Raw genomic sequence first — 57,050 nt, 5'->3', positions numbered from 1 at the left:
ATTGCCCAGTTAATCGATTATCTGGACAATTTGTGACAAATCGATGTGATAAATATTCAGCTAAACAAATTTTATGCAATATATAGGTCTGGTAAATGGATGCTTGAAATGTACTTCAGATCCTTTGTAAAATGCCCGACTCTTTCTGGATACCCATTAGATTTTATGTTTTTTTCTGCGCTTCGCGAGAAGCTTTGCTTTAACTCGCGATGGATTTTCTGCTTACTACTATTGAACACCGTTTTATTGTGTTTGATTGCGCTGCCCTATGTCAGTTGGATGGATATTCCTGAAGGTAGTTGGTTGTCATACCCTTATATCTTTTCCACGCAAGTGGGTCTGTTTGGGTTAATGGCCGTACTCTGTGCCATTCCATCTCTCTTGCTGCTGTGGCTTCCCACTCGCCTCTTCCGGTTTATTGCTGTCCTGCCTTTTATCGTGACAGCCGTAATGGTTGCCATTGACACTCAGGTTTATAACCAGTATCGCTTTCATTTAAACGGATTCGTTTTCGAGCTGTTGATTGAAGGCGGTGACCAGATTATTGATGTCTCGTGGTTTACCTTGTTGGTCGGTGGTGTGGTGGTGTTTGGATTGATCAACGCTATTATCATGACCATTGTGCTCGCTAACCGCTGGGTAAAAACGAAAAAGCGTTATTTCCTGTTGGGTATCAGCGTATGGTTCAGTTGTCTGCTGTTTAGCCAGCTGACTCACGCTTGGAAGTACGCAAACTTTGATCAGGTTATCCCGAGTTATAGCCATCACTGGCCACTCTATCTTCCTCTTACAGCCAATGACTGGTTGGAAGATAACGGTTGGGTAGAGCAACAGGCAGGTCGTGATGCTCATACTAAAATCTCGCATCAGAAGGTCACCAACCTAAATTACCCTTTAAAGCCAATTGCTGTTGAGGCTGGTTCAGAAACACCAAACATGGTTGTGATTGTACTTGATGCCTGGCGTTTTGATGATGCAAACGAACAGGTAACGCCGAATATCGAAACGTTTGGTAAGCAAAGCTTGGTATTTAAAGAGCACCTGAGCGGGGGTAACTCCACTCAAATGGGTATCTTCAGCCTGTTTTATGGTATTCCTTCTACGTACTGGGATGCGGTACGCTCAAGTCAGCAGCAACCGGTTCTGATGGAAACACTGCACTCGCTGAATTACCAAATGTCGATTCATGGTTCTGCGCCTTTGCATAGCCCACCATTTGATCGCACCGTGTTTGCTGGCATCCAGGACTTGACCGTCACGACACCTGGCGATACACCAGCTGAACGGGATCGTAAAATCACTGATGATTTTCTCGACTTCCTGGACAGCAAAGACGATACAAAACCTTATTTCGGATTCCTGTTCTATGATGCTGCGCATGGTACTTCATTCCCCAATGACATGAAGACACCGTTCGAACCTTATTGGGATCGCGTCGACCACGTGAAGCTGAACAACGACTTTGATCCGACGGAATACCGGAACCGCTACCGAAATTCGCTTTTCTACATTGATAAGCTGATCGGAGAGGTGTTAGGAAAACTGGAACAGGCTGGCGAGCTTGATAACACCATTGTGGTCATCACATCTGATCACGGTGAAGAGTTCAACGACTACAAAAAGAACTACTGGGGACATGGCAGCAACTATGCACCCGCACAGGTTCATGTTCCACTGTATCTATACCACCCAGGTAAAGCGGCAGATATCATCTATGCGAGAACCAGCCATCTGGATATTCCTCCAACGCTGATGAAAGAACCGCTAGGCGTCAGCAATGACATTTCTGATTACAGTGTTGGAGTGGATTTGTTTAATAACAACCGGGAAGAGAACTGGGTCATTGTAGGCAGTTATATGGATTACGGTATTGTGGGTGGAAATGAGATTATTGTGAACCGACCGGGTGGATACACCGAAGTCACCGACTTGTCGCTCAACAAGAAAGAAAAACGCACCATGCCGAACAGTGAGCTCACCAAGCTGCTGGTTCAAATGTCTACTTACGCGAAGTAACTCTCTTTAGGCGCACTTTTCCAGTGCGCCTATCTTTTTAGCAAAATCAACAATTCCGAGTTGTCTGTCAGCATATCTGCAATCGTGCAGTGATCGAGCTCTGCCAAAAAAGCCAGTTTCGCTCTGGCAAGGTGTGCCTTTAACTTACAGGCAGGCGTGATATGACAAAACTCAGGCGCACAGTTCACCACATCCAGCGGTTCGATGTCCCGAATCACGTTTCCAATTAAAATGGTTTCAGCGGGTCGACCAAGGCATATTCCTCCGTTCTTACCCCTGACCGTTTTCACATAGCCAAGCTGACCAAGTTTATTGATGATTTTAACCATGTGGTTTTTAGAAACATCAAAGGTATCACTAACTTTCTGAATGCTGGTGAGTTCGCCACTTGGAAGCGACGCCAAATAGATCAACGCGCGAATTCCGAAGTCGGTAAAGTTTGTTAACTGCAATGCGAATTCCTCCTCCGTGAATTGTAAAACTTCCATTGACTAAAAGATATATTTTAGATACAACTTAAAACATGCATTATAAATACATGTTTAAAATAGGAAGCCCAAATGCTCAAGCAATCAACCATAGATATCGTAAAATCCACCGCACCACTTCTCGCCGAAACAGGTCCTAAACTCACCGCTCACTTCTATGATCGTATGTTTAATCATAACCCTGAATTGAAAGACATTTTTAACCTGACTCACCAGCAAAACGGGGCTCAGAGAGAAGCGCTTTTCAATGCTGTTCATGGCTACGCTGCCAATATCGATAACATTGAAGTTTTACTCCCTGTCGTAGAAAAAATCGCGCAGAAGCACACCAGTTTTAACATCACCGCAGATCAATATCAGATCGTCGGTGGTCACCTGCTAGCGACCATTGACGAGTTGTTCGCACCGGGACAAGAAGTGCTGGAAGCGTGGGGAGAGGCCTATGGGTTGCTTGCTCAGGTATTTATTGATCGTGAAGAAACCATTTACTCAGAGACAGAAAGCCAAACAGGTGGATGGCGAGGAACAAGAGAATTCGTACTTAAAGAGAAGCGCCAGGAGAGCGAAGTCATCACGAGTTTCGTATTCGAACCAAAAGATCAACAACCCGTTGTTGATTACATTCCAGGTCAATACGTCGGTATCTACCTAACTCCTGAACAATTTGAGTACCAAGAAATCAGACAATACAGCCTGTCTGATGCACCAAATGGCAGAGAGTATCGCATCTCAGTCAAACGTGAATCTGAGGGTGTTGTCTCCAACTACTTGCATGATCACCTAACAGTCGGTGACTCTGTTCGACTGGCTCCGCCTTGTGGTGACTTCTTTTTCACCAGTGATAAATTTACTCCAGTAGCACTGATCTCTGCGGGTGTCGGTATCACTCCACTGCTTTCCATGATGGAGTCCATTACTGGTATTCATGAAGCCCCTATCCACTGGATACATGCAGCAGAAAACAAAGAGCATCATGCATTTTCTGATCGAATAGATGAACTGGAGAAGCAATATGACCTTGTGAACCAATTCAACTGGTATAGAGAACATAAAGGGGAAGCAGGCGTACAAGAAGGGTTGATGCAGCTTGAGCAGATTAAAGAGCGAATCAACTGGAAAGAAACTGACTTTTACTTCTGCGGACCCGTTGGGTTTATGCAGTTTGTCGCCAACCAGCTTTTAGAATTAGGTGTATCCAAAGACCGTATTCATTACGAATGCTTTGGTCCTCATAAAGTGCTGTAAAAACAATAAAAATAACAATGCCCCGACTTGTCGGGGCATTTGTGTTTTTACCAGAAGGTAGAACGCCGTTTGGCTCTGGCAATGATATTTTCTGGCATCCTCTGCTCCAATCCCTGCCTTAGCATGGAGATTCGGCGATGTTGCCTTTTATCCGGTGTCACTGAGTTGTATAGCCAGCGATAGGCATCTTCATAATCCAGAGGGCTACCATAATCACGAAGCAATAATTCGGCTAAATGAATTCGCGCATTGATGTTGCCCATGGAGGCAGCTTCCCGCAAATAGGGAATCGCACGCTCTTTGTCTTGCTGAACCAGAGTTCCACGCGAATAGTATCGGCCTATTTGTTCAAGTGCCGCAGGTAAACCTTGATGCGCTGCATTTTCCATGTAGTAGAGCCCAAGCTCCACATCTTGGTCGACACACACACCCCAGGCTAACATATCACCGTACAAAAATTCGTAAGCAGGCAGGCTGATCCGTGTCGCACGAGCAACGATATCTTCTACAAGCTGGCAGCTATCTGCTTTAACTCGTTCGAGATGTTTGTTCTTTTCAATCAGATTGATCAGCTCAGCTTCCGTGTAGACTGGCACTGGTCCACCGATGTGGCTATCCGCATTGGCTAACCCCACTCGGGTACACAGGGCGAGAATCAACGAAGCTGTGACAGCTCGTAGTTTCATAATCGCACTCTTTATTCATACCGTGCTTTTGTATCGGCAAAGATTGCTAACTCTTTAGCCAAGTATTGCCGATCTTTGGCAATATTTTGCCAGACAATGAATAAAAAGTAATCTAAGCAGTGCGATATTGCTAGAAAGAAAATTCTAAAGAGAAATGCAAAGGTACAAACAAAAAATGCCAGCTCCGAAGAGCTGGCACTTAAAATTCAAATCAATCAAAAGATTACGCGTTAAACGGGTGAACCTTGATGATAGTCTCGTTACGGTCAGGACCTGTAGAGACAATGTCTACTGGTACACCCGTAAGCTCTTCAATACGCTTAATGTAGTCTAAAGCAGCTTTAGGTAGAGCATCGATAGATGTCGCACCAAATGTGTTCTCAGACCAGCCAGGCATTGTTTCGTAGATAGGTGTCGCTTCTTCGAATGCTTCTGCAGCCATTGGAGACACTTCTAGGATAGAGCCGTCTTTCATCTTGTAGCCTGTACAGATTTTCAGCTCTTCCAGACCATCCAATACATCCAGCTTAGTTAGACAGAAGCCAGTGATTGAGTTGATTTGAATTGCGCGACGCATCGCAACAGCATCAAACCAACCAGTACGGCGCAGACGACCTGTTGTCGCGCCAAACTCGTGACCTACATCACCCAGGTGCTTACCTACAGGATCTTGCTTATCTTGACCATCGTACAATTCAGTCGGGAATGGACCAGAACCAACACGAGTACAGTAAGCTTTAGTGATACCAAGGATGTAGCCGATGTGGCGAGGACCAAAACCTGAACCAGCAGCAACACCACCAGCGGTCGTGTTAGAAGACGTTACATAAGGGTAAGTACCGTGGTCGATGTCCAGAAGTGTGCCTTGAGCACCTTCAAACATGATCTTATCGCCACGCTTACGCGCCGCGTCTAGCTCGTCAGTGACATCGATAACCATAGAAGTCAGTAGATCAGCATAGCCCATTGCCTGCTCAAGAACTTCTTCGTAGCTTACTGCGTCAGCTTTGTAGAAGTTCACTAGCTGGAAGTTGTGGTACTCCATCACTTCTTTCAGCTTCTCTGCAAAAGCTTCTTTGTCGAACAAGTCGCCTACACGTAAACCACGACGAGCCACTTTATCTTCGTAAGCAGGACCGATACCACGACCTGTTGTACCAATCGCTTTTTTACCACGAGCGATTTCACGCGCCTGGTCCAGAGCAATGTGGTAAGGAAGAATTAGAGGACATGCTTCAGAAATGAAAAGACGCTCGCTCACTGGGATGCCACGCTCTTCAAGAGGCTTCATTTCTTTAAGAAGTGCTTCTGGTGATAGAACAACACCATTACCGATAACACATTTTACGTTATCGCGAAGAATACCTGATGGAATCAAATGAAGAACGGTTTTTTCACCGTCGATGACTAGAGTGTGACCTGCGTTGTGACCGCCTTGGTAGCGAACCACGTATTTTGCATCTTCAGTTAAAAGGTCTACGATTTTACCTTTACCTTCGTCACCCCATTGGGTGCCCAGAACGACTACGTTATTTCCCATCTTTCCAAGTCTGATTGCTGATTAAAAATGGATTCTAGCACCTACGAATAAAAGATGCAGTCATTTTTTAAGCATAAAAGTGAAACACTTATGTAAGGGTATGTAGCGCAAGGAATAATAGTGGAAGAATCGGGTGGGAAGGCAGCAAAACACCTTAAATTAGAGCGAATATCTGTTGTGTATTTAGCTCTATTTATTCAAAGCTTAACTAAATACATATGCAATCACAGCACCTGCGACTACAAGGCACCCACCGATTCTTCTGAGTTGATTGTCGGGCTGGCTGCTCAGCTCCTGTATCATGTTGCGCCAGCCTTTTGGTGCAATGAGCGGTCCCAGACCTTCAAGAATCAGCACCAATCCCAGTGCTAGCCATAATGAATCAGACATGTGATGTATAGGTAAAATTGAGTAGATGTAAAAAAGCCCCTTTCGGGGCTTTTCGATTAGTTTGCGCCTTTAGCGTCGTTCATGTACTTAAAGAACTCACTGTTCGGGTCAAGTACAAGGATGTCGCTCTTGCTGCCGAATGATTTTTCGTAAGCATTCAGTGAACGAAGGAAGCTAAAGAATTCAGGATCTTTACCGTAAGAATCCGAGTAGATCTTCGCGGCACGAGCGTCAGCTTCACCTCGTGTTACACGAGCCGTCTTATCAGCTTCAGCCAGTAGCGTAGCTACTTCTAGCTCAGCTTGAGCACGAATAACTTCCGCTTTCTCACGACCTTGCGAACGGTGCTTACGCGCGACAGATTCACGTTCTGCACGCATACGACGGTAGATAGACTCACTGATTTCGTCAGGAAGGTTGATTTTCTTCATTCGGAAGTCAACCACTTCAATACCCAAGTCACTCAGAGCACTGATGCGAGTCTCGCTAAGTACGTCAGCCATGATCTTGTCACGCTCACCGTCAATCTCTAGCGCTTGCTTCGCAGCTTCGGTAGAGAGCTCTTCGCTGTTTACGTCTTCAGGTAGCACGTCGTTATTTCGTGGACCAGATACGATCTGCTTGATTTCACGGGAACCGATTTCTGCACGAAGTACGTCTGTCACTTTACGCTCAAGTAGTGCTTGTGCCGTCAGTGAATCGCCACCGCCTGTCGCCAGGTAGTATTGTCCAAAGTCTTGGATCTTCCACTTCACGTAGGAATCGATGATAACGTCTTTTTTCTCAGATGTTACGAAACGGTCTGCACGACCATCCATCGTTTGAATACGAGCATCCAATCGCTTCACACGATCAAACAAAGGCAGTTTGAAGTGCAAGCCAGGTTCGTAGATCTTAGAGATGATAATAGGCTGACCGTTCTCATCCAGAACATCCACCGTTGTTTCAACGCCGTCTTCAACCACGGTTTCGGTTTTAACGTCTTTTTGCACTTCCCCGAAGCGGATAACAATACCTTTTTCGCCTTCAGGTATAACGAATACGGACATTAAAAACAGCGCCAGAACAACAACCAATACTGGGATCATTAATTTACGCATAATTAGTATCTCCCTTGACGTGAGCCAGTTGAGCGAGATTGCGTAGATGATGAGGTATCAGTACGCTCTGATTCCAATTCAATCTGATCATATGCTGATGTTGATTTCGCTTTACGTTTCGTATTAGTGGTGTCCGCTGCCTGACCAGTAATCTTGTCGATTGGCAGGTAAAGCAGATTGCCGCTGGATTCAGAGTCGATCAGCACTTTTGAAGTACTGGTGTACACTTCTTCCATTGTGTCTAGGTATAGACGGTTACGTGTAACTTCAGGAGCGGCCTGGTATTCAGGAAGCAGTTTCTCAAACTGTGCAACCTGACCAAGTGCTTCGTTTACTGTACGCTCAGAGTAACCCAAAGCTTCTTTCTTCAGACGCTCAGCACGACCTGTTGCTTTAGGAAGAATTTCGTTTTTGTAAGCTTCTGCTTCACGAACAAAACGCTCCTCATCCTCACGAGCCGCGATAGCATCATCAAATGCATCTTTTACTTGCTCTGGCGGACGTGCAGACTGGAAGTTCACATCCACGACTACGATACCCATATCGTAACCATCAATGATGCGGTTCAATGTGTCTTGCGTGCTTTGACGAATCTGCTGACGACCACTCGTCAGAATGCTATCCATCAAAGAGTCACCAATCACGGCGCGAAGTGCAGAGTCAGTCGCTTGGCGTAAGCTGTCGTCTGCATTTGTTACTGTGTATAGGTATTTGTATGGGTCAGAAACTCGGTACTGAACACCCATTTCAACCGTTACTACGTTCTCATCTTTAGTCAGCATCAAGCCTGATGCGCGTAGTGAACGAATCGCTTGTACATTAACAAGCTCATAGGTATCGATGAACTTAGGGTGCCATTTAAGACCCGGACCTTCGATTCGGTCTTCTTTACCCAAGCGCAGCACAACAGAACGCTCTGCTTCACCTACGGTGTAGAAACCTGACACTACCCAAATCACGATGGCAACAACTGCAATCAAACCCAATCCGATAGCACCACCGCCACCGATTGAGGCTCCGTTGCCCCCGCGCTTACCAAACTTTCCACCCAGCTTCTGACTCAGCTTATTAAATACTTCATCTAAATCTGGCGGACCTTGATCACGACCACGATTATTATTCCCCCAAGGGTCTTTATCGCGGCCATTATCGCCGTTGTTATTTCCAGGCTCATTCCACGCCATTAGAAAGCTCCATCATTTGATATGACGTTATACTGTAGCAGTCCTTTAAGTAACTATAAAGTCACCTAAAACTGCCCCTTCTCTTTTTTCTAGTCTAGACCAATCTACTTGTTGCATTCGGACATCGATCAGCAAATTGCCTTGCTCATCATACGCCTCTTGTTGAATACTTTTCAATTGGAAGAAAGTACTACGGAATCTGCCCTGATATTGAGGTGGAATCCGAAGCTGATACTGAACCATTTGACTTGCTAAACGCTGAGTCAGCGCTTCAAACAGCAGTTCAATACCTACACCTTCCATAGCTGAAACCCAAACGCGCTGAGGCATCCCCTCATCATCGTATTCAATTCTGGGTTGTTGACCTTCCATATTGTCAATCTTGTTCATCACGACAAGAGTGGGCACTTCGTGTGCGTCAATCTCTTCTAGCACGTCATGTACAGCTTGAATATTCTCACGAAAACGCTCATCACTGGCATCGACAACATGTAACAAAATGTCAGCTTCTTGCGTTTCCTGAAGTGTGGCTTTAAATGCAGCAACCAGATCGTGGGGTAAATGTCGGATAAATCCAACAGTATCCGCGAGAATCGCTGTACCAACGTCGCTTAACTCTATCTTACGTAGCGTAGGGTCCAATGTAGCAAACAGCTGATCCGCTGCGTATACACCCGCTTCCGTGATTCGGTTAAACAAGGTTGATTTACCTGCGTTGGTGTAACCCACTAACGAGATGGTTGGGATTTCTGCGCGATTACGAGCTCGGCGACCTTGTTCACGCTGTTTAGCAACCTTCTCCAGCCTTCGGAGAATGGCTTTGATACGATCACGCAACAACCGTCGGTCAGTTTCTAACTGAGTTTCACCTGGTCCACGTAAACCTATCCCCCCTTTCTGACGCTCCAAGTGCGTCCAACCACGAATTAAGCGCGTTGAAATGTGGCGCAACTGTGCCAGTTCAACTTGCAGTTTACCTTCGTGAGTACGAGCGCGTTGGGCGAAAATATCCAGAATCAGACCAGTACGATCTAAGACCCGACATTTGAAAAGATGTTCAAGATTTCGTTCTTGGGCAGGAGAAAGGGAGTGGTTAAAGATCACGATCTCAGCTCCGGAGCTTTTCACTGCCTGAGCGATTTCCTGAGCTTTACCCTCCCCGACATAGTATTTAGGGTGAGGGGATTGACGACTGCCGGTAACAACCTGCAAAACTTCAACCCCTGCGGACGTCACTAGCATTTCACATTCAGCTAGATCTTCCCATTCACCTTCTTGCGTGAAGTTGATATGAACAAGTACAGCCTGTTCACCGGCTTCATAACGGTCAAACAAGCACTCAACTCCTTACTAAAGTACTATTAATCTTCAGATTTCTCTTGTGGACGCTCTGAAGGAGAACGTTCATTGTTACTGTGGTGAGTTACTGCGCGAGCAGGAACCACAGTAGAAATTGCATGCTTATATACCATTTGGTTTACAGTGTTTTTCAATAAGATCACGAACTGATCGAAAGACTCGATTTGTCCTTGAAGTTTGATACCGTTCACCAGATAAATAGACACAGGTACACGCTCACGACGTAGCGCATTTAGAAATGGGTCTTGTAAAGACTGCCCCTTAGCCATTTTATTTTTCCTTATTTGATTGTAGTTTTAGTTTTATTTAGCTATTCAGAGAGCTGTTTTTGCATCCGAGCTAAATGAAAAAAATGCGCAAAAACGATCACATTATACACAGTCAAGTCAATCAGATGCTATGGCATTTGACATACTTTCGAGCGCTTCATCAATGTTTTCGCTATCTAACCAAGTTAAATCATCCCAACTGCGCAACCAGGTGATCTGTCGCTTGGCCAATTGACGGGTTGCACAGACTCCGCGAAATACCGCTTCATCTAACGTACAGTTCCCATCCAAATAGTCCCACATTTGCCTGTAACCAACACATCGAATCGAAGGAAGATCCGGGTGAAGATCTTTTCTAGCGTATAACGCCTGAACCTCTTCTTCAAACCCTGCATCGATCATTTTTTCGAAACGAAGCTCGATACGGCGGTGGAGCTCTGCCCTTTCCTTGGGGGCTATTGCAAATTGCTTAACCCGGAATGGCAAGGGTTCACCTTGCTTTTTGGTCAGCTCAGTAAGAGTTTTACCTGAAATTTTGTAAACTTCCAATGCCCGTGACAATCTTTGTGGATCATTCGGGTGGATTCTCTTCGCTGATACAGGATCAATATCCTTGAGTTGATCGTGCAACGCAGACCAACCTAAAGTCAACGCATCTTGCTCTATTTGTTGACGAATTGCAGGATCTGCCGCAGGCAAAGGTGACAACCCTTCTAATAGAGCTTTGTAATACAGCATAGTTCCGCCAACCAAGAGCGGAATTTTACCGGCGGCGACAATTTCATTCATTTCTGAAAGCGCATCACGACGAAAATCAGCGGCTGAGTACGATTCACTCGGATCCAATATATCAATCAAGCGATGAGGCGCTTTCGCCTGCTCTTCCTCATCGGGTTTGGCGGTGCCAATGTCCATCCCTTTGTATATCAATGCGGAGTCCACACTGATGATTTCAACGGGATATTTTTGTCTTAAACGTATGGCGATTTCGGTTTTACCCGATGCGGTTGGCCCCATTAAAAACAGCGCCAGAGGAAGTTTATCTGTCATCACGAATTCATTGCTGCAATGGCTGAAGCGAAGTTAACGGGCTGACAGAATACTGGATCCTCGACTGGCATTTTGCCTGCTCTCAAATTCTCAATATCTGCTATCAATTGAATGGCTTCCGATGCGGTATAGGTATCTTTTACCTGAGTCACTTCGGTCGCAAGCCATTTAGATATCCGCTCTGCTTCAACCTCATTGGTTTGTTTCTGCAGATACGATAACAGATCTGGTATCAAGATTTGTAAGTTTTGCTGTCTGAGAGGTTGGGGAACCGCCATGACCATGATACTGCGAGCATTTTTTTCCCGCAGCTGAATTCCGAGCTGCTGAAGCAAAGTATCAAATTGTGAGACTTGTTCTACCAGGCTCTTATCCAACTTAATGGATAACGGCACTAATAATGGTTGAGCTTTGAGCGGACCATGTCCCACAGACAATTGAGATTGCGTTCTGTACCACTCTGCTCGCGGTAAATTCACAAGAACGCAGGAAGGTTCGGCTTGCATCAGGAGATACTGCTGATCCACAACCGTAAATGCTTTTCCAAGCACCACATGACTCTTAGGAATTTCAGGCTTATCGGAGCCAACCGATTCTACAGGTTCAATGTCTTCCGGTGTTTTCAGCAGCTCTTTATAGGCTCTCACTTCTTGCCAGGTTGGCGCATCTTCCTTTGCTTTGCTTCTGGGCTTCGCTCCACCAGAAACAGGCTTAGACTGTTGCCATTCGTTTCGGGCAGTATTCGTTGGCTCTGGCGAAGAAGGGGGGGTGCCCAAGCTCGGAGTTTTCGGTTCTGAGTAGGAATGATGTGAAGGCACGGAGTGAGTGTCTGTGAACGCCTGAGGCACATAAGCAGAAGCCTCTGCTTTTCTCGGATACGCAGGCGTGCTGGCGATGGCTTCCATTACTCGATGCTGATCATCCTGCTGGGGCGCGGGCTGATGATAAGCGGACGCACGGGTCTCAGCGGGAGTAATCGACTCGGTTTGAGACAAAGCATCACTCAGCGCCTGATAGATAAAGTCATGAACCAGACGGGCTTGGTGGAATCGCACCTCATGCTTGGCAGGATGAACATTCACATCCACCTGATGTGGGTCCAGCTCAATAAACAAAACATACGTAGCGAATTGGTCTGGGCTCAGGCTGTTTTCGTAACTCTGACGAATCGCGTGATTAATGAGTTTGTCCCTCATCATACGACCGTTGACGTAACAATATTGCAGATCGCTTTGCTGGCGTGCACCTTCGGGAGTGGTGATCCAACCGTGAAGTTTCAACCCTTGATGTTCTAGCTCTATGTTCAATATGTGTCGAACAAACGCACTGCCACAAACTGCTGAAATACGCGCTTCTGTCTGTCGTTCGGTTTTTGCGGCTCGGTACTGACGCACCATTTTTCCGTTGTGACGCAAATTAATCGTCACATCAAAACGGCTCAGAGCTATGCGCTTAAGCAATTCATCGATATGAGAAAATTCGGTTTTTTCTGTTCTTAAGAATTTTCGGCGAGCGGGGGTATTGAAGAACAAATCCAGCACTTCCACCGACGTACCGATTGGATGAGCGGTTGGCTGGAGTTTTACTTCCATATCTCGACCTTCACTGTACGCAGACCATGCCTCATCCTGTGTAGCAGGTCGGGAAGTCATGGTAAGACGAGACACAGAGCTGATACTGGCCAGTGCTTCACCACGAAACCCCAGGCTCATAATAGCTTCAAGATCGTCCAAGGTGTGAATCTTTGACGTGGCATGGCGGCTTAACGCCAAACCTAGCTCGTCTTTGGCAATGCCTTTGCCGTTATCCCGAACACGAATCAGCTTAGAACCGCCCTTTTCGATATCGATATCGATGCGCGTGGCTCCTGAATCTAAGCTGTTTTCCACCAACTCTTTCACGACTGACGCAGGGCGTTCTACCACTTCCCCTGCGGCTATTTGGTTCGCTAATCTGGCTGGCAGTATTTTAATCGTCATTATTTACTCGGGATTATCAAAACCTGACCAACAGACAAGGTATCAGATTTTAGGTTATTCACTTTTTTGATTGCCGAAGTCGAAACCCCATATTTCGAGGCGATTTTTCCAAGATACTCGCCGCGTTTCACTTTGTGCTTCACAATCGGCTTATCTTTGAGCTTCACCTGAATTTTTAGCTTCTGACCAACCTTTAGAGTATTCGATTTCAGATTATTACGCTGTTTAATACTCGCAACAGACACTTTGTACTTATTGGCAATCTTGCCAAGATACTCACCTGATTTCACCACGTGAGTAATGATTTCTGTCTTCACCTTAGGCTCTGATGGCGCGCCACCAGAAATCAACAAAACTTGCCCAACGGCAATATTGGTACTTTTCAGTTTGTTGGTTGCCATAATGGCTTTGGTCGTCGTGCCATACTTCTGAGCAATTCGGGACAGAGATTCGCCTCGAACCACTTTATGCTTAATAGTTGCACCTTTGTTCGCGAGCCAGGTTCCTTCCGGCGGGTTTGCCTCAAAGTAACTGACAATGGCTTTCGATAGCGCTTTCGCCAGCTTGTTTTGATGCGAGCGCTGGAACAACAGTTTCTCTTCAACCGGGTTGGACATAAAACCCGTTTCAACCAGTACCGATGGAATATCCGGAGACTTCAAGACCGCAAGGCTTGCGTGAACAGGCTCTTTCTTATGAAGGCGGGTTACTTTTCCCATTTCCTTCAGAATCTTGGTGGCAACCTTATACCCTTCTTTTTGTGAATGGCTGAATTTTAGGTCTAGCAAGGTCTGACTGACGTTTCTGTCGTTGTTGACCTTAGATAAGACTTCACCCGCACCACCTAGAAGTTCGGATTGCTCCTCGTGCTTTTCGACCCAACGAGCAATTTCACTATTGGCACGACGAACATTAAGCACAAAGACAGAGCCACCGCGTGGCTGAGGTGAGCGGAAACTGTCGGCATGCACTGATACAAGAAGGTGTGCTTTATTCTTACGCGCGATCGAAGAACGCTTATTCAGATTAACAAAGTAGTCACCTGTTCGAGTAAGAACGGCGCGTACCCCGCGAACCTGGTTTAATTCGCTGGCTAATTTCTTTGAAATGATCAGCGTGGCGTGTTTTTCGTACTTTTTCGTCGGTCCGATAGAACCAGGATCTTCACCTCCGTGCCCGGGATCTATCGCCACTATCACATCCGCATTGCCCAAGAATTGCGACGCGTCTTTACTTGGTGTGGTTTTCTTAGGGATAAGAGGATTGGCAGGTTTAGTTGGCGCTGGCGTCGCCACTTTGCCATGAGGTAAGTCAATCACCAAACGGTGCCCATACTGACCACCAGGCGTAGGACTCAGCTTGAACAGATTTGCCTTGGTTTTCTTTTTTAATTCAAAAACCAGTCGATACGTCCCTTTTGAAGGAGGGCTGCTTTTTCGGATTTTCTTGAGTACAGGAGAGTCTTTAACGTTGATCGGCAGCTTTGCAGCGATGTCAGTCTGTTTCAGATCCACCACCAGACGCTCTGGACTACTCAGAGTGAAATACGTGTAGTTAGCTTCACTGCTCAAATCAATGACAATTCGGGTTTCTTCGGGCGAAGGCCAAACCCTCACCCCTTCCAGCGTATTGGCTGAAACCTTGGCCGCAACCCCAAACAGAAAAAAGAAAGCAAGCAGTATGAGTGCTTGAAATTGCTTATAAATCAACACGACTCCAGGTTCTTAAGCAAGGCATGACCGTAGTCCGTATTGGCTGTGACCGTAGCAATACGTTGTGATTGGTCATATTTGATCTCAATATCTAAATCTGGAGAAGGCAATAGCCCCTCTCCTTTTTCCGGCCACTCAACTAAACAGATCGCATCAGGAGTAAAATAGTCACGAATTCCCATGAATTCTAGCTCTTCAGGATCAGCCAGACGATACAAATCGAAATGATAAACTTGCCACTCGTCCAACTGATACGGCTCTACTAGAGTGTAAGTAGGGCTTTTTACATTGCCAGTATGTCCCAGTGAGCGAATAAAACCACGACTGAATGTGGTTTTTCCTGCACCAAGATCGCCGTGCAAGTAAATGGTGGTTTGCTGGTGACATGCTTTCGCGACAAGTTGTCCAAATTCAACGGTGGCGTTTTCATCAATGAGAGTGAAGTGTTTCATGTTCATTTGTTGCATGTTCCAGTGCCGATCAACGACTATATAAAATTCAAAAGAAACCGAATAGTAAACCGTGTTGGTTTTGAGAGACAAGATCTTATCTGTTAGGAAAAGACAAAAAATTCACCTTTGAAGGCGAATCTTGTGAAAAGCTCGCTTTAATGCTCGTGGCGACAGAGATCCTTTCCTTAATTTGAGACAATCAAGATAAACATTAGTTACGCGAAAAGGAGTTCTTTTTGTCATTTGAATCAGTTAGAATCGTCGCCCATTTTTCACGCTGTCGGCGCTAAGAATCACTCCAAAGCTATGGATTACTCCGAACTTGCCATAAAAATTAAGCAGTGGGCAACCGAGCTTGGTTTTCAGAAAGTCGGCATCTGCGATGTTGATTTGTCTGAGCATGAAAAGTCACTTCAAGACTGGCTCGATGCTGGCTACCACGGAGAAATGGACTGGATGGCACGCCACGGAATGATGCGTGCTCGTCCCGCTGAACTGCTGCCTGGCACAGTCAGAGCCATCAGCGCCCGGATGAACTACCTTCCACCAGATGCACAGTTTGCCAGTAATTTAGAAGACTCCACTCAAGGCTATATTAGCCGGTACGCCTTAGGGCGTGACTATCACAAGCTCGTTCGCAACCAGTTAAAGAAACTAGGTCAGAGAATCGAAGCGGAAGTGGGGCAATTTGGTTACCGACCCTTTGTAGATTCTGCCCCAATTCTGGAACGCCCCATCGCGCAAAAAGCCGGACTGGGCTGGACAGGAAAACACTCTTTGATACTGGATGAAGGTTCGGGCTCATGGTTTTTTTTAGGTGAACTGCTGATCGACCTCCCCTTGCCCGTAGATGAACCTTCAACCGATCAGTGCGGAACCTGTAAAGCTTGCATTACCTCCTGTCCCACAGGTGCTATTGTCAGCGAAGGTGTCATTGATTCCAGGCTCTGTATTTCTTACTTAACCATAGAGTTAAGTGGAAAAATCCCTGTAGAGCTTCGTTCAAAGATGGGGAACAGAATATACGGCTGTGATGACTGCCAATTGGTTTGCCCGTGGAATCGTGAAGCAGATATTACCGACCAGAAAGATTTTCACCGACGTGATGCTTTTGGCTCGGCAGACTTGCTTACTCTGATGTCTTGGACAGAAGAAGAATTTCTAAAAAAGATGGAAGGCTCAGCTATCCGACGCATCGGGCACATTCAATGGATGAGAAATGTGGCTGTTGCAATGGGAAATGCTCCCTTTTCTCAGGATATCGTCTATGCTCTTGAGGGTCGCTTAGGAATTGACGACAACCTGGATGACCACATTGAATGGGCAATTGAGACACAAATTTCCAAAACGCCCGTAAAAGACCGGAAAAAGGAAAGACTTATCCGAATAATCCAGAAAGGTTTACCAAGAGACGCTTAACCTTTGGCAAGCATTTGTGGTGCACTGTGTACAACCCTCTGTAATTAAAAGTTCAAAATCTGAGACGAATTTTGTACCTATAATTTGATGTAATTCTCAAAAAGTGCTCTATGTGGAAAAAAGCGAATTTGGTAGCACAGATAGCTGGAGAAAGAAAAGTTAAACACAGATACAATAAATGACGAGGATCAAAAAAACACGAGTTAATGATCTTAATGCTTACATATCGAAAGTTAAGAAATCACCCCGCAAGCCTTGATATACATAGACTTACACTGTTTTCATATTTATCCGTGACAAACAGAACAAAAGAAAGATCCTTGCCACCTTCCCCGATCATTTCGAATAAAACAATTTATCAACCAAGTTATCCACAGATATCACTTTGTGGATAAGTCTGTTAGCGAAATTGTAAACACGCACCAGATTCCGCTCTGCACTTATCTATGGCAGTGGAAAACTGAGCGTTAATAGACGCGGTATCTGTATGTATTATGAAAACGAAAAAAACACCCGACTGGGTGGTTATTTTTATTTCTTTTTGGGGTAATGCTTCTCAGCATTAAATAAAGAGCGGTTGATGCATCTTCACATCATTCCCTATCGGGAGAAGTGTCATTGTTAAGCACAATGAAAGCTTTTGTCTTTTTTTGAATAGAGATTGGAGCGACACACGAGGTTCGAACTCGTGACCTCAACCTTGGCAAGGTTGCGCTCTACCAACTGAGCTAGTGTCGCATCTTGTCATCGTAAAGTACGATGAAGGCTATTTTCTCTGTTCGTAAAGAACTGGAGCGACACACGAGGTTCGAACTCGTGACCTCAACCTTGGCAAGGTTGCGCTCTACCAACTGAGCTAGTGTCGCATGACTTATCGCTATCGCAATAAATCTTAATTTGGTTGCGGGGGCCGGATTTGAACCGACGACCTTCGGGTTATGAGCCCGACGAGCTACCAAGCTGCTCCACCCCGCGTCCGTATTCATCATTCAAAGCATGATGAGAGCTTATTCAACTGGAGCGACACACGAGGTTCGAACTCGTGACCTCAACCTTGGCAAGGTTGCGCTCTACCAACTGAGCTAGTGTCGCATTCACAACGTTTCCGTCGTTTAGGGCTGCGAATTATAAGAGCATTTTTTTGTGATGCAAGTCCTTCCCTCAAAAAAATTAAATTTTTTGTCAGTTTGCCGAAAAAAGAAACAAAACCAATCAGATTCGCTCAGCCCTTAAGCGAATCGGTTGTTTGGCTGCATTTTAAATGCGGATAAAACTGCGTATTGCCCAAAGACTTACCATTGGACAATAAGAGGAGGGACCTTAAATACTAAATACGTGCTGACGATAAAACTTCAGCTCAGCAATGGACTCACGAATGTCATCGAGTGCAAGGTGGCTACCTGTTTTAGAGAACTGACTAAGCACTTCTGGCTGCCAACGACGTGTCAGTTCTTTGATGGTACTGACATCAATATAACGGTAGTGGAAATATGCCTCCAGCTCAGGCATGAACTCGTATAAGAAGCGTCTGTCCTGCCCAACACTGTTACCACAGATCGGAGATTTACCTTCCGGCACCCACTGTTTCAGGAACTCGATGGTTTGATCAATCGCCTGTTGCTCTGTCACCGTGCTCTCTTTTACACGAGCAACTAAGCCACTGCCTGTATGAGTTGTGGTGCACCACTCATCCATTTTGGCTAACTCTTCTTCTGGTTGGTGAATGGCCAGAACGGGTCCTTCAGCGAGAATATTGAGCTCACTATCGGTAACAATAGTAGCGATTTCAATGATCTTATGGGTTTCAGGGTCTAACCCTGTCATCTCTAGATCGATCCAAATTAAGTTCTGATCGCTGAACGACATAGATGAATTGCCTATTTTGTTGATAAAAGAGGTATCATACCCACCTATTTTGGAATTCCAACCAAAGAAGTTGATAATCCGTGGCAAAAAAGAAAAAGCTCACAAAAGGTCAAGTACGACGCGTTCGTCACAACCAAAAAAAGCGATTAACCCAAGAAGACACTGTTCAATGGGAAGAGTCCATGCTTGGTGCAACCAAAGCAGGGCTAGTCATCACTCGGTTCGGTCAACACGCCGATATTGAAGACAATGATACTGGCGAGATCCATCGCTGCAATTTACGACGTGGTATAGAAAGCTTAGTCTCTGGTGACAAAGTTATCTGGCGCTCTGGTCACGAAGCCATGGCGGGTATCTCTGGCGTTGTTGAAGCTGTGGAACCACGCACATCTGTTTTGACCCGCCCGGATTATTACGATGGCTTAAAACCTGTCGCTGCCAACGTCGACCAAATGGTCATCGTTTCATCGGTATTGCCTGAGCTCTCTCTTAATATCATAGACCGTTATTTGGTTGCCTCGGAAACCCTGAGCATTGCACCACTCATTGTGCTAAACAAAATCGACCTTCTCGATAACGAGCAACGCGAAACGTATCGTACCTGGCTCACTGAATATGAAAAAATAGGCTATCAGGTGATGCTGGTCAGTAAGGAATCTGGCGAAGGTGTTGAAGAGCTGCAAGCCTTACTTAAAGATCGGATTAATATCTTTGTGGGACAATCCGGTGTCGGCAAATCCAGTTTAGTCAATGCTCTGATGCCGGAAGTCGAAGCCGAAGAAGGTGCGGTGTCTGAAAACTCTGGGCTTGGACAACACACGACAACGGCTGCCAGGTTGTACCACTTCCCGAAAGGGGGCGACTTAATCGACTCTCCTGGAGTGCGTGAATTTGGTTTGTGGCACCTGGAGCCGGATGAAGTCACTGAAGCATTTGTGGAGTTCCGACCTTTCCTTGGTGGCTGTAAGTTCCGTGACTGCAAGCATACCGACGACCCGGGGTGCATCATCCGAGAAGCGGTAGAGCGCGGTGATATCAGCGAAGTTCGTTTTGAAAATTACCATCGCATTATCGAAAGCATGCAAGAAAACAAAGCGAACCGTCAGTACTCTCGGAATAAGAAAGCGGACCTTTAACCTTCATCCCAACGACCATTGCCGCAAAATTGTGGCAAAACGTTAGAGGGACTTGTAAAGAAGCTGACAACGGTAGTGAGATTCAGTAACATCTCGCGCCGACTTGTTGAACAATTTGGAATCAATTGTGTTAGATAAAATTAAAGTGAGTCTCCAGTACTGGATTCCACAACATGGATTGACGCGTCTTGTTGGTAAACTGGCAAGCGCAAAAGCGGGCAGTTTGACCACGGCTGTGATTCGTTGGTTTATCAAGCAGTACAAAGTCAACATGGACGAAGCATTGTACTCCGACCCTGCTTACTTCAAAACATTTAACGAATTTTTCGTACGTGAGCTGAAAGAAGGCGCACGCCCAATAGCAGAAGGTGAGCATGTTATTTCTCACCCTGCCGACGCTTGTGTTAGTCAGTTTGGCCCCATCACGGATGGTCAGCTGATTCAGGCAAAAGGTCACAACTATTCAGCTCAGGAGCTGCTTGGCGGCAGTGAAGCGCTGGCGGAAGAATTCAAAGATGGCGAGTTCGCGACGCTGTACTTGTCGCCGCGTGACTACCACCGTGTTCATATGCCATGTGATGGCACACTACGTAAAATGATTTATGTGCCGGGCGACCTGTTCTCCGTAAACCCACTGACCGCAGAGAATGTGCCTAATCTGTTCGCTCGTAACGAACGTGTAGTGTGTATTTTTGATACCGAGTTTGGTCCTGTGGCTCAGGTTCTGGTTGGTGCCACTATTGTTGGTAGCATTGAACTCATTTGGGCAGGAACCGTCACTCCTCCTCGTGGAAACACCGTTTACACATGGGATTACCCTGCTGAAGGTGATAAATCCGTTGTGCTGAAAAAAGGCGAAGAGATGGGTCGATTTAAACTTGGTTCGACCGTAATCAACCTGTTTGCAAAAGACAGCATCCAGTTTGATGAGAGCATGCAGCTCAACGCGCCAACAGTTATGGGTACGCCTTACGCCCACAAAGCAGAAGCTTAAATCGCTTTCCCCGAAATTGGAAAGGCAGCTCAATGAGCTGCCTTTTTGTTTTTGATAAAAACAAACTTCTATTCGATAGTCTCCCACGGCTTCTCAAACTACCGACACGATCTTAGTACGCGAATTCGTCTTGTCTTATGCTAGTTCCCAGTGAGAAAGTTGGCGAGAAAAGCATGGTTCCTAAAAACACTTCGGTGATTATAAAGCTGGCGATAAGCTTCGCTCTTCCTATTCTTGTATTACTGATTCCCGCCGATGCCATCCCCATCGAAGATCTCACTTTAATTCAGCATCGTTTACTCGCCATCTTTTTGCTCGCTGCACTCTTATGGGTACTGGAACCTGTCCCTGTATTCGCAACTTCAATACTGATCATCGCACTCGAACTGGTGATGTTGTCAGACAAAGGGCTACACCTTTTCCGAAATCCACCACCTGGGCATGAATTGGGAGAGCTACTGACTTACACCGATATATTGGGCGCTTTCTCCTCCCCTATCATCATTCTATTTATGGGCGGATTCGCTTTAGCCATTGCAGCGTCCAAATACGATTTGGATAACAATCTGGCCCGAGTGTTGCTCAAACCGTTTGGGCACCAACCCAGATTTATCATGCTGGGTCTGATGCTGATAACCGCTGTTTTCTCTATGTTTATGTCCAATACGGCGACAACAGTAATGATGCTGGCATTGCTTGGTCCTATTGTGGCATCAGCTCCAAAGGGAGATACCGGCGTCAAGGCACTTGTACTTTGCATCCCTATCGCTGCCAATACAGGAGGCATAGCAACTCCGATTGGAACGCCGCCTAACGCCATTGCTTTGCAGTATCTGACTGGCGACAACAGTATCGATTTCCTTTCTTGGATGACGATGGGACTCCCGTTTGTTCTCATCCAGCTCACCATTGCATGGTTTCTTCTACAAAAACTGTTCCCCGCTTCCCAAGAAAGCATGACATTGAAACTGGGTGGCACGTTTAAACGTGGCTGGCGCGCCATCGTAGTTTACATCACTTTCGCCATCACCATTCTCCTATGGATGACAACAAAGCTGCACGGCATGAACACCTATGTCGTTTCAGTTATTCCTCTCGCGGTATTCACCTTAACGGGCATCATGGGAAAGGCAGAGCTGAAACAGATCAATTGGGACGTACTCTGGCTGGTTGCCGGAGGGATAGCGATTGGTATCGCACTGGACAAAACCGGGCTTGCCAGCGCCTTAGCACACGCCATTGATTACGATGCGCTTTCTCCAACCGCAGTGGTGCTAACTCTGTCTATAGTTTGTTGGTTGATGGCAAATTTCATGTCGAATACCGCAACGGCTAACTTGCTGATGCCAATCGCTGCCGCCATCGGGGCATCCATGCCGGCATTAGCTGAAATCGGCGGCTTGCAGGCTTTGCTTGTGGTGGTCGCGTTTTCTGCCTCTCTGGGCATGATTCTTCCCGTTTCAACACCACCGAATTCTCTCGCTTATTCCACAGGGCTGGTCGAGAGCCGGGACATGGCGAAAACAGGTCTTATCATGGGTATAATTGGCTTAGGCATCGTGTACGTAGCGATGTGGCTATTGAACTGATCTTTTCACGGAGCTCAATAATGATCATCATTGCACATCGCGGTGTGCGCGCAACACACCCGGAAAACACTTTAGCCGCTTTTCAGGCGGCACTAGACAGTGGTGCCCCCGCAATCGAACTGGATATCCATGAACAGGACGGCGAACTTTGGGTGATCCACGATAAATGGTTGAACCGAACCACCAATGGCATTGGACTACTGAAATGGTTTGATAAAAGCAGCCTGCAAAAACTGGACGCTGGTAACGGAGAAGTGATTCCGACTCTCAAGCAAGTCATGGATCTTATACAGGGTCAGTGCGCACTGAATATCGAAGTAAAAGGCATCGATAATTTAGAGCAGCTTTATTCTCACTTGGATTTAGCGTTATCTGATTACGGATTTCAGGAAGAGCAACTGATCGTCTCTTCTTTCAACCATGACTGGCTAGCACAAATCAAACGCTCTCGTCCCCAAACCTTGATTGGCGCACTGACTGGGTCTAAAGGCACAGACAAAGCAAAATTTGCCCAACGGCTCAAAGCCGATTCCGTCAATATTGACCTCGACGTCATCGATCAGGATTTTGTGCAAGACGCCAAGTTGCGCGGGTTAGCGGTTTATGTGTACACCGTAAACCAACTCGAAGACTGGCAATGGCTGTCTGAAATTGGAGTGGATGGCGTCTTCTGCGACTGCCCGTCCGAAGCCATTGAACATTACCCTCAACCTTCTCATTTCCGTTGGAAATAAGTGTAGTTGTTGCTAAGGAAATCAGGCATAGTGAAAACCTTGTAACCACCTGATTTTTTTAAGCGCGATGACTTACGAATGGCTGGCACTGGCTGCCGCATTTCTATGGGCAATTTCCAGCATTATCTCAGTTACCCCAGCAAGACACCTGGGGTCATTCTCCTATAGCCGCTGGCGTATGGGCTGCACTTCCGCCATTCTGATTGTAATGGCGCTTTTTACTGGTGGATGGAGCACCATTACCAGCGACCATATTCTGCCTATGGCGTTGTCGGGATTGGTTGGCATCTTCATCGGCGATACCGCTCTGTTCGCCTGTATGAATCGCATGGGTCCACGCCAGGCAGGATTGCTGTTTTCCTGTCACGCGGTATTTTCTGCCATTCTGGGTTACTGGATCTTCAGTGAAACCTTATCTGGTATCGAGCTTATTGGTTCAGTACTGGTTTTTTCTGGTGTTATGACTGCTATTTTCTTTGGCAAGAAGAAACAAGGTCAGCACGAGTGGGAAGCGGTACAAGGCAGCATTGCTATCGGTATCGGATTAGGTTTGCTCGCGGCACTTTGTCAGGCGCTGGGTGGAATTATTGCCAAACCCGTGATGCAAGGTGATATCGACCCTGTTGCCGCGTCTGCTATTCGCATGATTGCTGCTTTTCTTGCTCATTGCGCGTTCCGAATGACTGGGGCGAAACTTTCTCGCCCGATTAAGCCCATCAACTTACGCATTCTGTGGATCTGTGCCGTGAACGGCTTCCTTGCCATGGCGGTTGGGATGACTTTGATCCTTTACGCATTAAGAGATGGAAACGTTGGTATGGTGGCTCTGCTGTCATCGACTACCCCTATCATGGTGCTGCCTCTGCTTTGGATTTATACCCGACAGCGCCCTAACCCTTATGCATGGATAGGCGCGATATTGGCGGTAGTAGGAACCGGAATTCTTGTGTCATGAGTCCCGAACTTAATAACGATATTGAGAACCATTTGCATTCATAAAAAAGAGGCGATATAGTGATTTCGTCTGCTTGCGAGAACACGACCTCAATCCCAGACCTTGAATCCTCCTAAGCCCTGGCAATGGGGCACTCAAAGCTTCCTACTTTGATAGTCATTGCCACAACAGGTGAGTTAGATACTTGTTTCAACGTAAGTACTATTTAATTCATTTACCTGTGCTTAGAAAACATTGTGATAAACAAAAACCACCTAACGGTGGTTTTTGTTTTTGTGTGTTTGAATATTCACGCCCGAGGAAACGGAAAAGCGGTGACCTCGTCAATGTGTGAAGCACCCAGTGCCAGCATGACTAAGCGATCAATACCCAATGCCACACCAGCACACTGAGGCAAGCCAGACTTCAACGCTTCAATTAAATGGTGATCAATCGGCTGCGGCTCTAATCCCATGGTTTCGCGCTGTGCGTTATCCCGCTCAAACCGTGCCAACTGCTCTTTCGGGTTATCCAGCTCATGGAAACCGTTAGCCAGTTCAATGCCTTTAAAATAGACCTCAAACCGATCAGCAACCCGCGGATCCGTTGCGTTGATTTTCGCCAATGCCGCCTGAGAAGCGGGAAAGTCGTAAACAAACGCTGGCACTTCCTGACCAATTTTGGTTTCCACACCCATGCTAAACAACAACTGAAGCAAAGTGTCTCTGTCTTCTTCAGGCTCGGCGATATCACTTAAGCCCAGTTTCGCCGCAGCTTGCTTAAGTTCAGACATCTTGCCCTCTAGCGGACACACTCCCAGAGTATCAATAAACGCATTTTGATAAGTCATCCGCTCCGCTGACGCACAGCCCAGAGTGAGTTGCAGTAAGGCATCCATCTCATCCATTAAGTCGTGATGGTCGAAATCAACGCGATACCACTCCAGCATGGTGAATTCCGGGTTATGAAAACGCCCGTTTTCTTCATTCCGAAATGACTTACAAATCTGGTAAATCGACCCGCTTCCCGCGGCTAACAAGCGTTTCATGTGAAACTCGGGGCTGGTCATTAAGAAGAGTGCACTGCCGTCAGCATAACCCGGTCCGACAAACTGGGTCTTGAATGTATGCAGGTGAATATCCGTTACCGTCGCGTGGCTCATCGCTGGAGTGTCTACCTCCAATACACCTCTTTCATAAAAGAATGACCGGATTCGAGCAATCAATTCTGCACGTTGTTTTAGCTGGGAAAGTTGGGCAGTGGGTTGCCACTGATTCAAAGACATGGAGACTCTCTTATCATTTCATCTGACGCGCATTTTACCTTCTCTGAACCCGCTGTGTCAGCTTCTTCCCCAGAGTAGTTCTTAATAAGCAAAGGTGAATAGAAACGCACATTCAGTGACTGTAATCACACATTATGGAAATTCTATGCCCTTGTTTGCATTACCGAAGCAAAAGCCCGAATACATCAATTTTCCCCGCAATCCCCTCTCTTAATATACCCATAGGAATCAAGGTTTTTTATTGGATTGTTGGTCTTACTCGCCAGACCACTCTGGCTATGGATCAACAGATTTTCGCATGGACGGCTCGCAAAGGTGTGCGCTGTCGTTTTTGCATTTGTCGTTTCTTACCGGAGGTAACTGTGCAGACTATAACCACAGATATCGCAGTCATCGGCGCTGGCGGCGCTGGTCTTCGGACTGCCATTGCTGCTGCAGAAGCAAACCCAGAACTGGACATCGCTCTGATTTCCAAAGTCTATCCCATGCGTTCCCATACGGTTGCGGCGGAAGGGGGATCTGCCGCGGTCATCAAAGATGAAGACAGCTTAGACAATCATTTCAATGACACCGTCGGTGGAGGAGACTGGCTGTGTGAACAAGATGTGGTGGAGTATTTCGTTGAAAACGCCACACGTGAAATGATTCAGATGGAGCAATGGGGCTGTCCGTGGAGCCGAAAAGAAAACGGTGAAGTGAACGTGCGCCGTTTTGGCGGAATGAAGGTAGAACGTACGTGGTTCGCCGCGGATAAAACGGGCTTTCACATGCTTCATACTCTGTTCCAGACGTCTATAAAGTATTCAAACATCAATCGGTTCGATGAGTATTTCGTTGTTGATTTGATTGTTGATGAGGGGGAAGTTCAGGGCTTAGTCGCCATTCATATGTCGGAAGGCGAACTGGTCACCATTAAAGCCAAATCTGTCGTACTGGCGACTGGTGGCGCTGGTCGCGTTTATCACTGTAATACCAACGGCGGGATCGTAACAGGCGATGGTATGGCAATGGCGTATCGCCACGGTGTACCACTTCGCGATATGGAATTTGTGCAATACCACCCGACTGGTCTACCGGGCACCGGGATCCTGATGACGGAAGGCTGCCGGGGCGAAGGTGGCATCATCGTCAACAAAAACGGCTATCGTTACCTGCAAGATTACGGCATGGGACCGGAAACCCCAGTCGGACAACCTAAGAACAAATACATGGAGCTTGGTCCACGCGACAAAGTTTCCCAGGCGTTCTGGCATGAGCAGCAAAAAGGCAACACCATCAAACATCCGCTCGGCGATGTTGTTCATCTGGATTTACGCCATTTGGGCGAAGACTACCTGCAAGAGCGCCTGCCATTCATCTGCGAGCTGGCCAAAGCGTATGTGAATGTCGACCCAGCGAAAGAACCCATCCCAATCCGTCCAACCGTGCACTACACCATGGGTGGCATCGAAACCGACAAAGCTTGTGAAACCCGAATCAAAGGTCTGTTTGCTGTGGGGGAATGCGCATCCGTTGGGCTTCATGGTGCGAATCGCCTTGGCTCCAACTCATTAGCGGAGTTTGTGGTCTTTGGTCGTGTTGCTGGCGAAAACGCCGTCAAACGAGTATCTGAATTTAAAGGCTGGAATGACGATGCCATCGCAACGCAAAACCAGTTGGTTGAAGAACGGATTCAGGCACTGATGAGTCAGGAGGGCGATGAAAACTGGGCAGACATCCGAACCGAAATGGGTCATACCATGGAAGCGGGCTGTGGCATCTATCGCCAGGAAGATCTGATGCAAGCCACTATCGAGAAAATCACCGAACTCAAAGAGCGCTACAAACGCGTCAGCATCAAAGATAAAGGAAAAGTCTTCAATACCGATCTGCTGTATGCCATTGAAGTCGGTTACGGTTTGGAAGTAGCAGAAGCCATGGTGCATTCCGCGATCCTTCGTAAAGAATCTCGCGGTGCCCACCAGCGACTGGATGATGGCTGCACCGAGCGCGACGACGAACAGTTCCTGAAACATTCGCTGGCTTACTACCAGACGGATGCCTCACCAAGCATTCAGTACAGCGATGTCACCATCACCAAATCGCAGCCTAAAGCTCGCTTATATGGTGAAGCGGCAGAAAAAGCGGCAGCCGAAGAAGCCGCTAAAGCGGAAGAGGAGAAAGCATAATGTCAGCCAATCGCATTCAAAAAGTCGACATCTTGCGTTATGACCCTGAAAAAGACGCGGAACCGCATCTTCAAACCTTCGACGTGCCATTCGATGAAACCATGTCGGTGTTAGACACCCTTGGATACATCAAGGATCATCTGGATAAAGATCTCTCCTATCGCTGGTCCTGCCGTATGGCGATCTGTGGTTCCTGCGGCATCATGGTCAACGGAGTACCTAAACTGGCATGTAAGAGCTTTCTTCGCGAATACCCTGATGGCGTGACCATCGAACCACTGGCGAATTTCCCTATTGAAAAAGATCTGATTGTGGATATGACGCCGTTCATTGAACGTCTGGAAGCCATCAAGCCTTACATCATAGGAAACGATCGCAAGCCGGAAGACGGCACCAACCTACAAACCCCAGAACAAATGGCGAAGTACAAACAGTTCGCGGGATGCATCAACTGCGGGCTTTGCTACGCAGCCTGCCCACAATTTGGCTTAAACCCCGAATTTATGGGACCAGCGGCTCTGACCCTAGCGCATCGCTACAACTTAGACAGCCGTGACAATGGCAAGGCTGAACGCATGGGGTTGATCAACGGGCAGAATGGCGCATGGGGCTGTACCTTTGTAGGTTACTGCTCGGATGTTTGCCCTAAAAACGTCGACCCGGCAGCCGCAGTCAATCAGGGCAAAGTCGCCTCTTCCATGGACTTTGTGATTGCCATGCTAAAACCCAGTGATTCACCAGTGAAAGAGGAGGCGTAACCATGAGTAACCGCAAACCTTATGTACGCGAAGTAAAGCGAACCTGGTGGAAGAATCACCCTTTCTACCGTTTTTACATGATGCGGGAAGCCACCATTCTGCCTTTGGTTTTGTTCACGGTCTTTCTGACATTTGGGCTGGGGGCTTTAGTCAAAGGTCCCGACGCCTGGCAAAGCTGGCTAGGTTTTATGGCAAACCCAGTTGTCATCGGCATTAATCTTGTCGCTCTGGCTGGCAGCCTGCTTCATGCTCAGACGTTTTTCAGCATGATGCCGCAAGTTATGCCCATTCGCTGGAAAGGTAAGCCTGTCGAGAAGAAACTGATTGTGATGAGTCAGTGGGCGGCTGTCGCTTTTATTTCCCTCATTGTTTTGATTGTGGTTTAAGGAGCGAATAATGAATACTCAATATCAAATCGATAAAACACCAAAGCGCTCTGATGAACCCATTTGGTGGGGGCTGTTTGGAGCAGGCGGGACATGGTTTGCAATGATCTCCCCGGTAACCATTCTCGTGCTGGGCATCCTAGCCCCTCTTGGTATTATTGATGCCGAAGCGCTGAGCTATGAAAGAGTGTCTGGTTTCGCCACCAGCCTGATTGGCGGTTTGTTTGTCATAGGCACCCTTGCACTACCAATGTGGCATGCCATGCACCGAGTTCATCATGGAATGCACGATCTGAAAATTCATACTGGTATAGCGGGAAAAATCGCCTGTTACGCTTTTGCAGGGCTAATCTCTGCTCTGGCTGTGATTTTTGTGTTCATGATTTAAGCCAAATATGAAAGGGAGTAATTCGCTCCCTTTCATAAATTAAGACATTAAAAAAGCCTTACAAATTGTTTAAGAATCGCACTACCTTTTCTTAAAACCTGTCTATATAATCCCCTCCGCTTATTTGCTTGCAGCTAAAAATGCAATACCCACAGTATTTAAACAAATCAAAATTCAGCTCGCCTCTGCACATAATGAGCTGAATTGAATATTTCACGGAAGAGCATAACGCATCCTGGCTTGACCAGAGTTTTACCTATTGCGCAGATTTCCATGGCGATCTGCACCAATTGAAACCTGGAGTGGCTGACACTTCGCAATCTTTAGTGAATGTATGTTTAAAAAAATTCTATTTCTTCCTGTGGTTATGTCCTTGTTGTTACAAGGGTGCAAAATAGAAGATGCCTCCGAGAGTAATCTGACGCCTTCGCAAACCAATACCCCATCGGGTGTGAACGTTTATTCCAGTATTGACCACTGTTCCAAAGTAGACGACATTCCAAATTGCTCTTTCCAGAAGGGCATTTACGTTCTGGCTATTGCGCCATCCATCACCACTGAACAGCATCAACGTGTGATTAATCAAGTTGAGAACTTTGTGAAATGGTCGCACAAAGATGTCCACGAGCGCTTCAACAATAAAACCGTTGTGATTGGTATTATGGCAGCAGAACCAACGGGTCAAAGCCAGGAAGATAAGTTTGCCTTGGCTTTGAGTCAGGCAACATCGCAGGTTCACGGCTTAGAGCTGGTATTCACCAACAAAGGAAAAGACGAGACTTTATCTCTGACCACTTATCAAAAGCTCATGCAGGTATTCGACTATTACGTGGATGGCAACAGCAACACACTGATCGGTAGTGAACTGAATGACGCCTATCAAAACTTCAAAACCAAGTTGACTACCTACAAACGCACTGCGGATCAACAAAGTTTTGAAGCACTATTCTTCAACGAGTGTAATTATGGCAATGGTCAGCTTAAAGCGGACCGTGCTCTAGGCACACCAACACCATGTATCAAGGATGGTACGCCTCATATTGGAGGCGTTGTGGACCATATTCACGGCAAAACTCAGGTAAATCTAAACCCAGGCGCTTTGCTTGGATTGATGTATGAATACAAGTTAGACCCTGACAACAATGAAGGCGGTGGTGAACTGGTTGGTAACCTAGGGACCACATTCATTAACCAAGGAAACATTGCTTCCGGATTTTATCCTGATGACGGATCCAAAATGTACGTTACTTGGGCAAACCCAGCATTCAGACCGCTGAATCAATATCTGAATAAATATTTCTTTATCAACAAATAACAAATAGGCCTTCCTGAACTGGAAGGCCTATTTTTTTATTCAATAAACGTCGATATTTCAGACAACGCTTTTTTGTGTGTGGCGTGTTTTGGAATGGTTGCGCCGTCCTCAGGGTAACCCACAACAATCAACATGTAAGGTCTGTCATTGCTGTTATCTCTGCCGCAAATTGAACTCAGGAAACTCATTGGCTTTGGCGTGTGGGTCAACGTTCCCAATCCCGCGTTGTGCAGAGCCTGAAGTAAAAAGCCCGTCGCAATGCCAACGGATTCGTGGACGTAATAATTAGTCTGACTGTCATCGTTGTCCATGCCTCCGCGCTTTTGCGAAAAGACGGCAATCAGCCACGGCGCTTTTTCTAAGTATGGTTTGTTGGCGTTGGTGCCCAAAGGTTTAAGGGCATCTAACCACTCTTGCCCTGCTCTGCCTTCATAGAAAGAGTGCTCCAATTCCTCTGCCGCAAGGCGAATTTTGGCTTTCGTTTCCTGACTGTTGATTGCTACAAAATGCCACGGCTGATGATTAGCGCCGCTTGGGGCACTTCCTGCTGCCAGAATACAATTCTCGATAATGGATTTGGGGACGGGGCGATCAGAGAACTGACGGATGGAATGTCGACGCTTGACCAGCTCGTAATTCTGCTCAGCCCGGTCGACCATTTCAGAGACCGGATACTCGATAAAATCTGTGAGTGGGAGTTGAGTGTCTTCAGACATAACGCTTCCTTGCTTTCATTATTGTCTGACTACTATAGCGAGAAAACGAGACAGTATTCGGGAAGAACTTTTTAGAGAAGACAGACTGAGAGCATCGTCTAGTTTTATTAACAGTACGATTCGGCGATTACAGAAAAAATAGGTCAATGCCAAAGCACTGACCTGTCAGATAAAAGCCTATTTAGTGGTCACTTGTTGAGCCTTATCCATCATCCCTAACGCACCAAATGCTGTAATCACATCCAGATTGCTGGTTAAGCCACTTTCATTGCTGCCACCAATGTAGTTCTGAGGCATTTCAACCTGGAAGTTTTGAAGGTTGTTGTACAGTACATTGGCCACATCACGATTCAGCTCCGCAAGGTACACTTCTCTGTTGGCACCTAATGCGGCGTACTTCGCTTTCAGAATTTGAGCTTCCGCATTACCCTTCTCTAGTATCGCCTTAGCTTCAAACTCCGCAGATAGTGAATTGGCTTTTTGAATCGCTAGGTTGGCTTCCGCAATTGCCAGTTCTTTCTCTTTTTCCACTTCTGCCAGACGTTTTTTCTTCTCAACTTCTACGATCTCACGTTCGGCAATCTGACGTGCAATCTCGACCTCTTTCTGCTGAGAGATGATCGCCAGTTCTTTCTGACGCTGAGCGTCCTGAACTTCACGTGTACGCTGGATCTCTTTTCTCAGCTGTTCCGTTTCAGCCTGAGCTTTAGAGGTCTCTTGTTCCTGAATCGCTCGAATTCTGTCTGCGACCAGACGCTTTTTGTCTGCCAATAATTGGTCTAGTTGGGTTTCCGGTTGAGGATCACCAATGGTTACCTGTGTTACCTGAATACCATATTGCTGCAACGGATTGTCTTGCCTGATTGGCTGACCATTAGCATCCCTTACCGGAACGGTTTTCCAGACCAGTTGCTGGGTACGTTGCAATTTATTGGCATCCGATTGCTCCATTCCGACAGGCGCCAAGTCAAGCTGCTCAACTTCGACCTGTTTTCGCTCAGTCAGGTAGATACCATCTCTAAGCTGATCACCCAGTTTCGATTTGAACTGGTTTAATCCCCCCTGAAAGAACTCTTCCCCTGTATATTGGGTCGCCGTAATCACGGTTACGTTTCGGGCATTTTTCACCAGCAATGCATCTATCAGATTGCTGTTATTGCGAAACTCTCGATGCATTTTGATTGCCGCTTCCGGATCGGTGCTGAGCTTGAATCGGAAGGTCACTGGTATTTCACCAATATAGGTATCGGCAAATCGCACCTGAACTGGGTCCAACCTTTGGTAGAAGTCCTCTCCTGTGTTGTTACCAAACGACACAGTGATCACCTGATCGTATTTGGTAATTTTTGAGAGAAATGGCATCCGAAAATGGATACCCGGTTGAGTGAACACATCCAGTTCACCTGTGATGTTATTCTGGTGAACGTATGTGTAACCAGCATCGGTCATTAACACCGAGCTATTGATTGTTAAGCCAAATGCCAGCAGGGGAACGCCGATTAGTGCACCTTTGATTCCCTTACGCATAGCGCTACGCTTTTCTTCAGCTTTCAGGCTTTCTCCTAGCATGTTTATCTCCGTTTGTTGTTATCAAGACAGTTAAATCGAGCAAAACAAAGTAGTGAACAGACTTGTTAACAACGAAACAAAATGTAACAGATAATTTACCAATATAAAAACCGAATAAATCTGCGTTATTTTATGGTTTTTGCGAATATTTAGAAGTAAATATAGAGATGGAATCAGGAAAGTAAAAATGCGCCACAAGGGCGCATTTTTCTTAAGAGGTATTGGAGTTTCTGTTAGTTATTTGCACATTCAAATGGACCAACGTATCGCCACTCTTTGCTTCGGTTATTTTGAGAAACATTTGCAGGTGGTAATTTGCCTTTACTCCAATGGTTCGCTTCGTATACATGCCCCATGAACAAGACATTCTCACCACTGTTGTATTGATGGTTCTGATTCCAGGTCTTAGGGTGAACGTCTTTCACATCCAATGTCCATGCTTCTGACGTAGCAGGAGTACCTGTTCTGGTCCACCATTTTGCTCGGTATACTTTGTTATTGAACAGTACTTTGTTACCGCCAACGTAAGTACGCCCTTTCTTCCATGCTGGGTACTTAGCTTGCTCTGCTTTCGATGCATTCAAACATTTATGAGCACTTTGAGATTCAAAAAATACCCAACCTTGAGTACTGCAAGCCCAAAGCTTACCGGTGTTTGCATCAAATGCGTTCTTTCCTGCGTCTGTCAGGTAACGACATTCCTGAGCGTCAGGTTTACCTGTAGTGGTGTCGAAAGACTGGAAAGCAGCAGCTTGTGTCGATAAGCCTAGAGTGGCGATCATTAGCACTGATCGTGCGGTGGTTGAGAATTTCATCGAGAGCCCCTTATTATTTGTGACATTAGTTCCAACTAATCGCCACGAATTCTAATGGTGCTCATCTTATATGCATATAAACTTAAGTTTATTTTATAAATAAAATGATAAATATATGAAAAAGCCGCTCACACTGGAGCGGCTTTGTAACAGTTTGTATCGGAAGTTGATTACTTCACTCGACCTACGTATTCGCCGCTACGAGTGTCAACTTTGATCACTTCACCAATAGCAATGAACAGAGGAACACGAACTACAGCACCAGTGACCAGTGTTGCTGGCTTACCACCCGTACCTTGAGTATCGCCTTTCAGACCTGGATCGGTTTCGGTTACTTCAAGCTCTACGAAGTTTGGTGGCGTTACCGCGATTGGGTTACCGTTCCAAAGCGTGATCATGCAAGTGTCGTTTTCTACTAACCACTTAGCGTTGTCGCCAACGGCTTTCAGATCCGCTGCGATCTGCTCGAATGACTCGCTGTTCATGAAGTGGTAGAACTCACCGTCGTTGTAAAGGTAGTCCAGATCGATGTCCATTACATCTGCTACTTCAACAGTGTCGCCTGACTTGAAAGTCTTTTCTAAAACTTTACCAGAAAGCAGCTTACGGATTTTTACGCGGTTGAATGCCTGACCTTTACCCGGCTTAACATACTCGTTTTCGAGAATGACACACGGCTCATTATCAAGCATAATTTTAAGACCGCCTTTAAATTCATTCGTGCTAACAGTAGCCATTTTTTCCTCTTACCATCTTCGAGTTCAATTTAATGCCGCACATCATAACCCGAAAAGCTGTTTCTGTTGAGCAAAACTGGCTCAAACAATTGGCGAATGCGATCTCCGATCCTCGCAAGTTGCTTCAAGCCGTTGAAATTGACCCAACTCCGTGGGAAAAAGGACTGGCTGCACGTGAACTCTTTGCCATGCGAGTGCCACAGAGCTTCGTTAATCGCATGGAAAAAGGCAATCCGAACGATCCTCTGCTCAGGCAGGTATTGCCTTTGATGGAAGAGTTTGAAATCCATAAAGGCTATTCCGCGGATCCTTTAGAAGAACAAGACAACGATCAACCGGGACTGCTGCACAAGTACAAATCCCGTGTATTGATGATCGTAAAGGGTGGCTGTGCGATCAACTGCCGATACTGTTTCCGCCGTCATTTTCCTTATCAGGACAACAAAGGATCCAAATCGGTTTGGGAACAAAACTTGGCTTACATTGCCGAGCGAGATGAAATCAATGAAGTGATCTTATCTGGAGGCGACCCCTTAATGGCGAAAGACAGCGAACTGGAATGGCTTGTCTCGCGAATTGAAGCTATCCCACACGTGAAAACACTACGTATCCACTCCCGGTTACCTGTGGTGATTCCGTCTCGTATTACCGATGAGCTTTGTTATCTGCTGCGTGGAAGCCGTTTAAATGTAGTAATGGTGACGCACATTAACCACGCAAATGAAATCGATGGTGAACTTGCAGCATACCTTGCCAAACTGAAACAGGCTGGGGTGATACTCCTCAACCAAAGCGTTCTGCTTAAAGGGGTCAACGATAATGCTGAAGCCCTGATCAAACTGAGCGAAACTCTGTTCAATGCGGGCGTGCTTCCCTACTACATCCACGTGTTAGATAAAGTGCAGGGCGCGGCGCATTTCTTCGTTTCGGATCAGGAAGCGAAAGTATTGATGTCTAAGTTGATAGAGGAAGTGTCTGGGTATCTGGTGCCAAAGCTCACCAGAGAAATTGGCGGGCGTAAAAGCAAAACACCGCTGGATCTGCATTTGGAATAAAGCCCCTGTCAGGCGCAGGAGCTTTGAAAAGCGTTCAACTTAGATAGCGAAGTTCACCAACGGGAAGCAAGGCAGGAACCCGTTATCCGCACAGTTGATCAAACCAATCTGCACACCTTCGATCTGCTTGGTTTTGTTGAATACACCAAGTTGAATGTTGGATTTTTCAGACAAACTCACCAGACCTACATCTGCCATAGTAAAGCCTTCCGAGTAGTTCACAGCACTAACGTTAACGCCTTTTACATCATTAGTCAGGTTCACGACACCGAAGTTCGCCCCTTTTGTACTGCCAGTGTTCCAGTTAAACAGACCTAAAGACAAACCTTTCATCTCTTTGTTTACTTTAGATGCGCCAAAGAACATACCTAGGTTTAAGCCTGTCGTGGTGTCGGTTTCCGACATCCCCAATACGGATACATCTACCCCTTTTACCGCGCTCACTTTTCCATGCAGAACCGAAAGACGGACACCGCCTACGGCATCGTTCGACGGTGCATTATAACCGTCCAGAGTAGAAAACATCGCGACAGAATCTTGAGCCATTGTCATCGGCGATACAAGCGCTGCGGTAACAGCAGCAACAGACATCAGTTTTTTCATTTGTTAAGTCTCCAAAGACTCAAAGGAACAGGAGCGCGAAATATAAGCGAGTTATATTGGTTGAGCAACACATGGATTTCCCTTGATTCGATTAAGATTTTCTATCATTTGACTGGCAAATATTTATTGTCGAATCCATAAAAACATTTCATCAACGGAAACGGTGACTTCTTCCTTTTTTAACCTAATATTCGCACCTTATTGAGGAGCGTATTACATGACAGAATTATCAAAATGGTTAGACTTGGGACCTTTTTCCTGGTGGGGGCTTCTTTGCTGCGCAATCTGTGGTTCGCTGATTGGGATTGAACGCCAAACTCGTGGAAAGCCCGTTGGAATACGAACATCCATCCTGATCATTTCCGGAACCTATTTTTTCATGTCGCTGGCAGTGCACCTTTCTCCAAACAGTTTGGATCAGGCTCGAGTGCTTGGTCAGATCATAACTGGAGTAGGATTTCTTGGTGCTGGCGTGATGATGACACTGGACGGCAAGATACACGGCGTAACCTCGGCGGCGATCATTTGGGTATTGGCGGCGCTAGGTTTAATGACAGGGTTAGGCTTTGGACAGCAGGCAATCATGGTGACCTTGCTGACTCTTTCTGTGCTACTTGGGGTCGATAAGCTGGAAAGCAGCTTTATGGGTTTAAGGCGGGGTGTCCACCAGTCCATTGGCAGACGCAATAAACGAGGATAGGCAAGCCAGTTCTAATGGCTGACAACCTGAATGATCTCTTTGGTTTCAGCACACTGAGCAATAAAGCGTGTTTTCACACTGCGCCACAAATGCAGATAACCATCAAACTTATGGACGGGAAGAATATCGAAGTGCCCGTCCAACTCACAATCCTGAGTGATACCTTCCGGTAAGCGGTAAGGCGTTAATGCCACTTCCATTTCTAATTGGCTGAGTAAGTGGTTCCCCTGCTCCATTGATTCACAAGGCATAAGCAAAATCCACTCACCATCACCAGACGCCGCCATAATATCGAATGAACGCAGCCTCTCGCTGACGATGCCTTGCACATGCGTTTTGACCTGGATAACGGATTCTTCAGACAGGTATTGCGTATCTTTTACAGTGTAGGCTGCCACAATTAGGTAGGGCAGCTCCCTTAGCTCGCTCAATCTGGCTTCTAAGCCTTTGATGTTCAGTAAGCCAGAATCGTCATCAATATGAATTCGCTTATCTTCGTAATCCTGAATCAAAGACCAGTTTTTACTGACTAGCAGCGTAACCACAAAGAGGTAAGAGACAAACCAAGTCACCAGCCAGTAATGCTTGCACCTCCACAGGTGGTAGATGTGCTGTTGCCAGGTTTGATCAATGTTTAAGTGCAGGCGTGTATTTTGAGAGGAATCGTTGATGGAACCAGACTTTTTGTAGGATAAAAGGCTGCTACGATTTTCCCCAGCATACGGGCTTATTTCGTATTCTCTATCCAAATCTCGCTTAATCTGATCCGCAAAAACATCCATTGCCAGAACCCCAGCCAGCCCACCATTTTTATAAACGGCTGCGCTCAGAGTCACCACTGACTTCCCGGTAAACAGGTCACGATACTCACCCGTAAAAGCGATATTACGACTGTTATTCGCCAATCCATATTTCATGGTATTGCGCCAGAATGGCCGGTATTTCAGTACTTCATCAAATGTATTGCTGGTGATGTTTCGTGCCAGCTCAGAAGGCGATGAAATGATGAACTGATCTTTAGAAATGAAATAGAACGAAGAAATCGCACCGTGCGTGTTAACCAGATAAGACATCACGTGAGCGCTGGGCAACCAGAAATGCGCATCTTGATACAGCGAGGTTCGCTCATCACACATATCAACAATGCCTGCAATGATGAAATCAGAATGGATGCCCGCTTCCGGTTCTCCTCCCAATGAACAGGTGGTGTCTTTTATCGAAGACTTCAGAGAGGCGGGGTACTGAGGCAAATTGAACTGAGACAGGGATGTCATTTCATATTCCACTGCCCGTAGCGTATTAGACAACTCCTTCAACGTCGCTGAAACGTGCTTTTTCTCTGCTGCAAACTCTTCAGATGCTTCGTTAAGAGCATCCACCACTAAGAGAAGCAGAAACAAGCCAAACAAAGCCGTCACGCCTAGCAAAGAGCGCTTAATGGGAAATGAGTGATTATGGCTCACCGAGTTAACCTAGCTGTTTATTTTTATGTCCCTAACATACCAGAACAATATGCGACATACAGCGATTTTTTAGCCTAGATTAGCGAAGAGTTATTAAATGATAGAGGGTTTATCTGAAATATATAAAATCAATAAAACAAATGAATAGTCTCATCTGTCTGATAAACATAAAAAAGCCTCGCAATTGCGAGGCTCTTAGTTTCCAGAATGGAGGAGGCTTACATCATGCCGCCCATGCCACCCATTCCGCCCATGCCACCCATATCAGGCATAGCAGGAGCATCTTTCTGAGGCAGGTCAGTAACCATAGCTTCAGTAGTGATCATCAGACCCGCAACAGACGCTGCAAACTGAAGTGCAGAACGCGTTACTTTTGTTGGGTCTAGGATACCCATCTCTAGCATATCGCCGTACTCACCAGATGCTGCGTTGTAGCCGTAGCTGCCTTCGCCTGCTTTCACGTTGTTTGCTACAACAGATTCTTCGTCACCTGCGTTGCTTGTGATCTGGCGGATTGGCGCTTCCATTGCACGTAGTGCAACGCGGATACCAACGTTTTGTTCTTCGTTGTCGCCTTCAAGTTCAGTCAACTTAGAAGCTGCGCGGATAAGTGCAACACCACCGCCTGCTACAACGCCTTCTTCAACCGCTGCGCGAGTCGCGTGCAATGCATCTTCAACACGGTCTTTCTTCTCTTTCATCTCAACTTCAGTCGCTGCACCAACTTTGATTACTGCAACACCGCCTGCTAGCTTAGCAACGCGCTCTTGTAGTTTTTCTTTGTCGTAGTCTGAAGTCGCTTCTTCGATTTGCTGACGGATTTGAGCAACACGACCTTGGATCGCTGCTTCTTCACCCGCACCATCGATGATGGTTGAGTTTTCTTTCGTGATAGTGACACGCTTAGCCTGACCTAGATCTTCTAGCGTTACTTTCTCTAGCTCCAGACCGATTTCTTCAGAAATCACCGTGCCGCCAGTTAGGATAGCGATGTCTTGAAGCATTGCTTTACGACGATCACCAAAGCCAGGTGCTTTAACCGCAGCTACTTTCACGATACCGCGCATGTTGTTCACAACAAGAGTTGCCAGCGCTTCGCCTTCTACGTCTTCAGCGATGATAAGAAGAGGACGAGAAGCTTTGGCTACCGCTTCAAGAGTTGGAAGCAGTTCACGGATGTTCGATACTTTTTTGTCAATCAGAAGGATGAATGGGTTTTCTAGGTCAACCGCACCCGCTTCCTGGTTGTTGATGAAGTAAGGAGACAGGTAACCACGGTCAAACTGCATACCTTCAACAACGTCTAGTTCGTCTTGCAGAGCCTGGCCTTCTTCAACAGTGATAACACCGTCGCGACCAACTTTTTCCATCGCTTCTGCAATGATGTCACCAACCGTTTGGTCAGAGTTCGCAGAAATAGTACCTACCTGAGCGATCGCTTTTGAGTCTGCACACGGTACAGAAAGCGCTTTCAGTTCTTCAACTGCTGCTAAAACTGCTTTGTCGATACCGCGCTTAAGATCCATTGGGTTCATGCCCGCAGCAACCGCTTTCAGACCTTCGTTTACGATAGACTGAGCCAGTACTGTTGCGGTTGTTGTACCGTCACCCGCAGCATCGTTTGCTTGAGATGCGACTTCTTTAACCATTTGTGCGCCCATGTTCTGGAATTTGTCTTCCAGCTCAATTTCACGCGCTACTGATACACCATCTTTAGTGATCGTTGGTGCACCGAAAGATTTGTCCAGTACGACGTTACGACCTTTAGGACCTAACGTTACTTTTACTGCGTCAGCCAGAACGTTGACACCTTCTAGCATTTTGACTCGTGCGTCGTTACCAAATTTAACGTCTTTAGCAGCCATCTTTAATTTCCCTTTCTCAATTCGATTTTAATCTGTCGTTTTAGAATCAGAGTAAAAATTACTCAACGATTGCCATGATGTCATTTTCAGACATGATCAGAACTTCTTTGCCATCAATCTTTTCAGATTTAGTGCCGTAGCCCTCAGCAAAAATTACTGTATCACCAACTTTTACGTCCAGCGGTTGAACAGTACCGTTTTCTAGGATGCGGCCCTTGCCAACAGCCAGAATCGTACCACGAGTAGATTTTTCCGCAGCAGAACCAGTTAGAACGATGCCGCCTGCAGATTTAGATTCAACTTCTTGGCGTTCAACGATAACTCGGTCATGTAAAGGACGAATATTCATCGGTCGTCTCTCCTGATTAGATGTTTCCATTTGATGTAAGAAATGCCGTAAAACGGCTTGTGGATCTTATATAGGGCGTACAATCCGATAACCCAAGGGGGCAAAACCGTTTTTTTGTGACGTATGTTGAAAAAACAATCACCTTTTAGAGAAATTTCATGTTTTGCGAAGGAAATGTACGTTTACAACGCCCCCGCGTACTCTTTTATAACGTCTGTAGCGGGTCTGGTTTTTCTTCTGTATCCTACGTTTTTTTGTTGCCAGTTAAGTTGTAACCCCCTATGCAGGATAAACACGGATTACTGACGGGTCCCATCCCAGAAGTTCTGAGAAAGATGACCATACCTATGACCTTTGGGCTGGTATCGATTCTGATGTTTAACTTGGTGGATACCTTCTTTATTTCTCTTCTTGGCACTCAGGCTCTTGCCGCCATCAGTTTTACTTTCCCCGTCACGTTTGCTGTGAGTAGCATCACGATGGGAATAGGGATAGGTTTGTCTACCAACATCGGGCGACTTTTGGGTCAGGGTAATAATCAGCATGCCGCGAGGTTTTCATCTCATGGGCTGATTCTGGCGATTATGCTGGTCAGCCTTGCATGCATAGCCGGTTTTTTCACCATAGAGCCTTTGTTTACACTACTCGGTGCGACGCCAGATCTTATCCCTCTGATCAAAGAATACATGCAGGTGTGGTATCTCACGATTCCATTACTGGTTATTCCAATGGCTGGTAACAGTGCTATTCGCGCCACTGGAGACACCAAAACGCCAGCCAAAATCATGATGACGGCAGGCGTCATCAACGGCATTCTCGACCCATTTCTGATCTTTGGTTATGGTCCTTTCCCAGAGTTAGGTATTCAGGGAGCGGCTATAGCCAGCGCACTAAGCTGGTTAGGCGCGTTATCAGGTTCTCTGTATGTTCTGGTAAGACGAGTGAAATTGCTGGCCCTTCCTCACATCTCTTCGTTGCTCCAGGACTGGCGCGATTTACTCAAGATCAGTACGCCTGCCATGCTGTCAAACGCCATGTCTCCTCTTGCCGGGGCACTGTTGATGGTGATTCTCGCTTCCCATGGTACAGCGGCTGTCGCGGCGTATGGGGCAGCTCAGAGAGTGGAGTCAATTCTGATATTGGTGATGATGGCACTGAACTCGGCGTTGACTCCGTTTATGGCGCAGAACATCGGAGCCAAGAACCCAACCCGCAGCTTTCAGGCTCTGTTCCTGTGTATGCGATTTTTGATTCTTTTCCAGTTGCTGATTTTTGTCATGATGGTGCCACTTAGTGTGCCTATTTCAGCACTTTTCTCACAAGAACAATCCGTACGGGAACTACTCTGGCACTATTTGCTAGTAGTGCCACTGAGCTATGGGTTTCAGGGCATTTTAATGGTGCTGGTAAGTGGTTTGAACGCGTTACACAGACCTATGCAGGCATTTACCTGGAGTGCCATGCGCCTGTTTATTTTCACTTTACCCTGCGCGTGGGCAGGCAGCCTGATTTATGGTGTGGAAGGGTTATTCATTGGGCTCGCCATAGGTAATTTTGCTGGCGGGATTTTAGGGTATTTCTACGCCATTAAAATTCGAAATGAGACTTTAAATTCCGTTGCCGTTACGTAACCCAGTTACAAGATTTTATAGAGGCAATAAAAAACCGCAGCACTGGCTGCGGTTTTTTTTCATTTTTGACAAGGCTTCTTAGAACAGCTCTTGTGCCACTTTGAACAGGTCCTGGCGAACCGGGCGCTTCATGTTCTCGATGCAGTCGATGATATCGTGGTGTACCAGTTGTTCTTTCTGAATACCAACACAACGACCACCATGACCTTCCATTAGCAAGTGAACAGCGTAATTGCCCATACGAGATGCCAGTACACGGTCAAATGCGGTTGGACGACCACCACGCTGGATGTGACCCAGTACAGTCGCACGGGTTTCACGACCGGTTGCGGATTCGATCTCTTTAGCCAGTTCATTCGCATCCATCATAAGCTCAGTCAGAGCAATGATTGCGTGCTTCTTACCTTTCTTGATGCCGTCTTGAATGTTTTCGATAAGCTGAGCACGATCCAAACCTGTTTCAGGTGTGATGATGTACTCACAGCCACCAGCAATAGCAGACATCAGAGTCAGGTCACCACAGTGACGACCCATGATTTCTACGATAGAAATACGCTGGTGAGAAGAAGAGGTATCACGCAGACGGTCGATGGCATCAATAACCGTATTCAGAGCAGTCAGGTAACCGATAGTGTAGTCTGTGCCTGCGATGTCGTTATCGATCGTGCCTGGCAGACCGATACATGGGTAGCCCATTTCTGTTAGCTTTTTCGCGCCCATGTAAGAACCGTCACCACCAACAACAACCAGAGCGTCGATGCCGTGTTCTTTCAGGTTTTCGATCGCTTTTTCGCGAACTTCTACTTCTTTAAACTCTGGGAAACGTGCAGAGCCAAGGAAAGTACCACCCTTGTTGATCACGTCAGATACGCTGCAGCGATCCAATTTCTCGATACGGTTTTCGTATAGACCCAAGTAGCCGTCATAAATACCGTATACTTCTAGCCCTTCAGACAGTGCTGTACGTACCACGCCGCGAACTGCTGCGTTCATGCCTGGTGCGTCGCCGCCACTTGTCAAAACACCGATCTTCTTAATCATGCTCACCCTCTGATATCTGGGAATTTAATCTCTAATTCTAAATGCCATTATCGGCGAAATCTTATCTTATTCACGTTATGTTACACTTCCGCTCCACAAAGGAATACACAACGAAATAATGAAACTTTTCTACTTATGAAAGAGTATTACAATTATGCTATTAAACTTTGTTGATTCACATCACGTTCAATAGCGGTTTGTGTGGTTTGCACAAAAGATAGCTAATTCTCTTCCATTTGTCTTCTTTCTTTCGCGGTTCGTAGTAATTAACTTAATAACGTACGATCCTCAGATTATTCAGCTTCAGGAACAACAGAAAGTGGATCTTGGTGAATCAGAATGTCACCTTCGGGGAATCTTTCGAGCAATTTATGTTCAACGGCTAAAGAAATGCGATGCGCTTCAATGAGCGGCATGTGATCGGCTAACTCCAGATGGAGCTGAATAAAGCGAACAGGTCCCGACATTCGGGTACGAATCTGGTGAACCCCCTCGACGCCTTCTACCGAACAGGTAATGGTACGAATATCTTCAATTTCTTCATCAGGAAGCTGCCTGTCCAGCAGAGACTGAACCGCCTCATAGACCATGCGAATCGCACTCGACAGAATGAACACGCCAATACCAATGGCAAAGATGGCATCCGCCTGTCCCATGCCATACCAGCTTAGCCCGAGCGCCAGTATGATGGCGGCATTCATATACAAGTCGGATTGGTAATGCAGAGAATCTGCCGCAATGGCCTGGCTGCCTGTTTTTCTGACGACATGTTTCTGGAAAGCCACCAGCCCGCCTGTTACAAAAATCGCAAATAAGCTGACATATACGCCCAGTTCTGGAGATTGCAGTTCATGCGGTCGGAAAAAGCGGTCGACACCATTTAATATCAGGAAACACGCCGATCCCGAGATAAACATCGCCTGTGCCAGTGCCGCCAATGATTCGGCTTTGCCGTGTCCGAACGAATGCTCTTTATCTGCCGGCTGAAGCGAGTAACGAATCACAATCAGATTCACTACTGAGGCTGCGATATCCAATAGTGAGTCAATCAATGAAGCCAGTAAGCTCACCGATCCCGTTACCCACCATGCGGCGACTTTAACGATGAGAAGCAGGCTTGCTACCAGTGTCGCCAGCCATGCTGCCATGGAGACGTATTTAGAGTATTCAGATTTCATCATGCCAAATTGCTGCTGTTATTTTATTTTTATGTGTTCAAATTACTTTAATTTTTGCTGTGGCACAAAAAAGAGGTGATGTAATTCGTCACAGATCGCCAATCGCCCTCTAATTTCGGTAAACCAATGAAAAATAAGGAACAGCAAACCGTTAATTCAACAAAATCCGTTTGTTTTATAAGTAGTTTTAAAGCCGGTCACAAATTTCACTACTGCATTGAAAATTGAATTGAAATTCAGTGAACGGATTATAAAGTTTCAACGAAACTCACAAACGATATACACATATATGCTTAATAAAAAAACAATGGCTTCTCTTTTGTTAGTGGGCCTATCAACAACGCTAGTAGGCTGTGCAACGGTTCAGGGCACAGTAACCGAAAATCAGGACGGTACGTTCAACTCCTTCTTCTCAGACGATGACAAAAGCAACGCAATGAGAGTGGCAAGCAGCGATACCAAAGCTACCTGCGAAAAACGCTTCGGCGAAAACTCTCACCCACTGGTTATCAATCAGGATGTTAAAACCATTCTTCCCGAAGAAATCAAAACGGGCAACCAGGTCATGGATTCATTGGTGAAACTGGGTCAAACCTTAGAAGATCCAAACTACAAAGCAACCTATGAAGTGACCACACAATTTAAGTGTTCCGCTTAATCAGAATTGCCTCAAGGTCAGCTGTAATAGCTGACCTTTTTATTTGTAGTAATGGTTATACAGACTTTCTGTCTGACCGCTGTTTTTTAAGTCCAACAAAGCTTGAGCGAACTGGTAAGCCTTGCTGTCTTCCTGCATGAGAATAGGAAAATTCTCTTTAGTAACAGGATTGTTTTCTTTGAACTTCTTATTGGGTTTGCCCGAAAACCACCGAGATTTTTGAGAAAAACCAAGATACAGCGGCACGACTCCACCACAACATTCCGGATGCAACTTTACTCCTGATACCTTGTTCTGTTTGAGTTGATACTCAAGTGTTGATTTGTTGTAGATGTAAAAATCCCCTCGGTTACGCAGCAGAAAGTCGACCGCCTGCATTGAAGTCATCTCCGGAGGTTCTTTTACATGAATGCCCTTCACTCCTCCGGTGATATCTGGAGAGCCTCTTGCCCGAAGCAATACTTTGCCTTTCAATTGTTTTAAATCCGTGATGTCTGGAAAATCTTCACGAGACACGCCAATATCGCCACCGGGCAATCCATTTTCGATAAAGTAAGCAAACGAGGCACGTTTTTCAGTCAGGTTAAATCCGGGGTAGAAATCGATTTCACCCCGTTCAAGCAGGTTAATGACTTTGTTTTTAGGAAGCCGGACGACCTGTAATTCACACCCCACCATTTCTGCCGCTTTTTGGTAAAGGTCCAGATACAAGCCAGAGTTGTCGGGAGCTCGGGCAATATTCGGTGGGCGCTCGTTAGTGCGATACCCCATTTTCAGAACACAGGTTGTATCGCCAGCCGTGGCAGGAAGAGATAAAGACATCAACCCCATCATCAATATTGGAAATACCACTCTCCACATCGTTTGGTTAACCCCTATTCAGAACCGATAACAAAATCATAGACAACAAAGTTTTTATATACCAAACACACAAGCCAGAATGCAGAAAAGCAGCCTGATGGCTGCTTTTCTGTGCTCATGTAAACCGATGCGAATTAGCTGTCTTGCTGACGCTCTGCAAATTTCTCGGCGCATTTTTCAGCACGTTCCTGCTGTAGCTCCTGCAGTTTAGTCTTCTGCTCTGCAGTTAAAATGCTCATAGCTTTGTGTTGCTGCTCAAGCATTTTTACGCGTTTTTCAGTCTGCGCTTCTACCATTTGAGTCGCCAGAGCCTGAGCTGCATTTTCGTCAAAGGTATCGGCTAGCAAAAGTTGCTGAACCTGCTGCTGGTGTGCCTGCTTCTGAGCAAACATTTCCGAAGACTTACCTTTCATATTGCTTCGTGCGTCTTCACGCATTTGCTTTAGTTGTGCTTTCTGCTCATCTGTCAGGTCGAGTTTACGCATGACTCGCTTATCCAGACCAACACCGCATTTCCCACCAAATTCGTGTCCGCCTTTATGGTGACCTTTACCACCAAAAGCCATTACGCTTGCACTGCCTAAAACCAAAGGAAGAGCGGCTGCCATCAGTACCATTTTCTTTGCTAGTTTCATAATTCTGTCCTCGATCGTCATTGGAAAACTGTTGCTTTCGAGCTGCGTTTGCAGCGCTTGAGGATAGAATAAGACGCGGGTTGTAAAGTGACGTTTAGAAAGCGTAAATCAACGTAAAGAGTTCTGGTTGCAGATAATTTGTGAGTATCATGAGAATAGAAGACGCGTAACTGAGGTGACCATGGCACATATCCTATTAGTAGATGACGATACTGAATTGACCAGCTTATTGAGTGACATTCTGACGTTTGAGGGCTTTGAAATCAGCCAGGCAAACGACGGACAAGCGGGGTTAGACGCCGTAGATGAAAGCGTTGATCTGATTTTGCTGGATATCATGATGCCCAAACTTAACGGCATGGAAATGCTGAAGAAGTTACGTGAAAACTGGCAGACCCCTGTTTTGATGCTGACCGCAAAAGGAGAAGAGATAGACCGCGTGATTGGCCTTGAACTGGGCGCAGACGACTACCTGCCCAAACCCTTCTCAGACAGAGAACTGATGGCTCGTATACGCGCGATTCTCAGACGCACGCAAAACAACGATTCCAATGGCAATAAAGAACCGGATTGTACCGCTTATCAGGATCTCAAAGTCTACCCAGGGAAGCAGGAAGCCTACTGCGGCGATGCCTTACTCGACTTAACCACCACAGAATTTGCTCTGCTCAGCCATTTTGTCGCTAACCCCGGAGAAACATTAACTAAGGAGACACTCAGCCTGGATGTACTGGGGAAACGTCTTGCTCCGTTTGACCGCGCCGTCGATATGCACGTTTCTAATCTGCGCAAAAAGCTCCCGCTGAGAAGCGACAATAAACCCAGAATCAAAACCCTGCGCGGACGTGGTTATATGCTGGTCGAGGCTGGCTAATGCGTATCCCTTTGCTATCAAGCCTGTATGGGCGAATTTTTGCGATTTTCTGGCTAACCATGCTGTTGGTGCTGATTGCAGTGTTGATTGCGCCGAACTTCGACCCGCGACAGCCACACGATATTCCACCGGATCATCTGGATCGTATTCAGGAGTCAGTCACCAAACTGGAAAACCGCCTTCGCAATTACCCAGACATTGAGCAGCTTGCCAGAAAGCTGGCCAATCGAGACCATCACGGTAAGCGCCCGTTAATTTACTTAACAGATTTAGAAGGCAACTTGCTGACCAGAGAACGAGGTCCAATCCGCAAGGCACTGCAAAACTTCATCACCCAATCGAATCTGACCGATATCACGCCCCAGCAAAAACTGTATGGTCGCCTGATGGTAGCGGGTCCGTTTCCAGTGACGCTTTCTGGGCAGAATCTATTGCTATTCAGCACTGCAAAGTGGAATCAGCCTCCCCCTTTCTTGCTACAACTGTTTGACCGCCCGTTGCAGTTGTTGTTTGTCGTCATGCTCGCCAGCACCCCACTCCTGCTTTGGCTTGCATGGGCACTAAGCCAGCCGGCACGCAGATTAGAAAAAGCCGCCAAACGAGTCGCTAAAGGAGAATTCGTTGCCGACCCAGATTTGGAAAAAGGCACAAGGGAATTCCAGCAAGCCGGCACCAGCTTCAATCAAATGGTATTAGCCGTTGATCAAATGATCACCGGTCAGCAACGGCTTCTTTCCGACATCTCACATGAACTTCGTTCCCCGTTAACGCGACTGAGAATGGCCAATGCGCTGGCGACTCGCAAACAGGGGGAAAGTGACGAACTGAAACGCATCGATACCGAAGCCGAGCGGTTAGAAAAAATGATCGGCGAATTGCTGGAACTTTCACGCATGCAAATCAATAGCCATGAGGATCGCCAGCATTTAGACGTGGCAGATTTGTGGGAAGAAATTCTTAAAGACGCGCAGTTTGAAGCGGAGCAGAAAGAAAAAACGCTGACCTATACTTCACTGCCAAACGTCAATGTGCACGGCAATCCTAACCTTTTGATGAGTGCGGTGGAAAACATCGTGCGTAACGCCATTCACTATGGTGAAAGCACTGTCTCTGTATCATTTGCCGTTGAGCAATCGACCTTACAGATTACGGTGGACGACAACGGCAGCGGCGTACCTGAAGAAGAGCTGGAGGACATATTCCGCCCCTTCTATCGAGTATCCACCGCCCGAGACCGCCATTCAGGCGGAGCAGGTCTTGGCTTAGCCATTACAGAAAGTGCCATTCGACAACACAACGGCAGCATAAAAGCCAACGTCAGCCCTTTAGGCGGCTTACAAGTGTGCATTACCTTACCTATCAGCTAATTGGCTTATTCCAGCAGCATCTAAGTCCTTACTATTCACAAGTTGATAACGAAAACAATTATCACTAACATTGTTGTACATTATCTAGGAACCCCAAGATTCCCTTGCTCGGTTAGCTGGATGAATAATAAGGAGAGTAATAATGTCACACACATTCCCAGAACTGCCGTACGCATACGACGCACTGGAGCCGTACATCGATGCTAAAACCATGGAAGTGCACTACAGCAAGCACCACCGTACGTACTTTGACAAGTTCACGGCAGCCATCAAAGGTTCTGATCTAGAAAGCCAGTCTCTGGAGACTATCTTTGATTCAATCTCTAACCAGGCTCCAGCGGTTCGTAACAACGGCGGCGGTTACTACAACCACGTTGTTTACTGGAACTGCATGGCTCCAAACGCTGGTGGCGAACCACAAGGCGATCTGGGTGCTGCTATCACTGAAACATTTGGCAGTTTCGAAGCATTCAAAGAACAATTCGCTCAAGCCGCGATCAACACCTTCGGTTCAGGCTTTGCTTGGCTGATCGTTAAAGATGGTAAGCTGGTAATCACTTCTACAGGTAACCAGGACAACCCTCTAATGGACGTTGCATCTGACCGTGGTGAGCCAGTACTGGCGCTAGACGTGTGGGAGCACGCATACTACATCAGCTACCAAAACCGTCGCCCTGAGTACATCGATGCTTGGTGGAACGTGGTTAACTGGGATGCAGTTGCACAAAACTACGCAGCAGCACTAGCTAAATAATATTGCACGTCAAGCGACATACCGCCTTACAGTATTGAAAGAGTAAGCATCTTGCTTGCTCTTTTTTCTTACCTCATAATGCCTTTCACCCAATTTATTCATAAGATTTGTCATGCTGGATATCGTTTTATTTGAGCCAGAGATCGCGCCGAATACGGGCAACATCATCCGCTTATCCGCCAACTGTGGTTCCAACCTTCATTTGATTGAGCCATTAGGATTTGATTTCGAAGAAAAGAAAGTCAGACGTGCCGGTTTGGATTATCACGATCTGGCGCGTGTGAAACGTCACGCCAACATGGACGCCTTTATTGAATACATGGATGCGCAAGGCAAAGACTACCGCCTGTTTGCATGCACAACAAAAACCACAGGGCATCACGTCGATGCAAAATTTCAGGAAGGCGATGTATTGATATTCGGACCTGAATCGCGTGGTTTACCTGCAGAATTCATTGAAAGCTTACCAATGGAGCAACGCATCCGTATTCCAATGATGCCAGACAGCCGCAGCTTAAACCTCTCCAATGCCGTTGCCATCATCGCGTTTGAAGCCTGGCGTCAACTGGGCTTTGAAGGCGCAGTGTAAACTGGCGAAGCTATAGCAATACCCGTACCCGGGCTTTCAAAGTAACTTATCAAAGACTTTTAGACACAGGCGAATCCATAAAAATTGCGATAATCGCCTGTGCAAGAAAGATAGCTGCGATTCTAACTTCAACGCCGAAAGATGGCGTCATACGGGAAAAACCGTTCAACTCAACAATCGCTCCAGTCTTTCACATTCTTATTTGGGCTTAAATCCTGCGACGCTAAATTGAATTCATTCAGCACTTTGAAGATACCTATGCTCTCGCTAGGCTGTAGGTAAAGAGAAACAGGAGCATATTCCAAAGGCTGTTCAAAACGGACGCAAACATCAACTATGATGATTCCTAAGCTGTAGTCTTTATCGCTTTGCCCGTTGTCTCTTTCTGCCCGAATTTTATCGAGGCTATTGGTTAAACGAGACAAGTATTCTTCAGACAAAGACAGCGCAAATAAACGTTCATTAGCACGTAAGTCTTCCATTACCTCCGCATTGAAATTCGCATCGGTATCCAAAACCAAAGGAAAAACTTCTTGGCTCTTACTGCCGTTATCGATTGAAGTAATCTTGAGATCCACTTACGTCACTTCAAAATTCTCTGGCGTCTTTGTGACCACTTTTACTTCACTAGGAACAATGCCAAGCACATCCAGAGTCATTAATTTGTAGATGCTAGACAGCGGAACGGACGCACTCCCCAAAAGTGTCGTTAATAGCAAAATTTCCATTAATAACAGCCATATGCAATCGGCTCACCCCATTCGCCCAATAAATGAAAAACATCGAATTCATCTACTACGAAGCCTGAGCAAAGACACCTTAGTCATCAATAAAAAACGCATGCCAAAAACGACATGCGTTGGTTGCTGGTTGAATCTTAAACAATTTGTTATATGCCTAGCTTTCACCTACACTCAATACGCATTACTAATACGCATAGGGTTACTTTATGAGAAATACATATAATTCACACGCACCTAAAAAGGCTACAAACCTTAGTCTAAACAGTGAGTTACTCGCTGAAGCTAAGCGCCTAAACATCAACCTATCAGCAACAATGGAAAAGGCTTTGGAAAAAGAAGTAAAGCAGCAATTGAAAGCCGAGTGGTTAGAACAAAATGCTGAAGCTATTGAAGCTTGTAACGACTTAACTACGAAACACGGACTATTTTCTGATTCATACCGAGCATTCTAATGTCACAATTTACGCTTTATAAAAACAACGATAAGAGCACCGCTAGCGCTTACCCATATTTTGTTGATGTCCAAAGCGAGTTGCTAGATTCACTGAATACTCGCTTGGTCATTCCCTTAACTCCTATTGAGCTGCTAGCGAAAAAAGCCCCTAGCCATCTGTGTCCTACAATCCATATTGATGAAGGTGACTTTGTGGTCCTCACTCAACAAATGGCTAGTGTACCAACTGAAATCCTTACGACCCCAGTCAACGAGCTAAGCACGTTTAGAAACGAAATTATCGGTGCTATCGATTTTTTGATTACTGGTATATAACGCCTTGCTAAGCGGCGTGGAACACTTGGCTAAACTTGCGAAGTACGAACGAGAGCCAACTGTGTTATTTGTCCTGCTTGAGTGACTTGCTGTATTACGTATCCCAAGCTTTATTCTTATCACCCTATCTGATAAAAACAGCGTGGCTATAAAGGGCGAACATCAGTATCAGGGCTATAACTGCATGCCCAGGGGTGAAAGTAAATCATTATGGTTTCGAAAATAGCTAACCCCAAAAGTACTAACTCGATCCTAATTTGGGCTTTCCGTGAAGCTGTCCCCCCAAGCTGACATTCTAAAGAACCAATGCTGTGCTTTCCAATACTCTGATTTTTATCTATCACTTTAATTTCCTCTGTCAATTTTGATATATCAACTTCAAATACAGAGGCAATAGATTTAAGAGTTTCAATACTTGCACTTTGACCACTTTCTACTTGTTGAATCGTTCTAGTGCTAAGCCCACTAAATGTTGCAAGTTGCTCCTGTGACCAATTTTTCTCTGCTCTTAATTTCTTTAATATCATTGATATTCCCTCGCTCCTCTGAGCGATAATAATGTCAAATATTTTGAGGTGTCGGTGACGAAATCCACACGACAGGATGCCGACAGGTCCTGTTTTAGCAATATTACACTTACATTTGGTGCGCCACGACCAAACCCCAGCACACACTGAGCTTTTAAACCAAAACCTCCAGACAGTTTTGCGTCGTCACATGTTTTTGTTATGAGTTCTGTTTCTTCAAACTAGCTATAAAAGCCGAAACACTACCGTCCCAACCACACAAAGCACACAGACCATTTACGAATTGATGATCACAGTTCTCGTAACCATATAGATAATGACAACATTCTGGGCAAAGGTGAGGCATAGATGAAGTTCGTGTTACAAACGGACTTGAGCATTCGTCACATTTAGTAATTTCTTGCGGTTCTAAAGACATCTCGTGGTCCTTTCAAATTTTGGCTCGTAACGATTCCCCTTTCCAAAGATCTGCCATTGAGGTGGTATTGATTAACACTGGAGGCACCATGTCTAATTGTTCTTATTTTGGCGGTATCGGTTTAACGAAAAATCACTTTAGTATCCACGTCGTTAACTCCAACGGAAAAGCCACCTTCCAAGAATTCGTTACTCGCCTTAATCTACAAAATTTCCCGAGTAACAGCCCATATTGTCGCGGAAAAATTCAAGCAACGCGTTAAGCTGCAACCAAACTATCACCATAAGATAAACTTGGTAAGTCTAAAACTAAAACAAATCGAAAATACAGAAGGTGAGGTATCGGCTTGAGAAGCTTTTTATGCGTATTCTAAGAACTACAGTTTTCAGAAGGATACGGTAGTTTTCGATTCTGAAGCTTAAAATCAAATACCACGTAATCCATATCTTTATAGATAGCTTCGAACATTATAATTTCTGAACTACCACCTAGGTACCTTTCAGCCCAGCTAGGAATGCTCTTAAAGACTCGTCCTGTAAATTTCAACCTATCTTGGCTCCCCAGAGTCTCATACGTACTGCCTTCATGGATGTAACCAACAATACCGTGACTTCGCAAGGACTCCTCTTCATTGCCGTACCCTAATGGCAACGCTCTTACGTTTTTACTTCCAAACAGGTAGTTGGCGTTAATTTCCAAGGGATTAAAACAATCGTCCTTTACAACTATTTCTCCGCACCCAATCAGGAAAAACAAGGAAGTAACCGGAAATAAATATCTCACTTTTCCTCCTAAATAGATAACAAATGACATATATAGATTTAAATATAACTTTCCACAAACCTGTCATCCGCCCTAAATTGCTTATGACAACCGTAACCAACAGATTGGATTACACATTGGCAAACGGGTTACAAAAAAAGCACCAAACATCGACTTCAGAATCTCCCGTATACCACCTTAAACACCAAAAGCAACGCATTGCAAAAATGCCACGTGTTGCAAATCATCATTTAGGTATTTGTTAGGGCTCGGGCTCGGGCTCGGGCTCGGGCTTTACACCATGAAATTTTGCAAAATCTGGATCTATCCAGCTAGAAATTACCTGACCTTCGGATAGTTCAATACATCTAGGTTCAACACAACTCTCCTCAAACCCTTGTAGTGAGGAGCTAAGAAAAGTTCTATCCGATGTTTCATGATCCCAGAAAAAGACCCCCTGGGCATTTAGTATGAAGTAGTTACCGCATTCATCTTCCGCAATTACACTTACATCAGATAATTCTTTGGGTGTAGTCGCTTTCGTTTTCCGAATTACTCCATACTCACAATCTGAAGAGTCGATGAAGACCTTTCCAAACATAAATATTACTCCTTAGAGCCCTAACGCCCGCTTAACTTGCTGCCAACTGCACCATACTCAAACAGGTCACCGAACCACAAAAGACAAACCGAACCAAAAGCGCCACAGGTTGGCAGTCAGGTTAAAGCGATTGTTATATCTCTAGCCACGTGGGTTACCTGCCTTGAAAGCCGCGAACTCTGACCTAGCTTTACTATCTGGTCTCATACCTTTCGACTCACACCAATCAAGTAACTCGCTGATTTTTATTGATACCTTTTTAACACGATGCCCATTAGCCCGAAACTCACCTATGGCACTTTCTGCGTTTTTCCGCCACTCTTCATATGTATCATCAAGAGTTGAGGGGTCATCTACAGCCTCTTTCAAGAGCTGCCATTCTTCAGGCTGAAACCATGCAAATGAATAAGTAACGTTTTGCTCTGTCATAATAGATTTCCCCCCAATGAGATATCGCGTGCTATGAGGTGCCCCGCACTAAGCTAACAAAGCACACTGAACTTCATACCAAAACCGCCAAGTGTAAAGGGTCACCTTGATTGCTTTGATACTCATTGAGCCTTCTCCTCCAACTTAACCTATCGGGTAAACTGGAAGGCAACCAAACCAAAATGGAGAAGACTCAATGAGATTTTATAATCAACAGCATAACTATTACTGTGGTATTGATCTGCATGCGCGCATTCTTTATGTCTGTATTCTCGATGCACTTGGCAATACTGTCCTCCATAAGAAGGTTGATGCGGATTCCAATGCCTTACTGGAGCTACTGACACCCTACCAAGATAACATCATCGTGGGCGTTGAATGCATGCATTGCTGGTACTGGGTAAGCGACCTTTGTCTCGACTACGCCTTTGACTTCGCATTGGGTCATGCACTGTATATGAAAGCGATTCATGGCGGCAAAACCAAGAACGACCGCATTGACTCCTACAAGATTGCTTCACTTCTTGGAGGCGGGAACTTTCCTCTTGCTTATGTCTATCCGAAAGCCATGCGTGCCACTCGAGATTTACTCAGGCGACGAACCAAAATCATGCGACATGGTGCGAACTTAAAAGCCCATGTATCCAACACATTCAGCCAGTACAACCAGCAAAGCCCTAACGTTCAACTGCGTTACCCGTGTGCGCGTGAAAAAGTGCGCAATCAATTCGATGAGCCTGCCGTCAATCGCAACATAGATATGGACTTAAACGTCATTGCGTTTTACACCAAAGAGCTCGCCTGCGTTGAGCACTTTATTGAGAAAACCGCCAGGCAACACAATGCTCAGGATTATCAAATTCTCCAGACTGTCCCCGGTATCGGGCGTATTCTCGCTCTGACCATTTTGTATGAAATCGGCAATATCGAGCGTTTCCCTTCCGTGCAGAAGTTTGCTTCCTATTCTCGCTTAGTCAAATGCAAAGCAGAGTCCGCAGGCAAAGCCAAAGGTACCCATGGGAATAAGATTGGGAATGCCTATCTAAAGTGGGCATTCTCTGAAGCAGCGGTTCTTTACCTGAGAGGGAATGAGCCCGCCAAAAAGTACCTTCACCGATTGCAAAAACGCATGAGCAAAGCCAAAGCCCTCTCTGCACTTGCCCACAAACTTGGGCGATGCGTTTACTTTATGCTGAGGAACAAAACCGTATTTGATGAAAAGCGCTTTTTACCCGAATAAGTCGCACAATGAAGTGAGCTGAAAGTCTAACTGGTGCTGAGTGAGAGCACGTTGCTGACGGAAGTTCGCTGGGCGTTCAGCCCCCAAGGTCAGCTGTGCCTGGCAGTCCAAGCCCTTTTGCTTTGATTAGCCGCTTCATTGGTGCGCACCCATAAGTGAAAAACGAACAACAAAGTGGTTTACACCCCAACTGAGCCTGAAGATAACTGGGAAGTCATGGTTTTACACAATCACGGTTTACCCTTCTTTTTGAATAGAGCCAGCTAGGGTTAACCGATAAATGTCTAGTGCCCCAACGAAGAACCGTTGGCTGCGGTGAGACCGCAATAAGAGAGCCTCTATATGTGTTTGTCGTAAGCCATGCTTAATGACCGAAATGACAAAACGAAGTAGATGACTTTGTTGTTCGAGATGGATTGGCTGCTATCGCAGCCAATAGAATGTTATTGCCTATTGACAGGCGGAAGGCTCATATGTGTTAGTACAATGCGCCGATGCTCATTTTGAGCACCAAGATACTGAAGTAATACACAAAACTAAAGGCTCAATGCATTAAAATGAGAACGGACAGCTGCATACTTAAAACACGCTAAAACCGTAAGTTGGCGACGAAGAATGAACTACTGGACTTGCCAAAACCAAAGCACTTGGAGTTTGCAAAGAATACGTTCTGAGAACTCAACAACCACAACAAAGAAACCTCAATACACTGCGACAAAGTCGAAACAGCAATGAAACCACACAAACTCAACCTAGAATTACGTTGGCAATGGGTGCAGCACGTGTGACCACGCAAGTTGAACGTTTAGTACAATGAAAATGGTTAATTTGCACCGACTTTCAGGTGTAAAGCAGAGCCTTAAAGCCCATTACCACTAGAAATTTTTATCTTTGATTTCAACTAGGTACTAACGCCAGCTTAAACCGCAGACAACGCACAAATCAAGCCGCTGCATTACGCCTTAAACACCTAAATCACCGCAAACCAAAAGTGCCACGCGTTGTTTGTCGGTTTGAAGCTTTTGTTATGTATTTTTTTCTTCATCGAAACGCGCTAACAATTCGCTCTCAACTATGTACCAAGCCTGTTCCAAGTTTGATATGTGCCTTTCTCTATCTCTTGCTTGCCCCGCAGCTAGGCTAGCATAATCAGCAATTTTCTGAATTTTCTGAGACGTATAATGATCAGCTTTTCTGCATAATTGTGCTGCAAAAAAGTTCATTTTACTTATATACGGTTTTGCATCAGCTTTTGTAGAACAGCATAGAACCAAATCAACTTGCTCTCTATATGCTTCAAGTTCTGACTTCATTTGCATCCTCCTTTTAAATTCATAACGCTTAACTTAAACTGCAGACAACATACAAATCAAGCCGCTGCACTGCACCGTAAACACTTAAATCACTGCAAACCCAAAGTGCCACGCGTTGGCTGTCGGTTTGAAGTTTTTGTTATGCCCATACTCCCAATTCAAAGCGGCTTGACCGCCCCACAAAGATGCCAAAGACACACGATGGACTCAATGACCAGCTTTGATTTTTGCTGAACCGCTCGAAACCTGAAACTACGCGCAAGGTGGATTGGCAACTAGCCAAAGTGAGCGTTGAACAATCAACTAATGCAAGCCCAAAAACCTAGAAAAACAAATGGGGTATAAC

The 57,050-nt window shown here is 45.9% G+C and carries 56 protein-coding genes and 4 tRNA genes; 24 read left to right on the top strand and 36 right to left on the bottom strand.

What is annotated here, in order from left to right:
* Positions 1-108 precede the first annotated feature (108 nt).
* Positions 109-2,016, top strand: a complete 1,908-nt coding sequence (locus RH89_RS05000; RefSeq protein WP_022599739.1) for a DUF3413 domain-containing protein — start codon at positions 109-111, stop codon at positions 2,014-2,016.
* A 29-nt stretch (positions 2,017-2,045) separates the two neighbouring features.
* On the opposite strand, the gene nsrR is transcribed toward RH89_RS05000, so the two are convergent.
* Positions 2,046-2,468, bottom strand: coding sequence for a nitric oxide-sensing transcriptional repressor NsrR (gene nsrR / locus RH89_RS04995; protein WP_004399867.1), 423 nt, complete (start codon positions 2,466-2,468; stop codon positions 2,046-2,048).
* A 108-nt stretch (positions 2,469-2,576) separates the two neighbouring features.
* On the opposite strand from nsrR, the gene hmpA reads away from it, so the two are divergent.
* Positions 2,577-3,749: an NO-inducible flavohemoprotein gene (gene hmpA / locus RH89_RS04990; RefSeq protein WP_004399866.1), complete on the top strand. Its 1,173-nt coding sequence runs from the start codon at positions 2,577-2,579 to the stop codon at positions 3,747-3,749.
* Positions 3,750-3,796: 47 nt separating this feature from the next.
* On the opposite strand, the gene motX is transcribed toward hmpA, so the two are convergent.
* The 11 genes from motX to tsaE form a co-directional block, all read right to left on the bottom strand.
* Positions 3,797-4,435 (bottom strand): flagellar protein MotX, encoded by a 639-nt coding sequence (gene motX, locus RH89_RS04985; RefSeq protein ID WP_004399865.1) that lies wholly within the window; start codon positions 4,433-4,435, stop codon positions 3,797-3,799.
* 223 nt (positions 4,436-4,658) lie between these two features.
* The gene (locus RH89_RS04980; protein WP_004399864.1) at positions 4,659-5,975 is read right to left on the bottom strand and encodes an adenylosuccinate synthase; all 1,317 of its coding nucleotides are present in this window, start codon (positions 5,973-5,975) and stop codon (positions 4,659-4,661) included.
* 204 nt (positions 5,976-6,179) lie between these two features.
* Positions 6,180-6,365: a DUF2065 domain-containing protein gene (locus tag RH89_RS29030; protein ID WP_004399863.1), complete on the bottom strand. Its 186-nt coding sequence runs from the start codon at positions 6,363-6,365 to the stop codon at positions 6,180-6,182.
* 56 nt (positions 6,366-6,421) lie between these two features.
* Complete coding sequence (gene hflC / locus RH89_RS04970) at positions 6,422-7,465, bottom strand: protease modulator HflC (protein ID WP_004399862.1); 1,044 nt, start codon at positions 7,463-7,465, stop codon at positions 6,422-6,424.
* A 2-nt stretch (positions 7,466-7,467) separates the two neighbouring features.
* Complete coding sequence (gene hflK, locus RH89_RS04965; protein ID WP_004399861.1) at positions 7,468-8,649, bottom strand: FtsH protease activity modulator HflK; 1,182 nt, start codon at positions 8,647-8,649, stop codon at positions 7,468-7,470.
* Positions 8,650-8,694: 45 nt separating this feature from the next.
* On the bottom strand, positions 8,695-9,984 hold the full coding sequence (hflX, locus tag RH89_RS04960; RefSeq protein WP_004399860.1) for a ribosome rescue GTPase HflX: 1,290 nt from the start codon (positions 9,982-9,984) through the stop codon (positions 8,695-8,697).
* Between the two features lie 26 nt (positions 9,985-10,010).
* On the bottom strand, positions 10,011-10,277 hold the full coding sequence (hfq, locus tag RH89_RS04955; protein WP_004399859.1) for an RNA chaperone Hfq: 267 nt from the start codon (positions 10,275-10,277) through the stop codon (positions 10,011-10,013).
* A gap of 117 nt (positions 10,278-10,394) precedes the next feature.
* Complete coding sequence (gene miaA, locus RH89_RS04950; RefSeq protein WP_004399858.1) at positions 10,395-11,327, bottom strand: tRNA (adenosine(37)-N6)-dimethylallyltransferase MiaA; 933 nt, start codon at positions 11,325-11,327, stop codon at positions 10,395-10,397.
* A complete protein-coding gene (gene mutL / locus RH89_RS04945) occupies positions 11,327-13,306 on the bottom strand; it encodes a DNA mismatch repair endonuclease MutL (RefSeq protein WP_004399857.1) in 1,980 nt (659 codons plus the stop codon). The genes miaA and mutL overlap by 1 nt, the downstream gene beginning before the upstream one ends.
* A complete protein-coding gene (locus RH89_RS04940; protein WP_244410397.1) occupies positions 13,306-14,988 on the bottom strand; it encodes a LysM peptidoglycan-binding domain-containing protein in 1,683 nt (560 codons plus the stop codon). Before RH89_RS04940 ends, mutL begins: the two co-directional genes overlap by 1 nt.
* 23 nt (positions 14,989-15,011) lie before the next feature.
* Complete coding sequence (gene tsaE, locus RH89_RS04935) at positions 15,012-15,476, bottom strand: tRNA (adenosine(37)-N6)-threonylcarbamoyltransferase complex ATPase subunit type 1 TsaE (protein WP_004399855.1); 465 nt, start codon at positions 15,474-15,476, stop codon at positions 15,012-15,014.
* A gap of 300 nt (positions 15,477-15,776) precedes the next feature.
* On the opposite strand from tsaE, the gene queG reads away from it, so the two are divergent.
* Positions 15,777-16,889: a tRNA epoxyqueuosine(34) reductase QueG gene (queG, locus tag RH89_RS04930; RefSeq protein WP_004399854.1), complete on the top strand. Its 1,113-nt coding sequence runs from the start codon at positions 15,777-15,779 to the stop codon at positions 16,887-16,889.
* 662 nt (positions 16,890-17,551) lie between these two features.
* Here queG and RH89_RS04925 read toward each other — a convergent pair.
* The 5 genes from RH89_RS04925 to orn all read right to left on the bottom strand — a co-directional run bounded on the left by RH89_RS04925 (position 17,552) and on the right by orn (position 18,755).
* Positions 17,552-17,627, bottom strand: a tRNA-Gly gene (locus tag RH89_RS04925).
* A 52-nt stretch (positions 17,628-17,679) separates the two neighbouring features.
* A tRNA-Gly gene (locus tag RH89_RS04920) sits at positions 17,680-17,755 on the bottom strand.
* A gap of 32 nt (positions 17,756-17,787) precedes the next feature.
* Positions 17,788-17,864: transfer RNA gene (locus RH89_RS04915), tRNA-Met, on the bottom strand.
* A gap of 41 nt (positions 17,865-17,905) precedes the next feature.
* Positions 17,906-17,981, bottom strand: a tRNA-Gly gene (locus tag RH89_RS04910).
* A gap of 228 nt (positions 17,982-18,209) precedes the next feature.
* On the bottom strand, positions 18,210-18,755 hold the full coding sequence (gene orn, locus RH89_RS04905) for an oligoribonuclease (RefSeq protein WP_004399853.1): 546 nt from the start codon (positions 18,753-18,755) through the stop codon (positions 18,210-18,212).
* 80 nt (positions 18,756-18,835) lie between these two features.
* Here orn and rsgA point away from each other — a divergent pair, with 80 nt between their 5' ends.
* The 5 genes from rsgA (at position 18,836) to RH89_RS04880 (ending at position 24,163) form a co-directional block, all read left to right on the top strand.
* Positions 18,836-19,891: a small ribosomal subunit biogenesis GTPase RsgA gene (gene rsgA, locus RH89_RS04900; RefSeq protein WP_004399852.1), complete on the top strand. Its 1,056-nt coding sequence runs from the start codon at positions 18,836-18,838 to the stop codon at positions 19,889-19,891.
* Positions 19,892-20,018: 127 nt separating this feature from the next.
* Positions 20,019-20,885, top strand: coding sequence for an archaetidylserine decarboxylase (gene asd / locus RH89_RS04895; RefSeq protein ID WP_004399851.1), 867 nt, complete (start codon positions 20,019-20,021; stop codon positions 20,883-20,885).
* Between the two features lie 173 nt (positions 20,886-21,058).
* Positions 21,059-22,474 carry an SLC13 family permease gene (locus tag RH89_RS04890; RefSeq protein ID WP_038145007.1) on the top strand — a complete coding sequence of 472 codons (1,416 nt, stop codon included), beginning with the start codon at positions 21,059-21,061 and terminating at the stop codon, positions 22,472-22,474.
* 20 nt (positions 22,475-22,494) lie between these two features.
* Positions 22,495-23,208 carry a glycerophosphodiester phosphodiesterase gene (locus tag RH89_RS04885; RefSeq protein WP_004399849.1) on the top strand — a complete coding sequence of 238 codons (714 nt, stop codon included), beginning with the start codon at positions 22,495-22,497 and terminating at the stop codon, positions 23,206-23,208.
* A 67-nt stretch (positions 23,209-23,275) separates the two neighbouring features.
* Complete coding sequence (locus tag RH89_RS04880; protein WP_004399848.1) at positions 23,276-24,163, top strand: DMT family transporter; 888 nt, start codon at positions 23,276-23,278, stop codon at positions 24,161-24,163.
* 289 nt (positions 24,164-24,452) lie between these two features.
* Here RH89_RS04880 and epmA read toward each other — a convergent pair whose 3' ends face one another.
* Positions 24,453-25,427 carry an elongation factor P--(R)-beta-lysine ligase gene (epmA, locus tag RH89_RS04875; protein ID WP_004399847.1) on the bottom strand — a complete coding sequence of 325 codons (975 nt, stop codon included), beginning with the start codon at positions 25,425-25,427 and terminating at the stop codon, positions 24,453-24,455.
* Positions 25,428-25,789: 362 nt separating this feature from the next.
* Between epmA and frdA the strand changes: the two genes are divergently transcribed.
* The 5 genes from frdA to RH89_RS04850 all read left to right on the top strand — a co-directional run bounded on the left by frdA (position 25,790) and on the right by RH89_RS04850 (position 30,442).
* Positions 25,790-27,595, top strand: a complete 1,806-nt coding sequence (gene frdA / locus RH89_RS04870; RefSeq protein ID WP_004399846.1) for a fumarate reductase (quinol) flavoprotein subunit — start codon at positions 25,790-25,792, stop codon at positions 27,593-27,595.
* Positions 27,595-28,353, top strand: coding sequence for a succinate dehydrogenase/fumarate reductase iron-sulfur subunit (locus RH89_RS04865; RefSeq protein ID WP_004399845.1), 759 nt, complete (start codon positions 27,595-27,597; stop codon positions 28,351-28,353). Before frdA ends, RH89_RS04865 begins: the two co-directional genes overlap by 1 nt.
* Before the next feature lie 2 nt (positions 28,354-28,355).
* On the top strand, positions 28,356-28,739 hold the full coding sequence (gene frdC, locus RH89_RS04860) for a fumarate reductase subunit FrdC (protein WP_004399844.1): 384 nt from the start codon (positions 28,356-28,358) through the stop codon (positions 28,737-28,739).
* Positions 28,740-28,749: 10 nt separating this feature from the next.
* Positions 28,750-29,127: a fumarate reductase subunit FrdD gene (frdD, locus tag RH89_RS04855; protein ID WP_004399843.1), complete on the top strand. Its 378-nt coding sequence runs from the start codon at positions 28,750-28,752 to the stop codon at positions 29,125-29,127.
* A gap of 334 nt (positions 29,128-29,461) precedes the next feature.
* Positions 29,462-30,442 carry a hypothetical protein gene (locus RH89_RS04850; RefSeq protein ID WP_004399842.1) on the top strand — a complete coding sequence of 327 codons (981 nt, stop codon included), beginning with the start codon at positions 29,462-29,464 and terminating at the stop codon, positions 30,440-30,442.
* Positions 30,443-30,477: 35 nt separating this feature from the next.
* Here the strand turns inward: RH89_RS04850 and RH89_RS04845 are convergent, their stop codons facing one another.
* The 4 genes from RH89_RS04845 to efp all read right to left on the bottom strand — a co-directional run bounded on the left by RH89_RS04845 (position 30,478) and on the right by efp (position 34,279).
* Positions 30,478-31,158, bottom strand: a complete 681-nt coding sequence (locus RH89_RS04845; RefSeq protein WP_004399841.1) for a nitroreductase family protein — start codon at positions 31,156-31,158, stop codon at positions 30,478-30,480.
* A gap of 177 nt (positions 31,159-31,335) precedes the next feature.
* Positions 31,336-32,727: an SPFH domain-containing protein gene (locus RH89_RS04840; RefSeq protein ID WP_004399840.1), complete on the bottom strand. Its 1,392-nt coding sequence runs from the start codon at positions 32,725-32,727 to the stop codon at positions 31,336-31,338.
* A gap of 233 nt (positions 32,728-32,960) precedes the next feature.
* Complete coding sequence (locus tag RH89_RS04835) at positions 32,961-33,542, bottom strand: carbohydrate-binding protein (RefSeq protein WP_004399839.1); 582 nt, start codon at positions 33,540-33,542, stop codon at positions 32,961-32,963.
* Between the two features lie 170 nt (positions 33,543-33,712).
* Positions 33,713-34,279, bottom strand: coding sequence for an elongation factor P (gene efp / locus RH89_RS04830; RefSeq protein WP_004399838.1), 567 nt, complete (start codon positions 34,277-34,279; stop codon positions 33,713-33,715).
* A 32-nt stretch (positions 34,280-34,311) separates the two neighbouring features.
* Between efp and epmB the strand changes: the two genes are divergently transcribed.
* Complete coding sequence (gene epmB, locus RH89_RS04825; RefSeq protein ID WP_004399837.1) at positions 34,312-35,334, top strand: EF-P beta-lysylation protein EpmB; 1,023 nt, start codon at positions 34,312-34,314, stop codon at positions 35,332-35,334.
* A gap of 39 nt (positions 35,335-35,373) precedes the next feature.
* On the opposite strand, the gene RH89_RS04820 is transcribed toward epmB, so the two are convergent.
* Complete coding sequence (locus tag RH89_RS04820) at positions 35,374-35,937, bottom strand: VC2662 family protein (protein WP_004399836.1); 564 nt, start codon at positions 35,935-35,937, stop codon at positions 35,374-35,376.
* A gap of 217 nt (positions 35,938-36,154) precedes the next feature.
* On the opposite strand from RH89_RS04820, the gene RH89_RS04815 reads away from it, so the two are divergent.
* Entirely contained in the window at positions 36,155-36,637 is a 483-nt protein-coding gene (locus RH89_RS04815) for an MgtC/SapB family protein (RefSeq protein ID WP_004399835.1), read from the top strand.
* Positions 36,638-36,648: 11 nt separating this feature from the next.
* Here RH89_RS04815 and RH89_RS04810 read toward each other — a convergent pair whose 3' ends face one another.
* The 3 genes from RH89_RS04810 to RH89_RS04800 form a co-directional block, all read right to left on the bottom strand.
* Positions 36,649-38,100: a PDC sensor domain-containing protein gene (locus tag RH89_RS04810; RefSeq protein ID WP_004399834.1), complete on the bottom strand. Its 1,452-nt coding sequence runs from the start codon at positions 38,098-38,100 to the stop codon at positions 36,649-36,651.
* Positions 38,101-38,318: 218 nt separating this feature from the next.
* A complete protein-coding gene (groL, locus tag RH89_RS04805; protein ID WP_004399833.1) occupies positions 38,319-39,965 on the bottom strand; it encodes a chaperonin GroEL in 1,647 nt (548 codons plus the stop codon).
* 58 nt (positions 39,966-40,023) lie between these two features.
* A complete protein-coding gene (locus tag RH89_RS04800) occupies positions 40,024-40,314 on the bottom strand; it encodes a co-chaperone GroES (RefSeq protein ID WP_004399832.1) in 291 nt (96 codons plus the stop codon).
* 281 nt (positions 40,315-40,595) lie between these two features.
* Here RH89_RS04800 and RH89_RS04795 point away from each other — a divergent pair, with 281 nt between their 5' ends.
* Positions 40,596-41,945 (top strand): MATE family efflux transporter, encoded by a 1,350-nt coding sequence (locus RH89_RS04795; RefSeq protein ID WP_004399831.1) that lies wholly within the window; start codon positions 40,596-40,598, stop codon positions 41,943-41,945.
* Positions 41,946-42,023: 78 nt separating this feature from the next.
* On the opposite strand, the gene pfkA is transcribed toward RH89_RS04795, so the two are convergent.
* Positions 42,024-42,986 carry a 6-phosphofructokinase gene (gene pfkA, locus RH89_RS04790; RefSeq protein ID WP_004399830.1) on the bottom strand — a complete coding sequence of 321 codons (963 nt, stop codon included), beginning with the start codon at positions 42,984-42,986 and terminating at the stop codon, positions 42,024-42,026.
* 293 nt (positions 42,987-43,279) lie between these two features.
* Positions 43,280-44,164 carry a CDF family cation-efflux transporter FieF gene (fieF, locus tag RH89_RS04785; RefSeq protein ID WP_022551758.1) on the bottom strand — a complete coding sequence of 295 codons (885 nt, stop codon included), beginning with the start codon at positions 44,162-44,164 and terminating at the stop codon, positions 43,280-43,282.
* Between the two features lie 307 nt (positions 44,165-44,471).
* On the opposite strand from fieF, the gene RH89_RS04780 reads away from it, so the two are divergent.
* Positions 44,472-44,822 carry a hypothetical protein gene (locus RH89_RS04780; RefSeq protein WP_022551759.1) on the top strand — a complete coding sequence of 117 codons (351 nt, stop codon included), beginning with the start codon at positions 44,472-44,474 and terminating at the stop codon, positions 44,820-44,822.
* Between the two features lie 39 nt (positions 44,823-44,861).
* Here the strand turns inward: RH89_RS04780 and RH89_RS04775 are convergent, their stop codons facing one another.
* Positions 44,862-45,644: a substrate-binding periplasmic protein gene (locus RH89_RS04775; RefSeq protein ID WP_139063228.1), complete on the bottom strand. Its 783-nt coding sequence runs from the start codon at positions 45,642-45,644 to the stop codon at positions 44,862-44,864.
* Between the two features lie 173 nt (positions 45,645-45,817).
* The gene (locus RH89_RS04770) at positions 45,818-46,318 is read right to left on the bottom strand and encodes a CpxP family protein (RefSeq protein ID WP_004399826.1); all 501 of its coding nucleotides are present in this window, start codon (positions 46,316-46,318) and stop codon (positions 45,818-45,820) included.
* A gap of 181 nt (positions 46,319-46,499) precedes the next feature.
* Here RH89_RS04770 and RH89_RS04765 point away from each other — a divergent pair, with 181 nt between their 5' ends.
* The 4 genes from RH89_RS04765 to RH89_RS04750 all read left to right on the top strand — a co-directional run bounded on the left by RH89_RS04765 (position 46,500) and on the right by RH89_RS04750 (position 49,902).
* On the top strand, positions 46,500-47,192 hold the full coding sequence (locus tag RH89_RS04765; protein ID WP_004399825.1) for a response regulator: 693 nt from the start codon (positions 46,500-46,502) through the stop codon (positions 47,190-47,192).
* Positions 47,192-48,559 (top strand): envelope stress sensor histidine kinase CpxA, encoded by a 1,368-nt coding sequence (cpxA, locus tag RH89_RS04760; RefSeq protein ID WP_004399824.1) that lies wholly within the window; start codon positions 47,192-47,194, stop codon positions 48,557-48,559. Before RH89_RS04765 ends, cpxA begins: the two co-directional genes overlap by 1 nt.
* 142 nt (positions 48,560-48,701) lie before the next feature.
* Positions 48,702-49,313 (top strand): superoxide dismutase, encoded by a 612-nt coding sequence (locus RH89_RS04755; protein WP_004399823.1) that lies wholly within the window; start codon positions 48,702-48,704, stop codon positions 49,311-49,313.
* 112 nt (positions 49,314-49,425) lie between these two features.
* Entirely contained in the window at positions 49,426-49,902 is a 477-nt protein-coding gene (locus tag RH89_RS04750) for a tRNA (cytidine(34)-2'-O)-methyltransferase (RefSeq protein WP_004399822.1), read from the top strand.
* A gap of 170 nt (positions 49,903-50,072) precedes the next feature.
* Here RH89_RS04750 and RH89_RS04745 read toward each other — a convergent pair whose 3' ends face one another.
* Together RH89_RS04745 and RH89_RS29840 are read right to left on the bottom strand one after the other, a co-directional pair.
* Positions 50,073-50,480 (bottom strand): hypothetical protein, encoded by a 408-nt coding sequence (locus tag RH89_RS04745; RefSeq protein ID WP_004399821.1) that lies wholly within the window; start codon positions 50,478-50,480, stop codon positions 50,073-50,075.
* Positions 50,481-50,630 carry a hypothetical protein gene (locus tag RH89_RS29840; protein WP_158091112.1) on the bottom strand — a complete coding sequence of 50 codons (150 nt, stop codon included), beginning with the start codon at positions 50,628-50,630 and terminating at the stop codon, positions 50,481-50,483.
* A 221-nt stretch (positions 50,631-50,851) separates the two neighbouring features.
* Between RH89_RS29840 and RH89_RS04740 the strand changes: the two genes are divergently transcribed.
* Together RH89_RS04740 and RH89_RS04735 are read left to right on the top strand one after the other, a co-directional pair.
* Positions 50,852-51,097 (top strand): type II toxin-antitoxin system CcdA family antitoxin, encoded by a 246-nt coding sequence (locus RH89_RS04740; protein ID WP_004399820.1) that lies wholly within the window; start codon positions 50,852-50,854, stop codon positions 51,095-51,097.
* Positions 51,097-51,414 carry a CcdB family protein gene (locus tag RH89_RS04735; protein ID WP_004399819.1) on the top strand — a complete coding sequence of 106 codons (318 nt, stop codon included), beginning with the start codon at positions 51,097-51,099 and terminating at the stop codon, positions 51,412-51,414. Before RH89_RS04740 ends, RH89_RS04735 begins: the two co-directional genes overlap by 1 nt.
* 146 nt (positions 51,415-51,560) lie before the next feature.
* Here the strand turns inward: RH89_RS04735 and RH89_RS29025 are convergent, their stop codons facing one another.
* The 3 genes from RH89_RS29025 to RH89_RS04715 form a co-directional block, all read right to left on the bottom strand.
* Positions 51,561-51,938, bottom strand: a complete 378-nt coding sequence (locus tag RH89_RS29025; protein ID WP_080563961.1) for a helix-turn-helix domain-containing protein — start codon at positions 51,936-51,938, stop codon at positions 51,561-51,563.
* Positions 51,939-53,383: 1,445 nt separating this feature from the next.
* Complete coding sequence (locus RH89_RS04720; RefSeq protein ID WP_004399816.1) at positions 53,384-53,722, bottom strand: SMI1/KNR4 family protein; 339 nt, start codon at positions 53,720-53,722, stop codon at positions 53,384-53,386.
* A gap of 141 nt (positions 53,723-53,863) precedes the next feature.
* A complete protein-coding gene (locus RH89_RS04715; RefSeq protein ID WP_004399815.1) occupies positions 53,864-54,151 on the bottom strand; it encodes a hypothetical protein in 288 nt (95 codons plus the stop codon).
* A 196-nt stretch (positions 54,152-54,347) separates the two neighbouring features.
* Between RH89_RS04715 and RH89_RS04710 the strand changes: the two genes are divergently transcribed.
* Entirely contained in the window at positions 54,348-55,391 is a 1,044-nt protein-coding gene (locus tag RH89_RS04710; protein ID WP_004399814.1) for an IS110 family RNA-guided transposase, read from the top strand.
* A gap of 1,025 nt (positions 55,392-56,416) precedes the next feature.
* On the opposite strand, the gene RH89_RS04705 is transcribed toward RH89_RS04710, so the two are convergent.
* A complete protein-coding gene (locus tag RH89_RS04705) occupies positions 56,417-56,704 on the bottom strand; it encodes a hypothetical protein (protein ID WP_004399813.1) in 288 nt (95 codons plus the stop codon).
* Between the last annotated feature and the right edge of the window lie 346 nt (positions 56,705-57,050).

This window comes from Vibrio nigripulchritudo ATCC 27043 (genome assembly GCF_000222685.1).
GTDB classification, from domain to species: domain Bacteria; phylum Pseudomonadota; class Gammaproteobacteria; order Enterobacterales; family Vibrionaceae; genus Vibrio; species Vibrio nigripulchritudo.
The sequence above is the reverse complement of the archived record's forward strand: the minus strand, read 5'-3'. Positions and strand labels throughout refer to the sequence as shown.

What these genes read in the sequence shown, in the direction of transcription:
- groL (WP_004399833.1), bottom strand. Translation starts at nt 39,965, where the DNA reads ATGGCTGCTAAAGACGTTAAATTTGGTAACGACGCACGAGTCAAAATG.
- RH89_RS04890 (WP_038145007.1), top strand. Translation starts at nt 21,059, where the DNA reads ATGGTTCCTAAAAACACTTCGGTGATTATAAAGCTGGCGATAAGCTTC.
- RH89_RS04885 (WP_004399849.1), top strand. Translation starts at nt 22,495, where the DNA reads ATGATCATCATTGCACATCGCGGTGTGCGCGCAACACACCCGGAAAAC.
- RH89_RS04715 (WP_004399815.1), bottom strand. Translation starts at nt 54,151, where the DNA reads ATGACAGAGCAAAACGTTACTTATTCATTTGCATGGTTTCAGCCTGAA.
- RH89_RS04770 (WP_004399826.1), bottom strand. Translation starts at nt 46,318, where the DNA reads ATGAAACTAGCAAAGAAAATGGTACTGATGGCAGCCGCTCTTCCTTTG.
- RH89_RS04795 (WP_004399831.1), top strand. Translation starts at nt 40,596, where the DNA reads ATGCAGGATAAACACGGATTACTGACGGGTCCCATCCCAGAAGTTCTG.
- RH89_RS04750 (WP_004399822.1), top strand. Translation starts at nt 49,426, where the DNA reads ATGCTGGATATCGTTTTATTTGAGCCAGAGATCGCGCCGAATACGGGC.
- fieF (WP_022551758.1), bottom strand. Translation starts at nt 44,164, where the DNA reads ATGAAATCTGAATACTCTAAATACGTCTCCATGGCAGCATGGCTGGCG.
- RH89_RS04765 (WP_004399825.1), top strand. Translation starts at nt 46,500, where the DNA reads ATGGCACATATCCTATTAGTAGATGACGATACTGAATTGACCAGCTTA.
- RH89_RS04755 (WP_004399823.1), top strand. Translation starts at nt 48,702, where the DNA reads ATGTCACACACATTCCCAGAACTGCCGTACGCATACGACGCACTGGAG.
- hfq (WP_004399859.1), bottom strand. Translation starts at nt 10,277, where the DNA reads ATGGCTAAGGGGCAGTCTTTACAAGACCCATTTCTAAATGCGCTACGT.
- RH89_RS04705 (WP_004399813.1), bottom strand. Translation starts at nt 56,704, where the DNA reads ATGAAGTCAGAACTTGAAGCATATAGAGAGCAAGTTGATTTGGTTCTA.
- RH89_RS04845 (WP_004399841.1), bottom strand. Translation starts at nt 31,158, where the DNA reads ATGTCTGAAGACACTCAACTCCCACTCACAGATTTTATCGAGTATCCG.
- RH89_RS04710 (WP_004399814.1), top strand. Translation starts at nt 54,348, where the DNA reads ATGAGATTTTATAATCAACAGCATAACTATTACTGTGGTATTGATCTG.
- RH89_RS04850 (WP_004399842.1), top strand. Translation starts at nt 29,462, where the DNA reads ATGTTTAAAAAAATTCTATTTCTTCCTGTGGTTATGTCCTTGTTGTTA.
- hflK (WP_004399861.1), bottom strand. Translation starts at nt 8,649, where the DNA reads ATGGCGTGGAATGAGCCTGGAAATAACAACGGCGATAATGGCCGCGAT.
- hflC (WP_004399862.1), bottom strand. Translation starts at nt 7,465, where the DNA reads ATGCGTAAATTAATGATCCCAGTATTGGTTGTTGTTCTGGCGCTGTTT.
- RH89_RS04815 (WP_004399835.1), top strand. Translation starts at nt 36,155, where the DNA reads ATGACAGAATTATCAAAATGGTTAGACTTGGGACCTTTTTCCTGGTGG.
- RH89_RS04800 (WP_004399832.1), bottom strand. Translation starts at nt 40,314, where the DNA reads ATGAATATTCGTCCTTTACATGACCGAGTTATCGTTGAACGCCAAGAA.
- frdD (WP_004399843.1), top strand. Translation starts at nt 28,750, where the DNA reads ATGAATACTCAATATCAAATCGATAAAACACCAAAGCGCTCTGATGAA.
- RH89_RS29030 (WP_004399863.1), bottom strand. Translation starts at nt 6,365, where the DNA reads ATGTCTGATTCATTATGGCTAGCACTGGGATTGGTGCTGATTCTTGAA.
- orn (WP_004399853.1), bottom strand. Translation starts at nt 18,755, where the DNA reads ATGTCGTTCAGCGATCAGAACTTAATTTGGATCGATCTAGAGATGACA.
- RH89_RS04775 (WP_139063228.1), bottom strand. Translation starts at nt 45,644, where the DNA reads ATGTCTTTATCTCTTCCTGCCACGGCTGGCGATACAACCTGTGTTCTG.
- RH89_RS04740 (WP_004399820.1), top strand. Translation starts at nt 50,852, where the DNA reads ATGAGAAATACATATAATTCACACGCACCTAAAAAGGCTACAAACCTT.
- motX (WP_004399865.1), bottom strand. Translation starts at nt 4,435, where the DNA reads ATGAAACTACGAGCTGTCACAGCTTCGTTGATTCTCGCCCTGTGTACC.
- RH89_RS29840 (WP_158091112.1), bottom strand. Translation starts at nt 50,630, where the DNA reads ATGGAAATTTTGCTATTAACGACACTTTTGGGGAGTGCGTCCGTTCCG.
- RH89_RS04720 (WP_004399816.1), bottom strand. Translation starts at nt 53,722, where the DNA reads ATGTTTGGAAAGGTCTTCATCGACTCTTCAGATTGTGAGTATGGAGTA.
- RH89_RS04835 (WP_004399839.1), bottom strand. Translation starts at nt 33,542, where the DNA reads ATGAAATTCTCAACCACCGCACGATCAGTGCTAATGATCGCCACTCTA.
- pfkA (WP_004399830.1), bottom strand. Translation starts at nt 42,986, where the DNA reads ATGATTAAGAAGATCGGTGTTTTGACAAGTGGCGGCGACGCACCAGGC.
- RH89_RS04865 (WP_004399845.1), top strand. Translation starts at nt 27,595, where the DNA reads ATGTCAGCCAATCGCATTCAAAAAGTCGACATCTTGCGTTATGACCCT.
- RH89_RS04880 (WP_004399848.1), top strand. Translation starts at nt 23,276, where the DNA reads ATGACTTACGAATGGCTGGCACTGGCTGCCGCATTTCTATGGGCAATT.
- mutL (WP_004399857.1), bottom strand. Translation starts at nt 13,306, where the DNA reads ATGACGATTAAAATACTGCCAGCCAGATTAGCGAACCAAATAGCCGCA.
- epmA (WP_004399847.1), bottom strand. Translation starts at nt 25,427, where the DNA reads ATGTCTTTGAATCAGTGGCAACCCACTGCCCAACTTTCCCAGCTAAAA.
- miaA (WP_004399858.1), bottom strand. Translation starts at nt 11,327, where the DNA reads ATGACAGATAAACTTCCTCTGGCGCTGTTTTTAATGGGGCCAACCGCA.
- RH89_RS04735 (WP_004399819.1), top strand. Translation starts at nt 51,097, where the DNA reads ATGTCACAATTTACGCTTTATAAAAACAACGATAAGAGCACCGCTAGC.
- epmB (WP_004399837.1), top strand. Translation starts at nt 34,312, where the DNA reads ATGCCGCACATCATAACCCGAAAAGCTGTTTCTGTTGAGCAAAACTGG.
- RH89_RS04840 (WP_004399840.1), bottom strand. Translation starts at nt 32,727, where the DNA reads ATGCTAGGAGAAAGCCTGAAAGCTGAAGAAAAGCGTAGCGCTATGCGT.
- queG (WP_004399854.1), top strand. Translation starts at nt 15,777, where the DNA reads ATGGATTACTCCGAACTTGCCATAAAAATTAAGCAGTGGGCAACCGAG.
- frdC (WP_004399844.1), top strand. Translation starts at nt 28,356, where the DNA reads ATGAGTAACCGCAAACCTTATGTACGCGAAGTAAAGCGAACCTGGTGG.
- RH89_RS04820 (WP_004399836.1), bottom strand. Translation starts at nt 35,937, where the DNA reads ATGAAAAAACTGATGTCTGTTGCTGCTGTTACCGCAGCGCTTGTATCG.
- tsaE (WP_004399855.1), bottom strand. Translation starts at nt 15,476, where the DNA reads ATGAACATGAAACACTTCACTCTCATTGATGAAAACGCCACCGTTGAA.
- RH89_RS05000 (WP_022599739.1), top strand. Translation starts at nt 109, where the DNA reads ATGTACTTCAGATCCTTTGTAAAATGCCCGACTCTTTCTGGATACCCA.
- RH89_RS04780 (WP_022551759.1), top strand. Translation starts at nt 44,472, where the DNA reads ATGGCTTCTCTTTTGTTAGTGGGCCTATCAACAACGCTAGTAGGCTGT.
- cpxA (WP_004399824.1), top strand. Translation starts at nt 47,192, where the DNA reads ATGCGTATCCCTTTGCTATCAAGCCTGTATGGGCGAATTTTTGCGATT.
- RH89_RS04980 (WP_004399864.1), bottom strand. Translation starts at nt 5,975, where the DNA reads ATGGGAAATAACGTAGTCGTTCTGGGCACCCAATGGGGTGACGAAGGT.
- hmpA (WP_004399866.1), top strand. Translation starts at nt 2,577, where the DNA reads ATGCTCAAGCAATCAACCATAGATATCGTAAAATCCACCGCACCACTT.
- efp (WP_004399838.1), bottom strand. Translation starts at nt 34,279, where the DNA reads ATGGCTACTGTTAGCACGAATGAATTTAAAGGCGGTCTTAAAATTATG.